Annotated in this window: 60 protein-coding genes and 1 tRNA gene (1 of these 61 running past the window's edge); 31 read left to right on the top strand and 30 right to left on the bottom strand. The window is 61.6% G+C overall.

What is annotated here, in order from left to right:
• The first annotated feature begins 44 nt into the window (after positions 1-44).
• A complete protein-coding gene (locus tag NCN05_RS02840; RefSeq protein ID WP_250396885.1) occupies positions 45-1238 on the top strand; it encodes a DUF4336 domain-containing protein in 1194 nt (397 codons plus the stop codon).
• On the opposite strand, the gene NCN05_RS02835 is transcribed toward NCN05_RS02840, so the two are convergent.
• Positions 1228-1581: a DUF760 domain-containing protein gene (locus NCN05_RS02835; RefSeq protein ID WP_250396884.1), complete on the bottom strand. Its 354-nt coding sequence runs from the start codon at positions 1579-1581 to the stop codon at positions 1228-1230. The two genes, NCN05_RS02840 and NCN05_RS02835, sit on opposite strands and share 11 nt — an antisense overlap.
• A gap of 49 nt (positions 1582-1630) precedes the next feature.
• Positions 1631-2221, bottom strand: a complete 591-nt coding sequence (gene lepB / locus NCN05_RS02830; RefSeq protein ID WP_250396883.1) for a signal peptidase I — start codon at positions 2219-2221, stop codon at positions 1631-1633.
• A 57-nt stretch (positions 2222-2278) separates the two neighbouring features.
• On the opposite strand from lepB, the gene menD reads away from it, so the two are divergent.
• From menD to NCN05_RS02800, 6 genes are read left to right on the top strand one after another with little or no spacing between them, the layout of a single operon-like run.
• Positions 2279-3964, top strand: a complete 1686-nt coding sequence (menD, locus tag NCN05_RS02825; protein WP_250396882.1) for a 2-succinyl-5-enolpyruvyl-6-hydroxy-3-cyclohexene-1-carboxylic-acid synthase — start codon at positions 2279-2281, stop codon at positions 3962-3964.
• A gap of 5 nt (positions 3965-3969) precedes the next feature.
• Entirely contained in the window at positions 3970-4839 is an 870-nt protein-coding gene (menB, locus tag NCN05_RS02820) for a 1,4-dihydroxy-2-naphthoyl-CoA synthase (protein WP_250396881.1), read from the top strand.
• Positions 4839-5390: a L,D-transpeptidase gene (locus tag NCN05_RS02815; RefSeq protein ID WP_250396880.1), complete on the top strand. Its 552-nt coding sequence runs from the start codon at positions 4839-4841 to the stop codon at positions 5388-5390. Before menB ends, NCN05_RS02815 begins: the two co-directional genes overlap by 1 nt.
• 55 nt (positions 5391-5445) lie before the next feature.
• Positions 5446-6981 (top strand): glycogen synthase GlgA, encoded by a 1536-nt coding sequence (gene glgA / locus NCN05_RS02810; protein ID WP_186515177.1) that lies wholly within the window; start codon positions 5446-5448, stop codon positions 6979-6981.
• Positions 6982-6983: 2 nt separating this feature from the next.
• Complete coding sequence (locus NCN05_RS02805) at positions 6984-7760, top strand: hypothetical protein (RefSeq protein WP_250396879.1); 777 nt, start codon at positions 6984-6986, stop codon at positions 7758-7760.
• Positions 7757-9106 carry a UDP-N-acetylmuramoyl-tripeptide--D-alanyl-D-alanine ligase gene (locus NCN05_RS02800; RefSeq protein WP_250396878.1) on the top strand — a complete coding sequence of 450 codons (1350 nt, stop codon included), beginning with the start codon at positions 7757-7759 and terminating at the stop codon, positions 9104-9106. Before NCN05_RS02805 ends, NCN05_RS02800 begins: the two co-directional genes overlap by 4 nt.
• Positions 9107-9116: 10 nt before the next feature.
• Here NCN05_RS02800 and glmU read toward each other — a convergent pair whose 3' ends face one another.
• Genes glmU through NCN05_RS02780 form a run of 4 tightly spaced genes read right to left on the bottom strand, consistent with a single transcriptional unit; the run spans position 9117 to position 14370 of the window.
• Complete coding sequence (glmU, locus tag NCN05_RS02795; RefSeq protein ID WP_250396877.1) at positions 9117-10469, bottom strand: bifunctional UDP-N-acetylglucosamine diphosphorylase/glucosamine-1-phosphate N-acetyltransferase GlmU; 1353 nt, start codon at positions 10467-10469, stop codon at positions 9117-9119.
• A 36-nt stretch (positions 10470-10505) separates the two neighbouring features.
• Complete coding sequence (locus NCN05_RS02790) at positions 10506-11477, bottom strand: tRNA (5-methylaminomethyl-2-thiouridine)(34)-methyltransferase MnmD (protein WP_250396876.1); 972 nt, start codon at positions 11475-11477, stop codon at positions 10506-10508.
• Positions 11458-12783, bottom strand: a complete 1326-nt coding sequence (aroA, locus tag NCN05_RS02785) for a 3-phosphoshikimate 1-carboxyvinyltransferase (RefSeq protein WP_250396875.1) — start codon at positions 12781-12783, stop codon at positions 11458-11460. The genes NCN05_RS02790 and aroA overlap by 20 nt, the downstream gene beginning before the upstream one ends.
• A gap of 24 nt (positions 12784-12807) precedes the next feature.
• Positions 12808-14370, bottom strand: a complete 1563-nt coding sequence (locus tag NCN05_RS02780; protein ID WP_115082140.1) for a UbiD family decarboxylase — start codon at positions 14368-14370, stop codon at positions 12808-12810.
• A 63-nt stretch (positions 14371-14433) separates the two neighbouring features.
• Between NCN05_RS02780 and NCN05_RS02775 the strand changes: the two genes are divergently transcribed.
• Genes NCN05_RS02775 through sds form a run of 5 tightly spaced genes read left to right on the top strand, consistent with a single transcriptional unit; the run spans position 14434 to position 18924 of the window.
• A complete protein-coding gene (locus tag NCN05_RS02775; RefSeq protein WP_115162166.1) occupies positions 14434-15165 on the top strand; it encodes a 2-phosphosulfolactate phosphatase family protein in 732 nt (243 codons plus the stop codon).
• Positions 15166-15199: 34 nt separating this feature from the next.
• Positions 15200-16021: a carbon-nitrogen hydrolase family protein gene (locus NCN05_RS02770; RefSeq protein WP_250396874.1), complete on the top strand. Its 822-nt coding sequence runs from the start codon at positions 15200-15202 to the stop codon at positions 16019-16021.
• A 5-nt stretch (positions 16022-16026) separates the two neighbouring features.
• A complete protein-coding gene (locus NCN05_RS02765; protein ID WP_250396873.1) occupies positions 16027-17121 on the top strand; it encodes an N-acetylmuramoyl-L-alanine amidase in 1095 nt (364 codons plus the stop codon).
• Positions 17118-17915 carry a glutamate racemase gene (murI, locus tag NCN05_RS02760; RefSeq protein ID WP_250396872.1) on the top strand — a complete coding sequence of 266 codons (798 nt, stop codon included), beginning with the start codon at positions 17118-17120 and terminating at the stop codon, positions 17913-17915. The genes NCN05_RS02765 and murI overlap by 4 nt, the downstream gene beginning before the upstream one ends.
• A gap of 37 nt (positions 17916-17952) precedes the next feature.
• Positions 17953-18924, top strand: a complete 972-nt coding sequence (gene sds, locus NCN05_RS02755; protein WP_250396871.1) for a solanesyl diphosphate synthase — start codon at positions 17953-17955, stop codon at positions 18922-18924.
• A gap of 9 nt (positions 18925-18933) precedes the next feature.
• Here sds and NCN05_RS02750 read toward each other — a convergent pair whose 3' ends face one another.
• Positions 18934-19584 carry an HAD family hydrolase gene (locus NCN05_RS02750; protein ID WP_250396870.1) on the bottom strand — a complete coding sequence of 217 codons (651 nt, stop codon included), beginning with the start codon at positions 19582-19584 and terminating at the stop codon, positions 18934-18936.
• Between the two features lie 129 nt (positions 19585-19713).
• Between NCN05_RS02750 and acs the strand changes: the two genes are divergently transcribed.
• Positions 19714-21687 carry an acetate--CoA ligase gene (gene acs, locus NCN05_RS02745; RefSeq protein WP_250396869.1) on the top strand — a complete coding sequence of 658 codons (1974 nt, stop codon included), beginning with the start codon at positions 19714-19716 and terminating at the stop codon, positions 21685-21687.
• Here acs and NCN05_RS02740 read toward each other — a convergent pair.
• Together NCN05_RS02740 and NCN05_RS02735 are read right to left on the bottom strand one after the other, a co-directional pair.
• Entirely contained in the window at positions 21677-22405 is a 729-nt protein-coding gene (locus NCN05_RS02740) for a DUF1350 family protein (protein WP_250396868.1), read from the bottom strand. The two genes, acs and NCN05_RS02740, sit on opposite strands and share 11 nt — an antisense overlap.
• A gap of 2 nt (positions 22406-22407) precedes the next feature.
• A complete protein-coding gene (locus NCN05_RS02735; RefSeq protein ID WP_011364117.1) occupies positions 22408-22863 on the bottom strand; it encodes a peroxiredoxin in 456 nt (151 codons plus the stop codon).
• An 85-nt stretch (positions 22864-22948) separates the two neighbouring features.
• Here NCN05_RS02735 and NCN05_RS02730 point away from each other — a divergent pair, with 85 nt between their 5' ends.
• The 5 genes from NCN05_RS02730 (at position 22949) to ptrA (ending at position 27156) form a co-directional block, all read left to right on the top strand.
• Positions 22949-23791: a 3'-5' exonuclease gene (locus NCN05_RS02730; RefSeq protein ID WP_250396867.1), complete on the top strand. Its 843-nt coding sequence runs from the start codon at positions 22949-22951 to the stop codon at positions 23789-23791.
• 79 nt (positions 23792-23870) lie between these two features.
• On the top strand, positions 23871-24140 hold the full coding sequence (locus NCN05_RS02725; RefSeq protein WP_250396866.1) for a hypothetical protein: 270 nt from the start codon (positions 23871-23873) through the stop codon (positions 24138-24140).
• 58 nt (positions 24141-24198) lie between these two features.
• Positions 24199-25179 (top strand): phosphate ABC transporter substrate-binding protein PstS, encoded by a 981-nt coding sequence (gene pstS, locus NCN05_RS02720; RefSeq protein WP_250396865.1) that lies wholly within the window; start codon positions 24199-24201, stop codon positions 25177-25179.
• A gap of 230 nt (positions 25180-25409) precedes the next feature.
• Positions 25410-26327, top strand: a complete 918-nt coding sequence (pstS, locus tag NCN05_RS02715) for a phosphate ABC transporter substrate-binding protein PstS (protein ID WP_250396914.1) — start codon at positions 25410-25412, stop codon at positions 26325-26327.
• 193 nt (positions 26328-26520) lie between these two features.
• Positions 26521-27156 (top strand): Crp/Fnr family transcriptional regulator PtrA, encoded by a 636-nt coding sequence (gene ptrA, locus NCN05_RS02710; protein ID WP_250396864.1) that lies wholly within the window; start codon positions 26521-26523, stop codon positions 27154-27156.
• A gap of 80 nt (positions 27157-27236) precedes the next feature.
• On the opposite strand, the gene NCN05_RS02705 is transcribed toward ptrA, so the two are convergent.
• The 7 genes from NCN05_RS02705 to NCN05_RS02675 all read right to left on the bottom strand — a co-directional run bounded on the left by NCN05_RS02705 (position 27237) and on the right by NCN05_RS02675 (position 31384).
• Positions 27237-27310: transfer RNA gene (locus NCN05_RS02705), tRNA-Pro, on the bottom strand.
• 14 nt (positions 27311-27324) lie between these two features.
• Positions 27325-27660 carry a hypothetical protein gene (locus tag NCN05_RS02700; protein WP_250396863.1) on the bottom strand — a complete coding sequence of 112 codons (336 nt, stop codon included), beginning with the start codon at positions 27658-27660 and terminating at the stop codon, positions 27325-27327.
• Between the two features lie 67 nt (positions 27661-27727).
• Positions 27728-27892: a hypothetical protein gene (locus tag NCN05_RS02695; protein ID WP_250396862.1), complete on the bottom strand. Its 165-nt coding sequence runs from the start codon at positions 27890-27892 to the stop codon at positions 27728-27730.
• 34 nt (positions 27893-27926) lie between these two features.
• The gene (gene msrA, locus NCN05_RS02690; protein ID WP_114989011.1) at positions 27927-28640 is read right to left on the bottom strand and encodes a peptide-methionine (S)-S-oxide reductase MsrA; all 714 of its coding nucleotides are present in this window, start codon (positions 28638-28640) and stop codon (positions 27927-27929) included.
• Positions 28641-28826: 186 nt separating this feature from the next.
• Positions 28827-29141 (bottom strand): hypothetical protein, encoded by a 315-nt coding sequence (locus tag NCN05_RS02685; RefSeq protein WP_250396861.1) that lies wholly within the window; start codon positions 29139-29141, stop codon positions 28827-28829.
• A 147-nt stretch (positions 29142-29288) separates the two neighbouring features.
• Positions 29289-29552: a hypothetical protein gene (locus tag NCN05_RS02680; RefSeq protein WP_250396860.1), complete on the bottom strand. Its 264-nt coding sequence runs from the start codon at positions 29550-29552 to the stop codon at positions 29289-29291.
• 68 nt (positions 29553-29620) lie between these two features.
• Entirely contained in the window at positions 29621-31384 is a 1764-nt protein-coding gene (locus NCN05_RS02675) for an ABC transporter ATP-binding protein (protein WP_250396859.1), read from the bottom strand.
• A 161-nt stretch (positions 31385-31545) separates the two neighbouring features.
• On the opposite strand from NCN05_RS02675, the gene trpD reads away from it, so the two are divergent.
• From trpD to NCN05_RS02635, 8 genes are all read left to right on the top strand, one after another.
• On the top strand, positions 31546-32592 hold the full coding sequence (trpD, locus tag NCN05_RS02670) for an anthranilate phosphoribosyltransferase (protein ID WP_250396858.1): 1047 nt from the start codon (positions 31546-31548) through the stop codon (positions 32590-32592).
• A 7-nt stretch (positions 32593-32599) separates the two neighbouring features.
• Positions 32600-33760: a glutamine-hydrolyzing carbamoyl-phosphate synthase small subunit gene (carA, locus tag NCN05_RS02665; protein ID WP_250396857.1), complete on the top strand. Its 1161-nt coding sequence runs from the start codon at positions 32600-32602 to the stop codon at positions 33758-33760.
• A gap of 42 nt (positions 33761-33802) precedes the next feature.
• The gene (locus NCN05_RS02660; protein ID WP_186515478.1) at positions 33803-34192 is read left to right on the top strand and encodes an STAS domain-containing protein; all 390 of its coding nucleotides are present in this window, start codon (positions 33803-33805) and stop codon (positions 34190-34192) included.
• On the top strand, positions 34189-34599 hold the full coding sequence (locus NCN05_RS02655; protein WP_250396856.1) for a Mini-ribonuclease 3: 411 nt from the start codon (positions 34189-34191) through the stop codon (positions 34597-34599). The genes NCN05_RS02660 and NCN05_RS02655 overlap by 4 nt, the downstream gene beginning before the upstream one ends.
• A gap of 16 nt (positions 34600-34615) precedes the next feature.
• A complete protein-coding gene (gene rlmB / locus NCN05_RS02650; RefSeq protein ID WP_250396855.1) occupies positions 34616-36208 on the top strand; it encodes a 23S rRNA (guanosine(2251)-2'-O)-methyltransferase RlmB in 1593 nt (530 codons plus the stop codon).
• 57 nt (positions 36209-36265) lie between these two features.
• Complete coding sequence (locus tag NCN05_RS02645) at positions 36266-36511, top strand: DUF1816 domain-containing protein (protein WP_186495541.1); 246 nt, start codon at positions 36266-36268, stop codon at positions 36509-36511.
• Between the two features lie 28 nt (positions 36512-36539).
• Positions 36540-38015: an Asp-tRNA(Asn)/Glu-tRNA(Gln) amidotransferase subunit GatA gene (gene gatA, locus NCN05_RS02640; protein ID WP_250396854.1), complete on the top strand. Its 1476-nt coding sequence runs from the start codon at positions 36540-36542 to the stop codon at positions 38013-38015.
• Between the two features lie 70 nt (positions 38016-38085).
• The gene (locus tag NCN05_RS02635) at positions 38086-41604 is read left to right on the top strand and encodes a DNA polymerase III subunit alpha (RefSeq protein WP_250396853.1); all 3519 of its coding nucleotides are present in this window, start codon (positions 38086-38088) and stop codon (positions 41602-41604) included.
• Between the two features lie 31 nt (positions 41605-41635).
• Here NCN05_RS02635 and NCN05_RS02630 read toward each other — a convergent pair whose 3' ends face one another.
• The 3 genes from NCN05_RS02630 to ruvA are packed head-to-tail and all read right to left on the bottom strand — an operon-like array spanning position 41636 to position 43032.
• The gene (locus tag NCN05_RS02630; protein WP_186495538.1) at positions 41636-42049 is read right to left on the bottom strand and encodes a PAM68 family protein; all 414 of its coding nucleotides are present in this window, start codon (positions 42047-42049) and stop codon (positions 41636-41638) included.
• Positions 42050-42061: 12 nt separating this feature from the next.
• The gene (gene rpsO, locus NCN05_RS02625) at positions 42062-42331 is read right to left on the bottom strand and encodes a 30S ribosomal protein S15 (RefSeq protein WP_006851408.1); all 270 of its coding nucleotides are present in this window, start codon (positions 42329-42331) and stop codon (positions 42062-42064) included.
• 56 nt (positions 42332-42387) lie between these two features.
• Positions 42388-43032 (bottom strand): Holliday junction branch migration protein RuvA, encoded by a 645-nt coding sequence (gene ruvA / locus NCN05_RS02620; protein WP_115132513.1) that lies wholly within the window; start codon positions 43030-43032, stop codon positions 42388-42390.
• 22 nt (positions 43033-43054) lie between these two features.
• Between ruvA and NCN05_RS02615 the strand changes: the two genes are divergently transcribed.
• Positions 43055-43516 (top strand): hypothetical protein, encoded by a 462-nt coding sequence (locus NCN05_RS02615; RefSeq protein ID WP_250396852.1) that lies wholly within the window; start codon positions 43055-43057, stop codon positions 43514-43516.
• Positions 43517-43519: 3 nt separating this feature from the next.
• On the opposite strand, the gene NCN05_RS02610 is transcribed toward NCN05_RS02615, so the two are convergent.
• Complete coding sequence (locus NCN05_RS02610; protein WP_250396851.1) at positions 43520-44410, bottom strand: DMT family transporter; 891 nt, start codon at positions 44408-44410, stop codon at positions 43520-43522.
• 53 nt (positions 44411-44463) lie between these two features.
• On the opposite strand from NCN05_RS02610, the gene dnaG reads away from it, so the two are divergent.
• From dnaG to NCN05_RS02595, 3 genes are read left to right on the top strand one after another with little or no spacing between them, the layout of a single operon-like run.
• Positions 44464-46512: a DNA primase gene (gene dnaG / locus NCN05_RS02605; RefSeq protein WP_186515210.1), complete on the top strand. Its 2049-nt coding sequence runs from the start codon at positions 44464-44466 to the stop codon at positions 46510-46512.
• Between the two features lie 55 nt (positions 46513-46567).
• Complete coding sequence (locus tag NCN05_RS02600) at positions 46568-46825, top strand: hypothetical protein (protein ID WP_115132806.1); 258 nt, start codon at positions 46568-46570, stop codon at positions 46823-46825.
• Entirely contained in the window at positions 46825-47121 is a 297-nt protein-coding gene (locus NCN05_RS02595) for a hypothetical protein (RefSeq protein WP_006851716.1), read from the top strand. Before NCN05_RS02600 ends, NCN05_RS02595 begins: the two co-directional genes overlap by 1 nt.
• Before the next feature lie 21 nt (positions 47122-47142).
• On the opposite strand, the gene NCN05_RS02590 is transcribed toward NCN05_RS02595, so the two are convergent.
• Positions 47143-48417, bottom strand: coding sequence for a Y-family DNA polymerase (locus tag NCN05_RS02590; protein WP_250396850.1), 1275 nt, complete (start codon positions 48415-48417; stop codon positions 47143-47145).
• Between the two features lie 12 nt (positions 48418-48429).
• A complete protein-coding gene (locus NCN05_RS02585; protein WP_115162139.1) occupies positions 48430-48861 on the bottom strand; it encodes a LexA family protein in 432 nt (143 codons plus the stop codon).
• A gap of 88 nt (positions 48862-48949) precedes the next feature.
• Between NCN05_RS02585 and NCN05_RS02580 the strand changes: the two genes are divergently transcribed.
• Positions 48950-49339, top strand: coding sequence for a DUF8680 family protein (locus NCN05_RS02580; RefSeq protein WP_244276240.1), 390 nt, complete (start codon positions 48950-48952; stop codon positions 49337-49339).
• Here the strand turns inward: NCN05_RS02580 and NCN05_RS02575 are convergent.
• The 8 genes from NCN05_RS02575 to NCN05_RS02545 form a co-directional block, all read right to left on the bottom strand.
• The gene (locus tag NCN05_RS02575) at positions 49308-49664 is read right to left on the bottom strand and encodes a 2OG-Fe(II) oxygenase (RefSeq protein ID WP_350223282.1); all 357 of its coding nucleotides are present in this window, start codon (positions 49662-49664) and stop codon (positions 49308-49310) included. The genes NCN05_RS02580 and NCN05_RS02575 overlap by 32 nt on opposite strands.
• A 339-nt stretch (positions 49665-50003) precedes the next feature.
• On the bottom strand, positions 50004-50990 hold the full coding sequence (locus NCN05_RS02570; protein ID WP_250396849.1) for a zinc-dependent metalloprotease family protein: 987 nt from the start codon (positions 50988-50990) through the stop codon (positions 50004-50006).
• A 309-nt stretch (positions 50991-51299) separates the two neighbouring features.
• Positions 51300-51425, bottom strand: a complete 126-nt coding sequence (locus NCN05_RS12575) for a hypothetical protein (protein WP_502988792.1) — start codon at positions 51423-51425, stop codon at positions 51300-51302.
• 38 nt (positions 51426-51463) lie between these two features.
• Positions 51464-51808, bottom strand: a complete 345-nt coding sequence (locus NCN05_RS02565) for a thermonuclease family protein (protein WP_250396848.1) — start codon at positions 51806-51808, stop codon at positions 51464-51466.
• A gap of 531 nt (positions 51809-52339) precedes the next feature.
• Positions 52340-53662, bottom strand: a complete 1323-nt coding sequence (locus NCN05_RS02560) for a S1C family serine protease (RefSeq protein WP_250396847.1) — start codon at positions 53660-53662, stop codon at positions 52340-52342.
• Positions 53663-54361: 699 nt separating this feature from the next.
• Positions 54362-54676 carry a hypothetical protein gene (locus tag NCN05_RS02555; protein WP_250396846.1) on the bottom strand — a complete coding sequence of 105 codons (315 nt, stop codon included), beginning with the start codon at positions 54674-54676 and terminating at the stop codon, positions 54362-54364.
• Positions 54677-54685: 9 nt separating this feature from the next.
• Positions 54686-55120, bottom strand: coding sequence for a 23S rRNA (pseudouridine(1915)-N(3))-methyltransferase RlmH (locus NCN05_RS02550; RefSeq protein WP_250396845.1), 435 nt, complete (start codon positions 55118-55120; stop codon positions 54686-54688).
• Positions 55117-55191 carry the final stretch of a hypothetical protein gene (locus NCN05_RS02545; protein ID WP_250396844.1) on the bottom strand. It continues 354 nt past the right edge of the window, so the window shows 75 of its 429 coding nt (coding positions 355-429); its start codon lies beyond the right edge, outside the window; it ends in the stop codon at positions 55117-55119. Before NCN05_RS02545 ends, NCN05_RS02550 begins: the two co-directional genes overlap by 4 nt.

Here is a 55191-nt window from a genome sequence, read left to right as displayed (position 1 = left end):
TTTGCCTCTGGCCTGATCCATTCCTCTGCAGAATCACTGCATTGATGGGAAGTGTGGTGGCTGGAGCTGGTGTGAATCCTGCGGATCAGCGCTGGAGTTTCTGGCCGCTGCTGCCGCTTTACCCCTACGGCCGTCGCCGCACGCTGTTCACTGAGCTGATCCCTGGCCAGCTCTGGAGTCTGGAGCAACTGCAGGGGGTGTATTACGTGGCCGTCCCGGTGCGGCTCACCGTGGCCAAGGTGCCCGGCGGCTTGATGTTGGTGAACCCTCTGCCGCCCACCGGTGAAGTGCGCCAAGCCATCGCCGGGCTGGAGCAACAACACGGCCCCGTGCGCACGATCGTGCTGCCCACCGCCTCTGGTTTGGAGCACAAGCTTCCCCTTGGTCCCCTGGCCCGCGCCTTCCGGGATGCGGACATCTGGGTGTGTCCGGGGCAGTGGAGCTTCCCGGTGCAGTTGCCCCTGGCTTGGCTGGGTGTGCCGGCCCGTCGCACCAAGGTGTTGTTCGACGATGGCATCCCCCATGACGACGTTTGTGAGTGGTTCTCCCTTGGACCGCTCGACCTTGGCGTGGGCCGCTTTCAGGAAGTCTCCTGTTTGCATCGCCCCTCTGGCGCTCTGTTGGTGACCGACGCCCTGGTGGGCATCAGTGCCGAACCCCCAGCGTTGTTCGATCTCGATCCAACCCCACTGCTGTTCCATGCACGCGAACGCGGCGATGAGCCCCTCAGTGATTCAGCGGAAGCTCGCCGCCGCGGTTGGGCCCGGCTGGTGCTGTTTGCCTCCTACCTGAGGCCGGAACCGCTGGAGGTGCCAGAGCTGCCGGAGTTGCTGCGGGATGCGTTCAAGCCGGGGCTCCGTTCCCTGAAAGCCCACTTCGGCCTCTACCCCTTCCGCTGGAAGGCCGGTTGGCAGGCGGCAGCCGATGGCTTGATCGGCGAAGACGCGCCCAGGCTGCAGGTGGCCCCGGTGCTTGAGCGGTTGGTGTTGCCCAGAGCCAAAGAGGCTCTGTTGCGATGGCTGCAGGAGTTGAGCGGCCAGGCTGAGCTGCGCTGGCTGGTGCCGGCCCACTACAGCGCGCCGGTCACATTCACGCCCGAAACGGTGCAACACCTGCTCGCGTCATTGCAACAGCGGGACTGGGCTCCAAGTTCTGAGAACTGGGAGTTTCTTGGATCCATTGATCAGCGTTTGCTTGATCTCGGCGTTGTGCCTGATCAGCCCGTGATCAAAGCTTGAGTTCGTCTTCCGGCTCGATCGCCATCTGTTCGTCAGCGAACAGCGTCTCTTCCAGCTCCTTGCGCTGTTCCATCTGGCGCAGGAAATAACCCGTCATCATGGCCGAGGCCAACATGTTGGCGAGGTTGTCGCGGTTCGCTGTCACCTTCACCTCAAAGTGCTCGCCGGGAAGCATTCCCAGCAGCCCTTGAACGTTGTGGCGAATGATGTCCTGAATATCGTTGCTAGCTGATTTAGCGACCCGCTGCAGGGTGTCTGGCGACTGCTCCTGCAGGTACTGGATCAGGCTGTTCCCCGCTTGACCGTCACTGCTCTCAGTTGTCAGAAACTCGGGGTTAAACATTCGCCTGTGATGTTCATCACGGACTTGACCCTAACGCAGGCCCTTGGAATCAACTGCCATCGCTGCTTTCGGTGATCCGTAACGGACCGAACCTCTGCAGCGGCCAATACCGCCACACCGCCGTGCCCAGAACATTGGTTTCCGGCAGTGATCCCCAGAGGTGGGAATCGAGGCTGGCATTGCGGTTGTCCCCCATCACCCACAGCTGATCCGCCGGCACGGTGATCGGGGCCATTTCGTAGTTGATCGCTTCCGCCAACCAGGGTTCCGCAGCCGGTTCACCGTTGCGGATCAGCCTGCCGTCGTGCACCTCCAACTGATCGCCAGGCAGCCCCACCACCCGTTTGATCAGTGCAGCGGATGCGTCGTAGCCGGCGGCCACGAGCTGCTCCGGCGGGGCGAACACCACCACATCGCCCCGGTGCAGATGGCTGTGGCGGCTGCGGGCCAGGCGGGGCCTCACCTTCTCCACCAGGATGCGGTCCTGCAGCTGCAGGGTGGGCAGCATCGAGCCTGAGGGGATCCAGCGCGGTTCCACCACCAACCAGCGCAGCAGCAGCGCCAGCAGGGCCCAGAGAATCAGATTGCGCCAGAAGCCCTTGCTGTCTTCTCCTGGAGCGGGTGTCGTGGGTTGGGTCATCGTTGACCGAAGATCACACCAGCCTGGCCTGCTGCACTGACCATCGCTCGCGCCAACTTGCAGGCCGCTCTCACGCTGCTGGAGGCTCTTTGTCTCCAGGGGCTGAAGCAGCTGGTGCTCTGCCCTGGCAGCCGTTCCGGCCCCCTGGCAACCGCGGCGGGAATGCTGGCGTCTCAGGCGAAGCTGCAGTTGGTCACGGCCATCGACGAGCGTTCGGCCGCCTTTATGGCCCTCGGCATGGCGACCGCCCATGGCCGTGCCGTGGCAGTGGTCACCACCTCCGGCACGGCGGTGGCGAACCTGCTTCCCGCTGCGGTGGAGGCGGACCGCTCCTGTCAGCCCTTGCTGCTGCTCACGGCGGATCGCCCCGCCCGGCTCAAAAATTGCGGTGCCAACCAGACGGTTAATCAGGAATCTTTTCTGCTCTCGGCCTGTCGCTGGTTTGCCAGTGGAGCGGCAGACGGTGTCCACACCCAGGCCAACGACGCCCTCAACGCCCTGGCGGTGCAGGCCTGGCAGCAAGCCCAGGGTTCAGGCGCTGGGCCGCCGGGTGCGGTTCACCTCAACTTGCCCTTCGAGGAGCCGCTGCACACCACCCTTGAACAGCAGCAACAGCTGGTTTCGGCTGTGCTCCCGCCCACGGCTTGCCCTGAGCCTTCGCCCGAGATCGCACCTGCGCCTCGCCTTGATCCAGAGCGCCCGGGGGTTGTGATTGCGGGCCCTTGGCGCGGTCTTTCGCCCGCGGCGGAGGCCTATCAACAGGCCCTGCATCGCTGGCTGAATTTCAGCGGTTGGCCTCTGTTGGCTGATCCCCTCGCTTCCCTTGCCCCCGATTGCCCCAACCGCATCGAGCACTGGGAGCTGCAACTGGATCGGCTGAACCTGCCTGACGACGCTCAGGTGTTGCGGCTGGGACCCATGCCCGCCAGCAGGCGGTTGGAGGCCTGGCTTCAGCGCCATCAAGGCCCTCAACTGGTGATCACCGAAGGGGATTCAAGGCCGCTGGATCCGTTGCAGGTGGCCAGCCAATGGTCCGGGGGCATGGCCGCCTGGATCGCCCAACAGCCAGGGCTGGACAAGCAGAGCAAGCCATCGGTTGGTACCGACGACCTCTCGGCCTGGATCGAGGCCCAGCTGCCCTTGCGTGGCGCCGTGAATGAGCCCGCTCTGGCCCACTGGCTTCCCCAGCTCCTGCCGGAGCGGTTGCCAGTGATGTTGGCCGCCAGTTCACCGGTGCGCGACTGGTTGACCTGGGGCGGGCCCGCCTGCGGCCGCCACCGTTGCTTCAGTTTCCGCGGGGCTTCGGGCATCGACGGCACCTTGTCCCTCGCCATGGGTCTGGCGGCGAATCTCGGTCCGTTGGCGCTGGTGACCGGTGATCTGGCCCTGCTGCATGACAGCAACGGCTGGCTGCATGCATCGTCCGCTGCTGCTGCTCCACCACTGCTGGTGCTGCTGATCGACAACGGCGGCGGCGGCATTTTTCAGCAGCTGCCCATTGCCACGCCGGGCTTCGAAGCGCTCTTCGCCATGCCCCAGCAGGTGGATCCCCTGGCCCTGGCGGCAGCCCACGGAGTGTCTGGACGCCAGGTGGCCTGTCTGGAGGATCTGCAGGAGGCCTTGGCCTGGGGCTTGTCGCAGCAACGGCCGGTGTTGTTGCGCTTGTGCAGCGACCGCGGTCGTGATGCTGCCCTGCGTCAGCAGCTGCGCGCCGCTGCCCAGAATGAGCGCACCGAGCCCTGAACCCGATGAGTGACATGCGTCAGGTGCTCCCCGGTGCGCCAACCGCGCAATGGACACCGTGGGGCAGCTACCAGGACATCCTTGTGGACCGTTGCGCTGACGGCCTGGCGCGTGTGGCCATCAACCGCCCCGCCAAGCGCAACGCCTTCCGTCCGCAGACGGTGATGGAGCTCTGTGATGCCTTCACGCGCATCCGGGATGACCGTGACACTGGTGTGGTGCTGTTCACCGGCGTTGGTCCAGCCCCCGATGGTGGCTATGCCTTCTGTTCCGGCGGCGACCAGAGTGTTCGTGGCGACGGCGGTTACGTCGGTGAGGATGGCTTACCCCGCCTGAACGTGCTGGATCTGCAGCGCATCATCCGCAGCCTGCCCAAGGTGGTGATCGGCCTGGTGGCCGGCTATGCCATGGGCGGCGGCCAGGTGTTGCATCTGCTCTGCGACCTCAGCCTTGCTGCCGAGAACGCTGTGTTCGGTCAGACCGGCCCCAAGGTCGGCAGTTTTGATGGCGGCTTTGGTGCGGGCTACCTGGCGCGGGTGGTTGGCCAGCGCAAGGCCCGTGAAATTTGGTTTCTCTGCCGCCGTTATGGCGCCAAGGAGGCGTTGGATATGGGGCTCGTCAACGCCGTGGTGCCGTTGGAGCAGTTGGAGGCGGAGGGGGTGCGCTGGGCCCGCGAGGTGCTGCAGCACAGCCCCACGGCCATCCGTTGCCTCAAGGCCGCATTCAATGCCGAAACCGATGGCCTCGCTGGGTTGCAGGAATTGGCGGGCAATGCCACCCACCTTTTTTATCGAACCGAAGAAGCCGTGGAAGGCCGCAATGCCTTCCTTGAGAAGCGGTCTCCGGATTTTTCCGAGACAGGCTGGTTACCCTGATGGGGATGCTTCCTCTTCCTCCGCCGGAACCGCTGGCCCTGCTGCAGGCGGCGGCTGAGGATTCCGTGACGGCAGGCCTGGCTTCACTGCCTCAGGATCTGCGGAGCAACAGCACTCGCCATGTGGTGATGTTGCGCGGCCGTCGCCGTGTGTTCCTGCTCGACAACGGCAGGCTGCGCAACGCCTTTCCGGTGGCCATCGGAATGCCCGGCTGGGAAACCCCCACCGGACGCTTTGAAGTGCTTCAGAAGATCCCCAATCCGGTGTGGGTGCATCCGGTGAGTGGCGAGCGGGTGGAGGAACAGGGGGCCAACAATCCCCTGGGCAGCCACTGGATCGCTTTCCATCGCGATTGCCGCGGCCGTGATGCCCATGACGGCGATGCCTGGATCACGATCAAGGGATGCACCACCACGGGGTTCCACGGCACCCCCCACCGCTGGACGGTGGGACGGGCCGTCTCCCATGGCTGTGTGCGGCTTTACAACGAGGATGTGCGTGCCCTGTATCGCCAGGTGTCGCTTGGAACTCAGGTGACGGTTCTTCCCTGACGGAACAGATTCCTAAATTCCCCTTAAAGTCGCCGCGCCAACGCCGATCTGAGACATGCGCATCCTCTTCGCTGCAGCGGAATGCGCCCCGATGATCAAGGTTGGAGGGATGGGCGATGTTGTTGGCTCTCTGCCCCCGGCATTGGCCAAGCTCGGCCATGACGTGCGCTTGATCATGCCGGGCTACGCCAAGCTCTGGAGCCGCCTCAACGTGCCGGCGGAGCCGATCTGGCGAGCCCAGACCATGGGCACCGAGTTCGCCGTCTATGAAACGAAGCATCCCACCAATGGGATGACGATCTATCTGGTGGGTCATCCGGTGTTCGACCCGGAGCGCATCTATGGCGGCGACGACGAAGACTGGCGCTTCACCTTCTTCGCCAGTGCTGCTGCCGAATTCTCCTGGAACGTCTGGAAACCCCAGGTGCTGCATTGCCACGACTGGCACACCGGGATGATCCCGGTGTGGATGCATCAGGACCCGGAAATCAGCACGGTCTTCACCATCCATAACCTCAAGTACCAGGGTCCCTGGCGCTGGAAGCTCGATCGCATGACCTGGTGCCCCTGGTACATGCAGGGGGATCACACCATGGCTGCTGCGCTGCTCTACGCCGACCGCGTAAATGCGGTGTCGCCCACCTACGCCCAGGAGATCCGCACGGCGGAATACGGCGAAAAGCTTGAGGGTCTGCTCAACTTTGTCTCGGGCAAGCTGCGCGGCATCCTCAACGGCATTGATCTGGATGCCTGGGATCCAGCCACCGATCGCTCCCTGCCGGCAAACTTCAGCGCCGACGACCTCTCCGGCAAGGCGGTGTGCAAGAAGGTGCTCCAGGAGCGCATGGGGCTGGAGGTGCGGGAGGACGCCTTCGTCCTTGGCATGGTCAGCCGCCTTGTCGACCAGAAGGGAGTTGATCTGTTGCTGCAGGTGGCTGATCGTCTGCTGGCCTACACCGACACCCAGATCGTTGTGCTGGGCACCGGCGACCGGGGGCTGGAATCCGGGCTCTGGCAACTCGCATCCCGTCACCCCGGCAAGTGCGCCGTCTTCCTCACCTACGACGACGACCTGTCGCGGTTGATCTACGGCGGCAGCGATGCCTTCCTGATGCCCAGCCGGTTTGAGCCCTGTGGCATCAGCCAGCTCTACGCCATGCGCTACGGCTCAGTGCCCGTTGTTCGCAAGGTTGGTGGTCTCGTTGACACCGTTCCGCCCCACATCCCCGCTGCCGACAGCGGCACAGGCTTCTGCTTCGATCGCTTTGAACCGGTCGACTTCTACACAGCCCTGGTGCGGGCCTGGGAGGCGTTCCGCCATCGGGACAGCTGGGTCGAGCTGCAGAAACGCGGCATGAATCAGGACTACAGCTGGGATCGTTCCGCGGTCGATTACGACCTCATGTACAAGGACGTCTGCGGCATCAAGGAACCCACCCCGGATGCTGCCCTGGTGGAACAGTTCTCTCAGGGGCAGGCTGCTGATCCTTCCCGTTCCGAGGGGCAGACTGAAGAGGCCAGGGTTCCTGCTGAGGTGACCTCCGCCGGCCGGAATCCCCTGAATCGCCTCTTCGGTCGTCGATCCAGTTGAGTTTGAGCGAGCCCGCCCGATCCGACTCCCCACCTGAGGCTCGTTCCGAGCTCCAGGGGGTGGAGCCATCGGGCAATCTCCCGGCTCCCTACGTCAGCCCCTGGCAGGAGTTCGGCCGCAACCTGCAGGCGATGGCCGCCGATCTTCGGCTCAGGGGTCAGGAACTCTGGCGCCGCAATCGAGAGGGTGAGCTTTCGGTGCCAGGCTTCTGGCCCCGGGATTTGGCCCCCAGCTTCTGGCCACTGCTGCTGGTGCTGCTCCTGCTGCTGCCGCTGGCTGGGGTCCGCTTCTGGCAGGACCACGCCCGACCCGCCCCGCGTCCGGAGCCGGTCGTGGAGCAGCGGACGTCTCCCCTTGAGCTTCCCGTGCCGGAGCTGATCCCAGCTCCACAGCCCATGCTGCAGGAGCCATCCCCTCCGCTGGAAGCTGTGGATGCGGAGCCGGCTTTGGAACCATCGGAGCCGGAGCAGCCCCCCCAGCCCCAACTCAGTTTCGATCCCCTGTTCGAGTTGTTTCAGGACAAGGCCGTCCCGGAAGGACTGCTCCGTTCAGCCAAGCCCGTTCCGGAGCAGGACCGCTTGCTCTTGGAGTTGTCTGTTGACGCTTGGCAGCAGTTGCCTCTGGATCAACGCCAGAGCCTCGCCTCCAGTTGGCTTCAGTCGGCGTTCGAGCTGGATTACGCCAGTCTTCAGTTGGTCAATGAGCAGGGCGATCTGCTGGGGCGGTCAGCTCGGGTTGGGGGCGGCATGATCCTGTTTGACCTCGGGTTGGTGGGATGACCCTGACGCTGCGTCAGCTGCTGGATGCCTGGGGAACGCCGCAGGGCGGCAGCTTTGAACCCGATGCCCTGGTGGGACGGGTCTGCACCGACAGCCGACAGCTTCAGGCGGGTGATTTTTTTGTCCCCCTGGTGGGCGAGCGCTTCGATGGTCATCACTTTCTCGACCAACTGCCTGAACACAAGGTCCAGGCTGCTGTTGTGAGCCGCAGCTGGACTGAACCGTTGCCTTCGGGCCTGTTGCATTGGCGGGTGGACGACACACTGCTGGCCTATCAACAGCTGGCCTTGCTGCATCGCCGTGCCCTGGCCAAACCTCTGGTGGCGGTGACGGGCTCAGCCGGCAAAACCACAACCCGGGAGTTGATTCGAGCGGCATTGGCTCCGCTGGGAGCGATTCAGGCCAGCGAAGGCAACAACAACAACGATGTCGGCGTTCCCCTCACCGTTCTGGGCGCCAGCGCAGCTGATGCGGCCCTGGTGATTGAGATGGGCATGCGGGGGCCTGGGGAGATCGAGCGTCTCTCTCGCTGCACCGAGCCGGATCTTGCGGTGATCACCAACATCGGCACGGCCCACATCGGTCGTCTCGGTAGCCGTGAGGCGATTGCAGCGGCCAAATGTGAAATCACGGCTGGGTTGCATCAGAAGGGAACCGTGGTGATTCCCGCCGGTGATCCCCTGCTGGACTCGGCTTTGGCGGCGGTGTGGTCCGGCCGCGTGCTGCGCGTGCGCCTGGCTGACGATCCCGAGGTCGAATCCGATCTGGTTGGAGACGTCAACGGCGATCAGTTGCTGATCGATGCGGATCGTCTCCCGCTACAGCTGGAGGGACGTCACAACGCCCGCAACCTGCTCTTGGCCGTCGCTGTTGCAGACCAGTTGGGCGTTTCCCGCAAGGCGTTGCAAGCCATGCAGGTGACGGTGCCGGGCGGACGCAACCGACGCCTTCAGCAGGGTGGTTTGACACTTCTCGATGAGACCTACAACGCCTCGCCTGAGGCGGTGTTGGCGGCTCTTGAGCTGCTGGCGGCGCAACCGGGGCGACGTTTTGCCGTGTTGGGGACCATGCTCGAGCTTGGGGAGCGCAGCCTGGAGCTGCATCAGGAGGTTGCCGCCCGCGCCGTGCAGCTGGGCCTGGATGGTCTGGTGCTGGTGGATGGCGGTGCGGAGGGCAAGGCGATGGCTGAAGTGGCGGCTCCCCTGCCCCACCTGCAGCTGGTGTCGCATCCCGAAGACGCCGCAGCGCCCCTGGCCGCCTGGCTGAACTCCGGTGATGTTTTGCTGCTCAAGGCCAGCCGCGGTGTCGCCCTGGAACGGTTGATTCCGCTGTTGCCACGCCTCTGAAAAGGCTGGACTAAACCTTTCGTTCCGCCCAGCCGTCCTTGGTCATCTGGCGGGCGCGACCGATTGCCAGGGCGCCATCCGCCACATCCTTGGTGATCGTTGACCCGGCACCGATGGTGGCGCGTTCACCGACGTTGATGGGGGCCACCAGCACGGAATTGGCACCGGTTTTGCTGTGGCTGCCGATCACGGTGCGGTGCTTGTTCACCCCGTCGTAGTTGGCGGTGATGGTTCCGGCCCCCACGTTGACCTTCTCTCCCAGTTGGGCGTCGCCGATGTAGCTGAGGTGGTTCACCTTGGTGCCAGCCCCCAGCTGGCTTTTCTTCACCTCCACAAAGTTGCCGATGCGGCAGCCATCACCGACATCAGCGGCCGGCCGCAGGTGAGCAAAGGGACCGATGGCAACGTCATTGCCGACGTTGGCCTCTCGCACCACAGAGTGCACCACACTGACATTGGTCCCAACCGACGCGTCCTCGATCAGACTGCCGGGGCCGATCCGGGAGTTGTCGCCGACCACGCAACGGCCGCGGAAGTGGGTTTGCGGTTCGATCACCACATCGCGGCCGAAACTGCAGCCTTCGCTGAGGGTGCAGCTTTCGGGATCAACGAAGGTGACCCCTTCATCCATCCAGTGGTGGCGCAACCGTTGCTGCAGCAGGGCTTCGCACTGGGCCAGTTGCCGCCGGTTGTTGATGCCGTTCACCTCATCTGCATCGGCTACCTCCAGGTGCATGGCCTTCGGCAGCATCGCCACCGTGTCGGTGAGATAGAGCTCCCCCTGATCGTTGTCGGTGCTGAGCTTCGGCAGAACGTTGGCCAGGGCTGTCCAGTTGAAGCAGTAGATCCCGGCGTTGGTGAGGTTGTTGCTGCGTTGCTCGTCTGTGCAATCGCGATGCTCAATGATGCTGCTCACCTGGCCCTCGGCATCGGCGAACACACGCCCGTAACCGGTGGGATTCTCGAGCCGTGCCGTCAGCAGGGTGACATCGGCACCGCTGGCCCGGTGCTGTTGCACCAATGCGTCGACGGTTTCACGTCGCAGCAGCGGCACATCGCCGTTGAGCACGAGCAGTTCCCCTTCAAAGCCCTGCAGTGATGGGATCAGCTGTTGCACCGCATGGCCCGTGCCGTTCTGGGGCTGCTGCAGAACAAATTCCAGGCCTCCGAGCGGTGCCAGCTGCTGCTCCACCCGTTCGGCTTGATGCCCAACGATCAGCAGCCGCCGTTCCGGTTTCAGGTTGCCGGCACTGGCGAGCACCCGTTCCACCAGGGTGGCTCCCGCCAGCGGTTGGAGCACTTTCGGGAGTGCGCTCTTCATGCGGGTGCCTTTTCCAGCGGCCAGTACGGCTACGGCAAGCATGCGGAGCGAGTGGAAGACGGGCGGAATCTACCGGGCTCAGGGCGGACTGTCCTTGCGCCAGCGCCTTTGCCAGGCATTGGTGGGTTCATAACCGCAATGCTCCTGTTCAAGGCGGCGGCGCTCAAGGATGTCTTCAGCTGTGGCGTTGCCCTGGGGATCACGAAATGGCACGGCCGCCCGGGTCTGCAGGTGTTCCCATTCCATCGCCGAGAGCTGGCGCCAACCGGGGCCGTCCAGAGGACAGGTGGCGTCTGCAGGCGTGGCCATGGTGCCGCTGCTCCATCCCACCCGTTCGCCCGGGGCTGGCAGCAGGGAATACAGGCTCAAGCCCGCCCTCTTCAGGCTGGCCCGCACCGCGGCGGAACGGCTGTAGGTGAGCAACCGTCCCTGCGGAGCCAAGCGCTGCGCCAGCGCTCCCAGGAATTCCTCGCTCCACAGTTCCGGGCAGCGCTGGGGGGAGAAGGCGTCCAACAGCACCAGATCAAAGCGAACGGGCTCGGGAATCTCCTGGAGCATCGATCGGGCATCGCCCCAGAGCTGGATCCCTTGGCTGATGGTTTTTTGCCAGTTGTTGGGCTCTTGCGAGTTGTTGGGTTCTTTCCAGCTGCTGGGCTCTTTCCAGCAGCCGTGGTCGCGAATGGCTTCAAGCTTCGCCAGCACAGAGGCTGACCAGAGGGATTGGAAACTGGCCTGCTCCAAGGCTTGTTCCAAGGGCCGGCGGTCCAGCTCAAGCCCCCACCACTGCAGCTTCGGCCCTGCCGTCGGCAAGGCTTCCAGCACAGCGGCCGTGTTGTAGCCGAGCCCCAGGCACACATCCAGGATCCTTAAATCAGAGCCGCTTCTGAAGCGCTGCAGCTCAGAGGGTTGGACGAACTTGGCCCGGGCCTCATTCAGGGCTCCCGCCGAGTTGTGAAAGGCCTCGCTGAAGTGATCGCTGTGCAGGCTGAAGCTGCCATCCGCCGTCGGATAGACGCGGAGCGCACCGAGCTCAGCAGCGGAGCCGTTCAAGTTCGTCCCAGAACGAGGGATACGACACGGCTGCAGCTTCGCTTCTCGCCAGGCTCGAGTTGCCGTCGGCGAGCATGGCTGCCACGCCGAGGCTCATCGCCACCCGGTGATCGGTTTCGCTGTCCAGCACGGCTCCCTTGAGCGGTTGACCGCCGCGGATGGTCATGCCGTCCTCATGCTCATCAATGTCGGCACCCATGGCCTTGAGCTGACGCGCCATCACCGCCAGCCGATCGGTTTCCTTCACCCGCAGTTCAGACGCTCCACTGATCCGGCTTTCACCCTCGCAGAAACAGGCGGCGACGCTGAGGATCGGCACTTCATCCACGAGGCGGGGCATGATCTGCTCGCCGAAGTTGAAGGGCTTCAATGGGCCGTGGGTCACCCGCAGATCGCCCACCGGTTCGCCCGCCACGTCACGGGGGTTGAGCACCTCGATCCGGGCACCCATCTGCTCCAGCACCTCCAGGATCCCGGTGCGTGTTGGATTCAGCCCCACGTTTTCGATGGTGAGATCGGCACCTGGAATCAGGGCTCCAGCCACAAGCCAGAAGGCCGCCGAGCTGATGTCACCAGGGACCACCACGTTCTGGCCCTGCAGGGTGGCGCCGGGACGCACGCTGATGTGCCGTCCCATTTCGCCGCCAACGGTGAGATCAGCACCGAAGGCCTTCAGCATCCGCTCGCTGTGATCACGGGACTGGGCCGGTTCGATCACCGTGGTCGGGCTCTCGGCCGTGAGCGCAGCCAGAAGCAGGGCTGATTTCACCTGAGCACTGGCCACGGGCGTGCCGATCACCGTTCCTTTTAGCTGGCGCCCCTGCACCGCCAGCGGCGCCAGGTTGCCCCCATCACGGCCACGCACTTCCGCACCCATTGAGGCCAACGGTTGGCCCACCCGACGCATCGGGCGGCGGCGCAGGGAGGCATCGCCATCCAGCACGAAGTGGCGACCGTCGCGGCCCGCCAGCAGGCCCAGCATCAGTCGCATCGTGGTGCCGGAGTTGCCGCAGTCGAGCACTTCTGCTGGCTCCTGCAATCCGTCCAGGCCAACCCCTTCAACGGTGATGATGCCGCCATCGGTGATCGGGCTGATGCTGACTCCCATCGCCCGCAGGCAGGCGGCGGTGCTCAGGGGGTCTTCGGCCGGGAGCAGACCATCAATGGTTGTGGTGCCCTCTGCGATGGCGCCGAACAGCATCGATCGGTGCGAGATCGATTTATCGCCTGGAACCTTCACCCGTCCCTGGAGGGTTCCTCCGGCCTTGAGCTCACGGGGGTCGTCGGATTGGCCTGTGCCGCTCAAGGTTGTTTCGTCGTTGGGCTGATCCTATTGGCCGGTCTTCAGGCCCTGAATCAGGCGATCGAGGGCATAGCCGAAGAGGCTGGGGTCGGGGTCGTCGGTGCCGAGGTCCTCCAGCCCCAGCTCGGCCCAGCGGTCGCTGACCCGCTGTTCCAGATCCGCCGGACGGCTGAGGGGTTCACCCCATTCGTGATTTTTCTCAGGTCCCACCTTGGTGGTGGCATCAATGGCCAGTCGTCCCCCCAGGCCCAACTGTTCGCTGGCGAAGTCAAGGGTGTCGAAGGGGGTGTTTTCCAGGGTGAACAGGTCGCGCTGGGGATCCACCTGGGCCGCGATGGCCCAGACCACCTGACGCGGGTCGCGCACGTTGATGTGACTGTCCACCACCACAACGAACTTGGTGTAAGTGAATTGCGGCAGGGCACTCCAGAAGGCCATGGCAGCACGCTTGGCCTGCCCCGGATAGGCCTTGTCGATCGAGATCACCGCCAGCTTGTAGCTGAGCGCTTCCATCGGCAGGAAGAAGTCGGTGATCTCTGGGATCTGCTGCCGCAGGATCGGCGTGTAGATCCGGTTCAGCGCGATGGCCAGCATCGCTTCTTCCTTGGGAGGACGGCCGCTGAAGGTGGTGAGAAACACCGGATCCCGCCGTTGAGTCATGCAGTGGAAGCGCACCAGAGGTGAGTCCTCCACACCGCCGTAGAACCCCATGTGATCCCCGAAGGGGCCATCCGGCAGCACTTCACCAGGGGTGATCGTTCCCTCCAGCACCACTTCGCTGTGGCTGGGGACCTGCAGGTCGATGGTTTTGCAGGGGGCCAGACGCACCCCTTCTCCGGCATAGATGCCTGCGAACAGCCACTCGCTGAGTTGCACCGGGATCGGTGTGGCGGCGGCCATCACCAGCAGCGGGTGCACGCCGATGGCCACCGCCACCTCCAGCTTCTTGCCCATGGCGGCTGCCTTGCGCAGGTGGCGGGCACCACCGCGCACGCTCAACCAGTGCACGGTCATCGTGTTCACCGACTGCTTCTGAAGCCGGTAGACACCCACGTTGGGGACACCGGTTTCGGGGTCTTTGGTGATCACCAGTCCAAGCGTGATCACGCCCCCGGCATCCCCTGGCCAGGGCCGGATCAGGGGGATGTTGTCGAGATCAACCTCATCGCCACGGAACACCTGCTGCCGGCAGGGGGGTGTGAGGTCGCGGTCGGGCTTGGCCTTGACCAGGTCCCAGAAGACCCGGGCGAACTGTTTGGTTTCCTCCAGGCCTTTGGGGGGGCGTGGTTGCTGCAGCAGGGCCAGGCGTGACCCCAGCTCCTCCAGCTGCTCGGCCCGTTCGAGGCCCATGCTCCACACCACCCGTTCCACGGTGCCGAGGGTGTTGACGGCCACCGGCATCGACGAGCCGATCACGTTCTCGAACAGCAGGGCGGGGCCCCCTTGGCTCAGCACCCGGTCGGCAATGGCCGCCAGCTCAAGGTCGGGGTCCACCGGTGCTGTGATCCGGCGCAGTTGGCCGCGATCCTCGAGCAGCTTGAGGAAGCCCCGCAGATCTCGGGTGGCCGGACCGGATTGGAACAGGGCCATGGGATGACGGTCTCGGCGCAAGCGGTCTCGGTACTGTGTCGCACGCCGGTGTTCAGCGTGGCCATGCAGATCTCCTACTTCCATGTGCCGGCAGAGATGCCGGAGGACCTTCGCCCCGATGCGGCGGTGGTGATTGATGTGCTGCGGGCCACCACCACCATCGCCTGGTCGTTGCACAACGGTGCCGAGGCGGTGCAGGCCTTCGCCAGCCTCGACGATCTGCGTGCTGCTGCAGCGGCATGGCCTGCCGATGCGCGGTTGCTCCTTGGTGAGCGCGGTGGGCAGATGCTCGAGGGATTTGACCTGGGCAATTCACCCGTTGCCGTGACGCCGGAGCGGGTGGCTGGCAAGCGTCTGTTCATGAGCACCACCAATGGCACCCGGGCGCTTGATCGTGTCCGCGAGGTTCCTCTGCTGCTAACGGCGGCGTTGCCGAACCGTGAAGCCGTGGCCCAGCGCTTGCTGGCGAAACAACCCAGCCACGTGGCGATTGTTGGCAGCGGTTGGGAGGGTGCCTATTCCCTCGAGGATTCCCTGGCCGCTGGTGCCTTGGGCCATCGCTTGCTGGAGCTGGATCCCACCGGGAGCAGTGCTGCCAACGACGAACTCACGGCAGCCGTCTCCCTCTGGCGACAGTGGCAATCCGAACCAGAGGCTTGTCTTCGCACGGCGACCCATGGTCAGCGCTTGATTCGCCTTGGCGATCACGACGCGGATTTCCGCTGCTGTGCTGGCCTCGATCAGCTGAGTGTCGTTCCGACACAGGTCGAGCCTGGGGTGCTTCGGGCGGCCTGACCCTCACTAAAGTTCGCTCATCTGATCAGTGCATGTGAGCGACTTCCTGGCGGCTGCTGTCCAGTTGACGAGCGGTCAGGACCCGGAGCTCAATTTCAATGCAGCTGAAGAGCAGATCGATCTGGCTGCCCGCCGTGGTGCCGAGCTGATCGGTCTGCCGGAGAATTTCGCCTTCATGGGCGAAGACAGCCGGCGCCTGGAGCTGGCTCCCACCCTGGCGGAGCAGAGCAGTCGCTTCCTGGTGACCATGGCGCGTCGCTATCAGGTGGCGCTGCTGGGTGGTGGCTTTCCTGTGCCGGTGGGTGATGGATCGCGAACCCTGAACCGCGCTGAGCTTGTCGACCGTGACGGCATGCTCCTGGGTCGTTACGACAAGATTCACCTCTTTGATGTCGACCTGCCGGACGGCAACACCTACCGCGAGTCGGCAACGGTGAATCCAGGCAGGGATCTGCCTCCGGTCGTTGAGATTCCTGGTCTCTGCAAGGTGGGGCTGTCCATTTGCTACGACGTGCGGTTTCCTGAGCTCTATCGCCATCTTGTCGGTGCCGGCGCGGACCTGTTGATGATTCCTGCGGCATTCACGGCCTTCACCGGAAAAGACCACTGGCAGGTGCTTCTGCAGGCCAGGGCCATTGAAAACACGGCCTACGTCCTCGCTCCGGCTCAGACCGGTGTCCACCACGGTCGCCGTCAGAGCCATGGACACGCCCTTGTGATTGATCCCTGGGGAACGGTCCTCGCGGATGCGGGTGTTCAGGCAGGAGCCGCCATTGCTCCGGTGAACACCAACCACCTCGGTCATGTTCGGGGTCAGATGCCGAGCCTTCGGCACCGCCAACCCACGCTGTTCTGAGCGCCATGGCTCCGGCCTCGTCCCGACGGATGGCCTGGCTGCTGGCCGCAGCCCTGCAGTGCACGGCCTTCACCCAGGCGTTGCCTGCCCGAGCCGCAAGTGCCCTGGCCGCCTGGGCCTTCACCGAGGAAGGGGTGCTCAAGCTGCGCACCAGCCGGAACGCTCGCTTGGAGGCGTTTTTTCAGGCTGCCAGCGATGGCCGCGGCACCCGGGTCTGGATTGATATTCCAGGTGAGTTGAGATTCCCGCGGCGCCTGGCGGGACGCGGTGCCGTCCGTGAGATCCGGCTGGGCAAACCCCGCGCGGGTGCCACCCGTCTGGTGGTGGAATTCCGCCCTGATGTGGATCTCAACCCCAACGATCTGCGCCTGCGTGGAACCGCTCCGGACCGTTGGGAACTGGTTTTCACAGGCCTGCCCACCCGGGGCTTGGATGATTTCGGTGAAGGCGACCTCAGCGGTCGTGCCACGGCCTGGCTCCCACCGGGTGGCTTCCGTCCCACCCGCACGCCGGTGGATCCTTCCGGGCTGCCCACGGTGGCTCGCAACCGCTATCGCATCGTGATCGACCCCGGTCATGGGGGGCCTGATCCGGGGGCCATCGGCATCGGCGGTCTGCGCGAGACCGACGTGGTTTTGGATGTGTCGCTTCAGGTGGCCGACCTTCTGCGGGCGAGGGGCGTGGACGTGCGCTTGACCCGCACCCGTGAAGTGGATGTGGACCTGCCGCCGCGGGTGTCCCTGGCGAACCGCAGTGGGGCCACGGCCTTCGTGAGCATCCATGCCAATGCCCTGAGCATGAACCGTCCGGATGTGAACGGAATAGAGACGTTCTTCTTCTCGGACCCCCGTTCTGGACGCCTCGCGTCCTATCTGCAGCAGCAGATGATGGACGTGTCCCCCGGAACACCGAACCGCGGCGTCAGACGTGGTCGCTTCTTCGTGATCCGGCGCAGCACCATGCCTTCGGCTTTGGTGGAGATGGGATTCGTCACCGGGGCGATTGATGCGCCGCGTCTGGCCAAGGTTGACCATCGCCGCCGCCTGGCCTTGGCCCTGGCGGCCGGCATCCTCAACTACCTCAAGCAGGAGGTGCGATGACGAAGCAACTGCTGGGGTTCTTCGACAGCGGCCTGGGGGGCCTGACGGTTCTGCGTCGGGTGCTCGAACGCCATGGACCGGTGCCCTGCGTCTACCTCGGTGACACGGCCCGGGTTCCCTATGGCAACCGTCAACCGGATGACATCCGGCGCATTGCCGCAGAAGTGGTGGGCTGGTTGCGCGGCCAACAGGTCTCCACGGTGGTGATGGCCTGCAACACCACCAATGCCCTGGCGAGGGATGTGGCCGAGGGCCAGGCCGGGGTGCCGGTGATCGGTCTGATCGGCGCCGCCGCCGCGATGGTGGAAACGCGCCGTGTTGGCGTGCTGGCCACACCAGCGACCGTGGCCTCCTCGGCCTACCGCGCCAGCATCGAAGCGCTTCATCCCGGCTCGGTGGTGATCGAGCAGGCCTGTCCTGCCTTTGTGCCCCTGATCGAAGCCTGCGAGATGAACAGCGACGACCTGCGTCGTGCGGCCCAGGCCTATCTCGAACCTCTGCTGGCAGCCTCCGTGGACTCGATCGTGCTGGGTTGCACCCATTACCCCTTACTGGTGCCGCTGTTGCGTCAGCTGCTGCCGGAGTCGGTCCAGATCATTGACCCGGCCATCGGCGTGGCCCGTCAACTGGATGCCGTTCTGGGGCCACCGGTACGCATCTCGCCGGCCTCAAGGCCCTTTTCCCTGGAGAGCTGCCGCTTCTGCGTCACCGCAGACCCCGATGGCTTCGCTGTGCGCGCCACCCCCTGGCTGGGCCAGCGGCCTGCCGTCAGCCTTCAGCTGCTGCAGGACTGAGCGTGGGACCACTAGGATCGCGGCGCCGAGGGGAGTCATGAGCACCGTTACCGAGCTACTCCAACCGGTAGAGACAGATCTTGAAACCCTGCTCGGAGACCTGCGCAGCCTGATCGGGGCAGGTCACCCCATTCTCCAGGCCGCTGCCGAGCATTTGTTCAGCGCCGGTGGCAAGCGGTTGCGCCCCGGCATTGTTCTGCTTCTGTCGCGGGCCCTGTCCCCGCAGGGAGAGCTCACGCCCCGCCACCGCCGCCTGGCTGAGATCACTGAAATGATCCACACGGCCTCGCTCGTTCACGACGATGTGGTGGATGAGGCTTCCACCCGGCGCGGGGTGGACACGGTCCACAGCCGGTTCGATGCCCGGGTTGCTGTTCTTGCCGGCGACTTCCTCTTCGCTCAGGCCAGCTGGCACCTTGCCAATCTCGATGACCTCGATGTCGTCAAGCTGCTTAGTCGCGTGATCATGGATCTCGCGGATGGGGAGGTGAAGCAGGGCCTCTACCGCTTCGACACGGCCCAAACTTTTGAGACCTACCTCGAAAAGAGTTACTGCAAGACGGCATCCCTGATTGCCAACAGCTGCCGTGCCGCAGGAGTCCTCAGCGGCTGCTCACCCTCCCAGCTCGACAGCCTCTACCAATTCGGTCGCCAGTTGGGCCTGGCCTTCCAGGTGGTGGATGACATCCTCGATTTCACCGGAAGCGACCAGCAGCTCGGCAAGCCCGCCGCCAGTGATCTCGCCAGCGGCTATCTCACGGCTCCCACCTTCTATGCCCTTGAGGAGCATCCATCGCTGCAGCCGTTGATCGATCGCCAGTTTTCCGAGCCCGGTGACCTGGACAAGGCACTGGAGATGGTGCGGGCCTCCAAGGCGATTGAACGCACCCGTGAGCTGGCGGAAACCTTTGCCCGCGAATCCCGGGAATCGATCGCTTGGCTGCCGGAGTCTCCGGCGCAACGCGCCTTGATGGAACTGCCGGACTTTGTCCTCAGCCGCCTGTACTGAGCAGGGACTTCAAGCCAACAGCTTCCACACAACATTCAGGCTGTTGATGGCACAGGGGTTGGTCTCCAGGTCGGGTTGGTCTGAGCCCTTGGGGCTCACCAGCCAGACCTGACACCCGGCGCCAAGGGCTGATTGGCTGCCGGCCTGGGAATCCTCCAGGGCCCAGCAGTTGCTTGGGTTGAGCCCCAACCGGTGGGCAGCAAGTCGAAAGGGTGCGGGGTCGGGTTTGCCCGCGTTGAGCTCGGGATCGTCGCCATAGACCCGTTCCTGGATCAGCTCCAGCCAGGGATGGGGTGCTGCTTTGAATGCAACGGCCTCGCTGCTGCTGCTGGTGACCAGTGCCATGGGGATGCCCCGGTTGTGGCAATGCGCCACCAGCTTCTGCGCGGCAGGCATCGGGGCAGCATCCGGAAGCAGGGCACGCACGATCGGCTGCTGCACCGCCAACAGCGCATCCGCGCCCACCGGTTTCGCCAGCCATGCATCCACCTGGGCCGCACAGTCGAGCCGGCGACGGCCCTTCAGCTGCATCAACTGGGCCTCGCTCAGCTGGGTGCCGAAGTGGGCCGCGGCTTCCCACCAGCCCCGGCCATGCAGCGGCTCGGTGTCGAGCAGAAGCCCATCCAGATCGAACAGGCAAGCGGCAGGTGGCAGTTTCATCCCGGGATGGCGATGCCCAGCTCAATCCTTTCGCATCGACTGCATCATCGTCCGACGGATTGATACGGGACCTGGATTAAGCGGGGTCCTGCTCCTTACCCTTCGAGGACAAGCACTGCGCAGTCTGCTGTGACCGACGCCAACACCACCATCGAAAGCGTGCTGCAGGAGCAGCGGGTGTTCGAGCCGCCGGCAGACACCTCCGCCAAAGCGCGCATCGGCAGCCTCGAGGCCTATCGGGCCATGGCCGATGCCGCCAAAAACGACCCTGATGCGTTCTGGGGTGAGGCCGCCCGTCGAGAACTGCATTGGTTCGAGCCCTTCCACACCGTGCTCGATTGGTCGAATCCTCCGTTCGCGCGCTGGTTTGAGGGCGGCACCACGAACCTCTCCTACAACTGCCTGGACCGTCATCTCGATGGACCAACGGCGCAGAAGACAGCGTTGATTTGGGAAGGAGAACCGGGGGATGTGCGCCGGTTCACTTACCAGGAACTGCATGCCGAGGTGTGCAAAGCCGCCAATGGCCTCAAGGCCATGGGCATCGGCAAGGGTGACCTTGTGGCGCTCTACATGCCGATGGTGCCTGAGGCGGCGATTGCCATGCTCGCCTGCGCGCGCATCGGTGCACCCCATTCAGTGGTGTTCGGCGGCTTTTCCGCGGAAGCCCTCAGGGACCGGCTCAACGATGGTGAAGTGAAAGCGGTGATCACCGCTGATGGCGGCTTCCGCAAGGACAAGCCGGTGTCCCTCAAGCCTGCGGTGGATGCGGCGCTGGCCAATGGCGCCTGCCCCTCGGTGACCGGCGTGCTTGTGGTGCAGCGCACCAAGCAGGACGTTGAGATGGTTTCCGGTCGTGATCAGTGGTGGCATGACCTGGTGGAGGGTCAGAGTGCCGACTGCCCCGCTGAGCCGATGGCCAGCGAGGACCGCCTCTTCGTGCTCTACACCTCCGGCTCCACCGGCAAGCCCAAGGGCGTTGTGCACACCACCGCCGGCTACAACCTCTGGGCCCACCTCACCTTCCAGTGGATCTTCGACATCCGGGATGAGGATGTCTTCTGGTGTACGGCCGATGTGGGTTGGATCACTGGCCACAGCTACATCGTCTACGGCCCCTTGTCGAACGGTGCCACGACGGTGATGTACGAGGGTGCGCCGCGACCGTCCAAGCCCGGTGCCTTCTGGGAGTTGATCCAGAAACACAAGATCTCGATCTTCTACACGGCTCCCACCGCCATCCGGGCGTTCATGAAGAGCGGCCGCTCCGTTCCGGATCAGTTCGACATGAGCAGCCTCCGGCTGCTCGGCACCGTCGGCGAACCGATCAATCCGGAGGCCTGGATGTGGTATCGCGACGTGATTGGAGGCAACCGCTGCCCGATCGTCGACACCTGGTGGCAGACCGAAACCGGCGGGGTGATGATCAGCCCTCTGCCGGGGGCAACGCCCACCAAGCCCGGCTCCGCCACCCTGCCCCTGCCCGGCATTCAGGCCGACATCATCGATGCAGAAGGCAACAGCTGCGGTGCCGATGAAGGCGGGTACCTGGCGGTGCGTGCCCCCTGGCCTGGAATGATGCGCACCGTGCATGGCAACCCCCAACGCTTCCGCGAGAGCTATTGGGAGCACATCCGTCCCGCTGATGGGTCCTACCTCTATTTCGCCGGGGATGGTGCCCGGCGGGATGCCGATGGCTACTTCTGGGTGATGGGTCGCGTCGATGACGTGATCAACGTCTCAGGCCACCGTCTCGGCACGATGGAAATTGAATCAGCCCTGGTCAGTCACCCCGCGGTGGCGGAGGCGGCCGTCGTGGGCCGGCCCGACGATCTCAAGGGCGAAGGCATCGTGGCCTTCGTCACCCTGGAGGCAGGCCGCGAAGGCGATGATGCTCTGGTGAAGGAGTTGCGAGCCCACGTGGGAACGGAAATCGGTCCGATTGCCCGGCCGGATGAGATCCGTTGCAGTGATGCCCTGCCCAAGACCCGTAGCGGCAAGATCATGCGCCGGATCCTGCGGGCTCTGGCGGCGGGTCAGGAAGTCACTGGTGACACCAGCACTCTGGAAGACCGCTCCGTTCTGGATCGTCTCAGGGCTTGACCGCCTTGCCGATGGTTCGGCTCAGCTGACGGATGACCGCCACCCGCCTGGGGTCATCCGCCCAGTCTCCGAGGAAGCTGCGCCGCAGCCCTGCACTGGCCGGGGTGAGGTGATCGCCTGGCAGCTCCAGGGTTGAGCTGGCGTCGGAAGCGCGTTCTCGCAGGGCCTGAATCAGATCGCCGCTTTGATCCAGTTCATCGCGCCCGAAGCGCACCACCAGGTTCCGCTCCTGTTGGTAGTGGCGGCTGATCAAGCGAAGCGTTTCAGCTGGGCTTGGGCTGAACTCGGTTTCCACCCCGAGCCTTGGTGCCAGTTCCCCTAGGAGGGGAATCGAGCGATCGGCGTTGAAGTTGTTGAAGCTCAGGGCCACCAGAGCCCTGCTGCCCCGACCACCATCAGGGGCCAGCAGGTGAAGCTTGCATCCCAGGCTGTGGCCAAGCCGCAGCGGAGCAGAGAGGGGGCCGCAGCGCTCCTCAAGTTGGCGACGCGCTGAGCGGAAAGCGCTCCAGGCATCGCGGGCCTGACGTTGATGATCGAACCCAGGCACATAGGCCCAGGCATGCACCGCCAACCCGTCCGCCGCCAGCTCTTCCAGCAGCCGGCGGTAGCTTATCTGGGGGGTGGCCGCCAGATAGCTGCCACCGATGAATTCCACCAGTCCAGCCGGTTCGGCTGGCCGCAGCTGCCAAATGGAACCCAGCTGTCGCCAGTTGGCCATGCTCAACCGCGCAGCTGATTCAGCACTTGCTGAGCTTCCCGCACGTGGGCTGGGCCATCCAAGAGGTTGCTGAAGGTGTGCCGGATCACCCCTTCGCCATCAACGATGTAGGTGACGCGACCGGGCAGGAGGCCAAGAGCTTTGGGGACTCCCATCTCGCGGCGCAGGGCGTTATTGCGGTCGCAAAGCAGCGGAAACGTGAGGTTGTGGCGGGTGGCGAAACGCCGATGGCTGACGGCGTCATCACCGCTGATGCCCCAGACCTCTGCATCGAGGGCAGCGAAGCTCTCCGCGTTGTCGCGGAAGCTGCAGGCTTCGGCCGTGCACCCCGGGGTGTCGTCCTTGGGATAGAAGAACAGCACCAACCAGCGGCCCTGCACCGAGGCGGGAGTGCGCAGGTCACCGTTCTGATCCTCCAGGCTGAAGGAGGGGAGCCGGTCGCCGATCCCGAGGGCCATCACATTGCAATAAAGAGGTTGAACCCTAGGCAGCAGCCACCTTGCCCGGGGCGGGAGAATCAGGGCTGGGAGGAGTCACTGCGCCATGCCTGAACAGCTCGATTTGCTTGCGGGATTTTCAAGGCCTCAGGCGGAGCCCCAAACAGCGGCAACGCCGTTGCTTGCTCCGCCAGCCGCTGAACCCGAGGCCAAGGCTGATCAGCCCGAGGACTCGCCAAAGGACTCCCCGACCACCCTGCTGATCATCGACACCGAGACCTCCGGTCTGGATCCGCAGCAGGACCAATGCCTTGAGCTGGGCTGCATTTTGTTTGATGTGCCGAGTCGTTCGGTGCTGGCCCAGCAATCGTTTCTTTTGCCGGTGGACTCCAACGCGGCAGAGGCGATTAACCGGATCCCCGCCGCCGTCACCCGCCTGCCCCAGCCCTGGCGGGAGGCGCTGGTGTGGTTTGAGCATCTGCTTGAAGCTGCCGATCTGCTGGTGGCCCATAACGCGGCCTTCGATCGCCAGTGGTTCGGTCTCGGCGTTGTGCCGGCCACCGCAACACCGTGGCTGTGCACCATGGAAGACATCCGCTGGCCGGCGGAGCGTCAGTTGCGTTCGCGGCCGTCGGTGCGGGACCTGGCCCTGGCCTACGGCGTCCCGGTCTGGGCGGCCCACCGCGCCCTCAGCGACTGCATCTACATCGCGGAGGTCTTCGCCCGCTGTAACGACCTGGAGCAGCTGTTGGAACGGGGCTTGGAACCGCGCCAGTTGATGCGTGCCCGGGTGTCGTTCGATGAACGCCATCTGGCCAAGGCAGCGGGTTTCCGCTGGAACGATCCGATCAAGGGAGCCTGGACCCGTCGTTTGAGCGACCGTGAGGTGGCGGAGCTGGAGTTTCCGGTTGCCCCAGTTGAGCTCGAAGCCGATCGCCTCAGCGCCTGACTCTGCGCATTTGCTTCAGCACTCCGAAGGGTCTGGGTGATTTTGCAGAGAGTGCCGCTTGAGGCAGCACGCTGAAGCCATGACGGCTTTTCTGCATCCCCATCAACGCCCCCTTCGCTCCCGCCTGCGCCAGTGGCAGCAGGTGCGCACCTGGGCGCGGTTGATCCGCGAAGCCGAAGCGCTCTGGCATGTGGATGTGCGTGCCCTGCGACGCATGGGGGCGGATGAACTCAGCCAGTTGATTGAGGAGGTTCCCGCCCCCCACCGCAAACGGGTGAACCGCTGGCTGCGCTGTTATGCCGTGGCCACGCGGCTCACCGTCGCCTCCACCGTCGTGCCCACCGTGTAGGCCACCTCTGAGCCTGGATCAACGACGCGGGAGGATGGAGCAAATCACTTAATCGGTTTTGGCACATCGTTCCCTGGCTCTTTCAAGCCTGAGCGTTCTCGCTGTTGGCCTCGCTGCCTGTGGCGGAGGTTCCAGTGTGTCCAGCCTCAATGCGGCGGGGGCCTCCTTCCCCGCCAAGGTCTACCAGAGCTGGTTCGCCGAGCTCGCCGGCTCCGGCGGAATCAAGGTGAACTACCAGGCGGTGGGTTCCGGTTCCGGCCGCAAAGCCTTCATCGATGGCACCGTGGATTTCGCCGCTTCGGACGACCCGATCAAGGAGGCTGATCGCAAGCAGGTAAGCCAAGGTGTGGTTCAAATCCCGATGGTGGGGGGAACGATCGCCTTCGGTTACAACAAACCGGGTTGCGAGCTTCAGCTCACCCAGCAACAGGCTGTGGATGTGGCCATCGGCCGCATCAGCGATTGGAAGGAGCTCGGCTGTGAAGCGGGCACGATCACCTGGGTGCACCGCTCGGACGGTTCCGGCACCACCAAGGCCTTCACCAACTCGCTGCAGACCTTTTCAGCGGATTGGACCCTTGGCAGCGGCAAATCGGTGAAATGGCCGGTGGGCGTGGGTGCCAAGGGCAATTCGGGCGTTGCCGGGGTGATTGACAACCGGGTCGGCGCGATCGGCTACGTGAATCAGTCGTACATCAAGGGGAATGTGAAGGCTGCTGCGCTGCAGAACAAATCCGGGGAATTCCTCACGCCCTCCGTGGAGGCTGGTGCCAAAGCCCTCAACGGCATTGAGCTTGATCAGTATCTGGCGGGCAGCAACCCCAACCCCTCCGCTGCCGGTGCCTACCCCATTGCAACACTCACCTGGGTGTTGGCCTACGCCGAGGGCAATGGCGCCAAGGCTGAAGCTGTGAGGAACGTCTTGAACTACATGCTGGACGATTCCACCCAGGAGGGTGCCGCGGCCCTGGGCTTTGTACCTCTCCGGGGCAGCATCCTTGAAAAATCCCGCACTGCGGTGGCAGGCATTCAGCCTTGAATGCGAACCCTCGATGGGTGAACGACATGCCCTGGTTTGGATGGCCAAACCGGGGTTTTTTGATGGTTTTTGAAGGATCTCCATGAGCTTTAACCGTTGTTAACGGGGCTTTAACGACACTCTGTTGGACCTCCGATTAGGTGTGAATTGCAACTGTCCTCTTTCTGGTTGTGACTCGTTTCGCCCAAAAGGCTCTCCTCCTTTCCTCCGTTCTGGCCCTTGGCGCCAGCATGTCGGCTTCTGCCGCTGAACGGCTCAATGGCGCAGGTGCCTCTTTCCCTGCCAAGATCTATCAGCGTTGGTTCGCCGACCTGGCCAAGGCAGGTGGCCCTCAGGTCAACTACCAGGCCGTGGGTTCCGGTTCCGGCCGTAAAGCCTTCATCGACCAGACCGTGAACTTCGGTGCATCGGATGATCCGATGAAGAAGACGGACATGGCCAAGGTCACCCGTGGTGTGGTTCAGATCCCGATGGTGGGTGGCACCATTTCCTTCGGCTACAACAAGCCCGGTTGCAATCTGAAGCTCACCCAGGAGCGGGCCGTTCAGGTCGCCATGGGCATGATCAAGGATTGGAAGGAGCTCGGCTGCAAGCCCGGCACCCTCACCTGGGTGCACCGTTCCGATGGCTCTGGTACCACCAAGGCCTTCACCAACTCCATGCAGGCCTTCTCCAAGACCTGGACCCTCGGCACCGGTAAATCCGTGAAGTGGCCCGCAGGCGTTGGCGCCAAGGGCAACTCCGGTGTGGCTGGCCTGATCCAGAACCGTGAAGGCGCGATCGGTTACGTGAACCAGTCGTACATCAAGGGCAAGGTGGTTGCCGCAGCGCTCCAGAACAAGTCCGGTGAGTTCCTCAAGCCCTCTGTGGCTGCTGGTGCCAAGGCCCTCAATGGCATCAGCCTGGACAAGGACCTGGCTGGCAAGAACCCCAACCCCACCGCCAAGGGTGCATACCCCATCGCAACCCTCACCTGGGTTCTGGCGTACAAAACCGGCAACGGAGACAACGCCAAGGTGGTTCAGGACGCCTTCAACTACATGCTGAGCGACGCTGCTCAGAACAAGGCTCCTTCCCTGGGCTTCGTTCCCCTCAAGGGCGACATCCTGGCCAAGTCCAAGGCCGCTGTGAACAAGATCGGCAAGTGATCTTGGCTTGAATTGGTTTTTCAAAACCAAGCATCAAAGGGCCCCTCAGGGCCCTTTTTTTATGGGCTGAATGATTCGAATGGCGATCAGTGTTAGAGCCTTCTTAACCGAATCTCCCCCGAATCTCTCCCAGCTCTTTGTTGGGAATCGATGTTGTCCTCAATACAGTTTTTCTGGATTCACGGGATTCCAAATGCTTGCCACTCCGTCGGCTGATCTGAGTTCAACAGCGCTGGGTTTCAAGTCGTTTCTTGAAAGCAGCTACGACAATCGCAATGTTGTTCATGTCACCGCGGGAAGTTTCATTCCTCTGCTGAAGAACAGTGTTTGGTTTTTGGTGCGCGGCATGGTGAAGCTCGGGGCGCTGTCGGTGCATGGCGACGAGCTGGTGCTTGGCCTGGTGGGTCCCAACGAACCCTTCGGTGCCGCATTCACCAATGTGGAGGCCTATGAGGCTGTAGCGCTCACCGATTGCGATCTGCTCTGCTGCAATCTGGCGGAGCTCGAGCAGTCTCCTCAGTTAGCGCTTGGTTTGGTCAAGGCCATGGCCGCCCGCTACCGCCAGGCGGAGTCGCTCCTGGCCCTGCTGGGGCTGCGTCGCGTTGAAGAACGGGTCCGAGGCTTTTTGGAGCTGCTCGCCAAGGACTTTGGCGAACCCTGTGAGGCCGGGTTGCGGCTCAACCTTCGCCTGACCCATCAGGAGATTGCCAGTGCCCTGAGCACCACACGGGTGACCGTGACCCGCGTGTTGGGGCAGTTGCGGGATGAAGGCTGGCTTCAGATTGATGCCTCCAGGCATCTGGTGGTGACCGGCGCTGGCCGCCGCTGAAGGCAAAAAAAAGAGCCGGCGAAACCGCCGGCTCAATCCCTGAAGTGTCGATGTTCAGGTGGGGAAACAAGACGGTTGAATCGGAGCGGCGGGATTTGAACCCACGACCCCCACTACCCCAAAGTGGTGCGCTACCAAGCTGCGCCACGCCCCGTCAGATTTAAGTTATCACAGTGCATCCCGGCGTCTGAGTCGCCTGAGCAACCGAGTGGTGAGCTGGTCTCTCGTTGCGGATCCGTAGTGGTACAGCCGCAGTTCTGCGGCGGCCTGGCGAAGCTCAGCCAGGGTCATCGCCGCCAGACGCAGCTCGGGCAGGGTGCGCCAGGCTCTCGAGCGCATTGGGAGTGAGGCAGGGCCATTGGCCTGGCCCAGATTCAGGGTTCCATCCGCCAGCCATTCGGGGATGAGCACCACCAGAACGGCGATCAAGCCGTAGAGCTCCACCAGCCCCCTCGGAAGGGGATGCAGTTGACGCTGTTCGGATGGATCAGGCCGTTCACTCACTGCAGAACGGAGGCGTCCTTCTTCACCCACGATCGCACCAACAGGAAGCGTGCCCGCTGGCTGGTGGTCAGATTGCCAAAGGTGTTGCTTTGGGTTGGGGGGTCTCCCGCCACAGCATCGGAGCTTGCTGCTCTCGGTTGTGGGAGACACTGCCGAGGATCAGGCCCAGTACCAAAATCAAGGTGAGGGAAATCGCCAGGATCACCTGCCGATCAGACCAGGGCTCGGGCATGACATGGGTCGAGACCGTCCTCATCTTGGCCGAATCAGCCCAGGGCGATCGGGCTGTTGTCGGATCGAAGCACGCAGTGGCTGATGGACCAGTCGTACTTGTCCCAGACCTGCTTCGGGAGTTTGTAGTTCGATCCCTCGAAGTCACCAAGCAGCGTCTGGGTTGGCATGGCGGAGCAGTAGGGACGGCTGCCGGGTTTGGCGAGGTACTGCTGGTGATAGTCCTCGGCGAAATAGAAGGTCTGGTCCGCCAGAATTTCGGTGGTGATGGCCCCGTAGCCCTTGGCCGAGAGGGCGACTTGATAGGCATCCCGGCTGGCCAGGGCCAGTTGCAGATGCTCTGGATTGAACGTGTAGATGGCTGATCGGTATTGACTGCCGGTGTCGTTGCCTTGCCTGTTGCCCTGGGTGGGGTCGTGGCACTCCCAGAACAGTTTCAGCAGGTCGCTGAAGTCGAGGGCGGGTCGGCTCCACACCACGCGCACCACTTCCGTGTGCCCGGTTCTGCCGGAGCAGACCTCGTTGTAGGAGGGGTTCTCGGTTTGCCCCCCCGCATAGCCCACGGCCGTGCTCACCACCCCAGGCAGTCGCCAAAAGCCCTTTTCAGCACCCCAGAAGCACCCACAGGCAAAGATTGCTTCCTCCTGGTCCGCCATCAGTGGGGCCTTCAGCGGCGTTCCCAACACGGCGTGCGTTGCAGGTGCAGAGGATTCGGCGCCGCCGCGGGGAGACAGCCAGGAAGGAAGCATGTTGGTTGCGTCGGTCCGCAAAGCTTAGGCAGCGGATTCAGCACAGTGATGCTGCCGCGTCGAGGGCAATCAGTGAACTTTCAGTGATGGCCCCCCAAGTGAGGGATACAAATGAACAAGTCAAATCTTGTCTTGAAGGTTGGTTCTTCTTTGAACAATGTTCTGCAGAAAGGTGTTGATTGTTTGTCAGCGGTTTTCAGCCTGAATGGCGCTGTCGCTGGGCCGTCTCGAAGCGACTCTGCGGGTCAGGCGTATTTGACTGTTGACACCATTGAGAATGTCATCAGGGGTGGAGGAGATTGTGCCGATGGCAGGGTCATGGCAAGAAAACAAGACGAATTGGATGGACCAATCAATTGCAAGCCATTGATTGATGGCCTGTTGATTAAGGAAGCTGTTTCTCAGAAACAAAAACAGGTGGTTCATTTCGTTGAACCAGAAACCGCGCCTGCACCCGGGGCTGTCTGCCCTCAATCGCGGGGCAAGATTGAACCAGCTCATGCTGGTGGCCGACCAAGGGAAAGTTGTCTCGTCCTGTGGAACCTCCACCATACGAATTTCAATCAGCAGGTAATTCCTGCTTCCGAGGCCTTAGAGCAACCGGTCCGGACGTGTTCGTATGAGCTCATTTCTTGTTGCCGAGAATGCTCAGGACGCGTTGGCATCCCCCTCAACTGGGTTGAGCTGGATGTGATTCAGCAGCGTTGTGACAAAGGCGAAAAGCAGAAACGGCAGGCTGAGAACCAGAATCAGCCCAACCCCTACCAGGGCAAACAGCGGACGTGACGATCCCATCAGGGCGAGGCCAGCGGCCAGGCTTACAAAAATGACGGCCATCCAGGCCAGCACCTGTCCGTAGATATCTCCAAAGGTGAGCGTGCAGCGCACCGCAAAGGGGGATCCGCTGGTCATGGGACAAGTCGTTGCTTCTTTAGCTAAGCCACGGACTCAGGGATTGTCAGAAACAGCCCTGAGATTCTTCAGGAAGCCAACGCATCCAGTTGTTGCGACGCTTGCTGACGCTCCCAAAGCCGTTTGTAAATACCCGTCTGCTGAATCAAGGTGTTGTGGTGTCCCTGTTGAACGATGCGTCCGTTCTCCATCACCAGGATGCGATCACAGGCCGCTGCGGCTGAAAGCTGATGGCTGATCATCACGATGGTCCGGTCATCCTGAGCTCGGATCGAATCCAGAATCGCCGCAGCTGTGTTGTTGTCAACGCTGGCCAAGGCGTCGTCGAGGACCAACACCGGCGCCGACATCAGCAGAGCCCGGCCCAGGGCTGTGCGTTGACGCTGACCACCACTCAAGGTGATGCCGCGTTCGCCAACTATGGTTCCGAAACCATCGGGGAATCCCTTCACGTCATCAGCCAGGCGGGCTTGCTCTGCCGCCAGTTCAACCCGCTGATCACTGGCGTCAGGGTCGCCATAGCGCAGGTTGTCCGCCAGGGTGCTGGTGAACAGAAAGCCCTCCTGGGGAACGATCGCCACGTCACGGCGCAACCTCTTCAGAGGCATCTGGGTGACATCCACGCCATCCAGGAACAGTTGTCCCAGTTCCAGTGGAACCATCCGACCGAAGGCCCGAGCCAGGGTTGTCTTGCCGCAGCCCACGGCCCCTACAACAGCCACCAACTCCCCAGGCTCGATGCAGAAGCTCAGGCCATTGAGGGTTTTCTGCTCCGCGCCCTGGTACTGGACCGTCAGCCCGCGGGCTTCAAAACGCCCCCGGTGTTCGGTCGATGGCTGGGGCTGAGCATCAGAGAGATCCGGGTCTTTGATCTTTGGTTCCCGTTTCAGTAACTCCTCCACCCGCTCGAGGCTCACCTGGCCGGTCTGGAAGGTGTTGAGCGTGAACCCCAGCAGTGCCGTTGGGAAGACGAGCTGCTCCACGTAAAGGATCAAGGCCACCAGTCCTCCAATGCTCAGACGACCGGCTTCGAGCTGACCGCTGCCGATGGCCAGCAGCAAAAGAACCGAGAGGGAGGAAATGCCCTGCAGCAGCGGGAACAGGGTGCTTTGTGTTCTCGCTAGTTGAATGGCACTGTCGCGGTAGCGGCGGTTTCGTGTGGCAAAGGCCTGCTGTTCTGCTCCCTCCTGGCCGTAGATCTTGATGGCCCCGATTCCCGAGAGATCCTCCTGAATCAGGTTGCTGAGGGCGGAGAGTTCTTCCTGCTGCGCGCGCTTCTGACGCATCATGCGCCCACCGAACAGGCGCACTGTGCTGAGCATCACGGGGTAGAGCCCGACGGCGGCCAGGGTCAGCCACGGATCGATGGCCAACATCGCGGGCAGCGTCAGCGCATAGGCCAGCAGCGTGTTGGTCAGGCTGAGAATCGCGAATCCGAGCAGGCGCCGGATGTTTTCCACATCGCTGGTGGCGCGACTGATCACTTCACCGCTGCCCTTGCTCTGAATCCAATCGGGTTCCTGGCGGAGCATGTGCTCGAACAGGCGCTGACGCAGATCCACCTCCACCTGCCGACCCACGCCGAAGATGAGTTGTCGCGAGGCCAGCCGGATCACCCCCATGGTGCTGGCGAGCAGCACAACCCATCCCGCCTGGCGCAGGACTCCGGCGTAACTGAATCCCTCCTGCAGCTCGTCCACAACGCTGCGCACTTCCATCGGGATCGTGACCCGCAGAACGTTGACCACCACCAGGGCGATGGCTCCCAGCAGCACCGTGCGGCGGTGGGGACGCAGATAGCGGCCGATCAGATCGAGACGAAGGGCGGCCATGCGAGCTCGTGGGTCCCGTTGGCAGGCCAACCTAGGCATCCGGCTTCAACGGCTGGTTGTTGGCTGGTCGTTATCCGTTGATTTGGGGGATAGTGGGACTGTCCCCATCACCCGGCCCGGCGTGCCTCGCACCCCGGGTTTTTTACTGGCAGCTCCCCTCCATGTCTTCAGACCCGCGTTCCTGGTCCGGTTGCTTGGACCATCTGCTGCAGGGCAACAACCTCAGCTCCGATGAGGCCACTGCTCTCATGCGTGCCTGGCTGGCCGAAGAGCTCGAGCCCGTGCAGACCGGGGCGTTCTTGGCTGGACTGCGGGCCAAGGGGATGGTGGCCGATGAGCTGGCGGCCATGGCGGCTGTCCTGCGCGAGGCCTGCCCCCTTCCCTGCCCCCGGCCCGATCTGGCCATGGTCGACACCTGCGGCACCGGTGGTGATGGTGCCGACACCTTCAACATCTCCACGGCGGTCGCCTTTACCGCCGCCGCCTGCGGGGTCAATGTGGCCAAGCACGGCAACCGCAGCGCCAGCGGCAAAGTGGGTTCAGCCGACGTGCTCGAGGGCCTCGGCCTCAACCTCAAGGCACCGTTGAACAAGGTGGTCGACGCTTTGCCGGGAACCGGTGTCACCTTCCTGTTCGCTCCCGCTTGGCATCCAGCTCTTGTGAATCTGGCGCCGCTGCGACGCAGCCTGGGGGTCCGCACGGTGTTCAACCTGTTGGGTCCTCTGGTCAATCCGCTGCAGCCCCAAGCCCAGGTTCTTGGCGTGGCGCGTCCGGAACTTCTTGACCCCATGGCGGGCGCTCTGCAGCACTTGGGCTTGAGCCGTGCCGTGGTGGTTTATGGCGCTGGAGGTCTCGATGAGGCGTCCTTGGCGGGGCCCAATGCCTTGCGTCTGATCGAATCCGGGGGCATCACCACAAAGGAGGTTTCCCCTGACGATCTGGGCCTCACTCGTGCTGGTCTCGATCAGCTGCGCGGTGGTGACTGCGCGGTGAATCAGCAGATCCTTCAGAACGTTCTGCAGGGGCAGGGATCCCTGGCGCAGACGGAGGTTGTGGCCTTCAACACAGCACTTGTGCTCTGGGCTGCCGGGCTTCAAAGCGATCTGCCGGCTGCTGTTGCTCATGCTCAGGCTGTTCTCAATGAGGGCAAGGCCTGGGACAAGCTTGTGGCTCTGCGGGATGCCCTGTCCGACGGAGATGGAGAATGAGTGACTGATGACCTGCGGCGGCCCTTCGATGCCCGATTCCCCATCAGACAAGGCTTATCTCGTCCTTGCCGATGGCACGGTTCTTACCGGTGTCGGCTTCGGCCATCGCGGCACCACCATCGGTGAGGTGGTGTTCAACACCGGCATGACCGGTTACCAGGAGGTGCTGACAGACCCCTCCTACGCCGGGCAGCTGGTTAGCTTCACCTATCCCGAACTCGGCAACACCGGGGTGAATGCTGACGATCAAGAAGCTGATCGCCCCCATGCCCGTGGCGTGATTGCCCGCCAGCTGGCTCCAGTTCCCAGCAACTGGCGCTGTGAACAGTCCCTTGAGAGCTGGATGCAGACCCACCAGCTGGTGGGCATCAGCGGTTTGGACACCCGTGCCCTGGTGCGTCACCTGCGTGAGGTGGGGGCCATGAATGGCGTGATCAGCAGTGACGGCCAGACCCCGGCGCAGTTGCTTGAGCTCCTGAAGCAGGCCCCGTCGATGCAGGGGTTGAACCTGGCGGACCGCGTCACAACCCGTGAGCCCTATCAGTGGAATCAGGCCTGCAGTGTTGGCTTCGATCAGCGTTTGCAGCGCCGCAGCGACGCGCCCTTCCGCGTTGTCGCCATCGATTTCGGCATCAAGCGCGCCATCCTCGATCGATTGGTCGCCCATGGTTGTGACGTCACGGTTCTGCCGGCAGACACGGATCTGGAGACGGTTCGTTCCCATCGCCCGGATGGCGTCTTCCTGTCCAACGGCCCTGGCGACCCGGCAGCGGTGACCCATGGGATTGCCCTGGCCAAGCTGTTGCTGGAGGAATCCGATCTACCCCTGTTCGGCATCTGTCTGGGCCATCAGATCCTTGGCCTGGCCCTGGGCGGAGAGACGTTCAAGCTGTCCTATGGCCACCGCGGCTTGAACCATCCCTGTGGCACCACAGGCCAGGTTGAAATCACCAGTCAGAACCACGGCTTTGCCCTCTCCGCTGATTCTCTTGATTCAGACGTCATCGACGTCACCCATTTCAATCTGAACGACCGCACCGTGGCAGCGATCGCCCACCGTCAAAAGCCGGTGTTCGGGGTGCAGTACCACCCAGAAGCGAGTCCGGGCCCCCATGACGCCGACCATCATTTCTCCCGCTTTGTGACGCTGATGGCCGATCGCCGTTGATGAGGTGGTAGCCAACGCTCAGCATCACTACACTTCGTGCCGATGATGCCTGGGGGGCTTGATCCCATCAGCGAACTGCAGCGACTGACCGTCTCTCTCCGGGGCGGATTCGAACAGAAAGACGGCTGTTTGGTGTTTCATTTCACCGGTCAGCTGGATGCCTACTCCGAGAAGCAGTTCATGGAGTACGTGGGTGATGTTTTGAAGGCCAACAAGCTTCCGTCTGTTCTCGATCTCAGCAAGATCGATTTTCTCGATTCATCCGGCCTTGGGGCGCTGGTTCAGCTGGCCAAGCAATGCACGGATGCCAAACGATCGTTTCTTTTGGTGGGCAACACCAGGGTGACGCAGACGATCAAGTTGGTGCGTCTTGAGGAGTTCCTTCATCTGGTGGAGGATCTGCCCACAGCCCTCAACCAGTTGGCCGCTTGAACGATTGGATTAGAAGCCAGTCTCCCCGGGATATCAACGAACAGCTGGGTCCATTGCAGCTGGCTTGGATTGGTGATGCTGTGTGGGAGCTGCATCAAAGGCTCCGCCATGGGTCGAGGCCAGGACGTTCTGACGACCTGCATCGCGCCGTTGTGGCTGATGTTCGTGCTGACGCCCAGTCCCGTTTGTTGAGCTGGCTGGAAGAACGCGAGCTCCTCTGTTCAGAAGAACTCGATCTGGTGCGGCGAGGTCGCAACAGTGCCGGGCGGGGGCCACGGCGCGCAGACGCTGCTGTTTATGGAAGGGCCACAGGGTTTGAGACAATGGTGGGCTGGCTGTTTCTGAACAATCCAGCCCGGCTTGCGGAGCTCTTCGATCACTTGGAGCAAGCCGGATCCAACCCATAACGTTGCCTCGCACACCATGAGCCCTCGCTTTGAACGCCGCTCCAGCGGCCCATCCCGCGATGGCCGTTCGGGGCCTGGTGGCAGTGGACGACCGGCAGGGGGGCGCTCGTCGATGGGCCGTTCCGGCAATGGTCGCCCCATGCCGGGCAACCGCCGTTCTGACGGCGGTCGCTCCCCTTATGCCAAGCCTGGGCGTGATGGCGGCGGTTATCGCGAACGACGCGCTCCACGGGATGGAGAGTGGGACCAGTCGCGAGGTGGCGATCGACCCGGCAATCGGTTTGGTGAGCGCTCTGGTGATCGACCCGGTTATCGGTTCAAGGAGCGGTCTGGTGAGCGTTTCGGTGATCGCGCCGCTGATCGATCCGGTGATCGAACTGGAGAACGTTTCGGTGATCGCCCGAAAGAGCGTTTCGGCAACCGCTCCCGTTCCTTCGACCGAGATCAGAACGCCCCCCGCTCGGGCTATCAAAACGAACGCTCAGGGCCTGGACGTTTTCGCGATCGCAACGATCGGTTCGGCGACCGCCGTCGCTCCGGGGATGAACGGCGCCAACCGTCCCAGCGCCCCAGATCCCGCTTCGACGAGGCTCGTCCTCAGCGGCCGGATGCAGCCCCGGAGGCTGCAGCGGCCACCCCGCCAGCGGACGATCTGATCTGGGGGCGTCATGCCACCCAAGCCGCGTTGGAGGCTGGACGCCCAATCCATCGCATCTGGTGCACTGCCGAGATGCGCAGTGCCTCCAAATTCCTCCAGCTCCTGCGCGATGCCAAGGCCTCGGGCGTTCTCGTGGAAGAGGTGACCTGGGCCCGGTTGGGACAGATCACAGGTGGGTCCGTTCACCAGGGCATCGCCCTGCAGACGGCGGCGGCGGAAACCCTTGATCTCGACAGCCTCATCGAGGGCTGCTCGGATCTGGGGGAACCCCCCCTGTTAGTGGCCCTGGACGGTGTCACCGACCCCCACAACCTCGGGGCGGTTGTTCGCTCCGCTGAAGCCATGGGAGCCCATGGCGTGGTGATCCCCCAGCGCCGCAGTGCTGGCTTGACCGGTTCCGCCGCCAAGGTGGCCGCCGGAGCCCTGGAACACCTGCCGGTGGCACGCGTGGTCAACCTCAATCGCTCCCTGGAAAAGCTCAAAGACTCCGGCTACAGGGTGGTGGGCCTTGCCGCTGAAGGGGATGTGACCCTCACCGATGTCGACCTCAGTGGGCCGATGGTTCTGGTCACCGGATCCGAGGACCAGGGCCTGTCGCTGATGACCCGGCGCCATTGCGACCAGTTGGTTCGCATCCCGCTGCGGGGCATCACACCGAGCCTGAATGCCTCCGTCGCCACAGCCCTGTGCGTCTATGAAGTGGCACGGCGCAACTGGATGAAGGACATTCACGGCCAGGCACCGTCGCCGCCGATTCGGAGGCCCAAACTTGCCGGTGCTGAATCGCCTGTTGTGGCTGAACAACCTGTTTCGCCTGAACAGCCTGCTACGCCCGAACAGCCTGAAGCTCCTGTGGAAAAGGCTCCGGAACAGCGGATTGACCTGGATCTGAATCCATCGCAGCCGGATGCTGCCTTGCCGTTCGATCAGAACATCCAGCTATCTCCCTGAAAACAGCGCGGTTGACCAAGATCTCGGGGCACAATGCCCCGAGGTCTTGTTCCTCCCATGAGTCCCCTGATTCGGCCGCTGCGCAGCCTTGCCAATGGCTTTGGAGTCGCTTGGTGGGCTCGCGTTCAGACGTCTGGCCCTGATGTGACCTACTGGTTCGGTCCTTTCATCACCCGCAAGGGGCTGGAGAGCCAGCTCAGTGCCTTCCTGGACGACGTCAAGTCGGAGCAACCCCAGTCGATCAGCCATTCCCTGCTGCGGACCCGGCGCTCCGAGCCCCTCACCATCTCGGCTGAGGGCTGATCCTGCGGCTGATAGCGTCCTTGCTGCAATGGATCGCAGGGACATGACGATCAGCGCGTGGCGTCAGCAACTGCAAAGCGGCGAGGTTTCCTCCCGCGAGCTCGTTGATCAGCACCTCAAGCGGCTCGAAAGTTCTGAGCCTTCGCTGAACGCTTTTGTTGAAGTCACGGCCGATCAGGCCCGTGCTGAGGCGTCCCGCATCGATGAAGCCCGGGCCGCCGGAGAGACGCTTGGCCCCCTGGCGGGATTGCCACTGGCCATCAAGGACAACCTCTGCACCAAAGGTGTTCGCACCACCTGTTCCAGCCGCATGCTTGAGCAGTTCGTGCCGCCCTACGAATCCACGGTCACCGAGCGGCTCTGGCAGGCCGGTGGTGTGTTGGTGGGCAAGACAAATCTGGATGAGTTCGCCATGGGTGGCTCAACCGAAACGTCCGCGTTCGGGGCCACACAGAACCCCTGGAACACCGCCCATGTGCCGGGTGGAAGCTCCGGTGGCAGTGCAGCGGCCGTCGCCGCTGGCAGTTGCGTCGCTTCGCTTGGTTCCGACACCGGTGGCTCCATCCGCCAACCGGCGTCGTTCTGTGGTGTGGTGGGCCTCAAGCCCACCTACGGCCGCGTCAGCCGTTGGGGCCTGGTGGCCTTCGCCAGCTCTCTGGATCAGGTGGGTCCCTTCGCCGGCAGCGTTGCTGATGTGGCCGAACTGCTCCAGGTGATCGCCGGGCCCGACCCCCGCGATTCCACCTGCCTTGATGCAGAGGTTCCCGATTTCAGCGCCGGCCTCAACCAGTCCATCAAGGGCCTGAAGGTGGGGGTGATCAAGGAGTGCTTCGATGCCGAAGGCCTCGATCCCGAGGTGAAGGCATCGGTGCAGGCCTCTGCTGCCCAGCTCGAAGCTCTCGGTGCTGAACTGGTGGAGGTGAGCTGCCCCCGGTTCAACGATGGCATCGCCACCTACTACGTGATCGCACCATCGGAGGCGTCGGCCAACCTGGCGCGGTACGACGGTGTCAAATACGGCTTCCGTGCCGAAGACGCCGAGAGCCTTGCCGCGATGACGGCGCGAAGCCGTGCTGAAGGATTCGGCGCTGAGGTGCAACGGCGAATCCTGATTGGCACCTACGCCCTGTCCGCCGGATATGTCGATGCCTATTACAAAAAGGCGCAGCAGGTGCGCACCCTGATCCGGCGGGATTTTGATGCGGCCTTCCTGAGTGTTGATGTGCTGCTGACGCCAACAGCGCCGTCCACCGCCTTCAAGGCTGGCGCCCACGCCGACGACCCGCTGGCGATGTATCTGGCTGACCTGCTGACCATTCCGGTCAACCTTGCTGGACTTCCGGCCATCAGTGTTCCCTGTGGATTCAGCGCGGCGGGTCTGCCGATCGGGATGCAGCTGATCGGCAACGTGTTGGATGAACCGCGTCTGCTTCAGGTGGCGCATCAGTACGAGCAGGCCGCTCAGGTGTTTGCGTCACGCCCGGAAGCTGCACTGGTTCCCTGATCTGCGCCACATATGGGGGGTTGTGTTCCCCCTGAACGCTGGATCTTGCGTAGGGTCCTAGTCTGACTCCATGGCTTTCGTTCCTCTCCACAACCACAGCGACTACAGCCTTCTGGACGGTGCGTCGCAGTTGCCGGCCATGGTGGAGCGGGCGAAGCAGCTGGGCATGCCTGCCATCGCCCTGACGGATCACGGCGTGATGTACGGCGCGATTGAGCTGCTGAAGCTCTGTCAGGGTTCAGATCTCAAGCCGATCATCGGCAATGAGATGTATGTGATCAATGGGTCCATTGACGACCCACAACCCAAGAAAGAGAAGAGATATCACCTGGTGGTGCTGGCGAAAAACGCCACCGGTTACCGCAATCTGGTGAAGCTCACCAGCATCAGCCACCTGCGGGGGATGCGGGGACGCGGGATCTTCTCCCGTGCCTGCATCGACAAGGAACTGCTGAAGCAACACAGCGAAGGCCTGATCATCGCCACGGCGTGCCTCGGCGGTGAGATCTCCCAGGCGATTCTGCGGGGTCGCCCCGATGTGGCTCGCAAGGTGGCGGCTTGGTATCAGGAGGTGTTCGGCGACGACTACTACCTCGAGATCCAGGATCACGGATCCCCGGAAGATCGGATCGTCAACGTTGAGATCGTCAAAATTGCCAAGGAGCTCGGCATTCAGATCGTTGCCACCAACGATGCCCACTACCTGAGCAAGCAGGACGTTGAAGCCCACGATGCCTTGCTTTGCGTGCTCACCGGCAAGCTGATCACCGATGAGAAGCGGCTGCGTTACACCGGCACCGAATACATCAAAACCGAAGAGGAGATGGGCCTTCTCTTCAAGGATCACCTCGAGCCTGAGGTGGTTCAAGAGGCGATCGCCAACACCGTCAAGGTGGCCGAGAAGGTGGAGCCTTACGACATTCTTGGGCGCTATCAAATGCCCCGCTTCCCGATTCCCGAGGGTCATACCCCCGTCAGCTACCTGAGGGAAGTGACCGAGCAGGGATTGCGGGATCGGCTCGAGCTCAGCCCTGATGCTGCCTTGCCCGACGACTATGCCGAGCGCATGGCCCATGAGCTCAAGATTATGGAGCAGATGGGATTTCCCACTTACTTCCTGGTGGTCTGGGATTACATCCGTTTTGCCCGGGAACAGAACATTCCCGTCGGTCCGGGTCGTGGCTCCGCCGCAGGGTCGCTCGTCGCGTACTGCCTGGGGATCACCAACATCGATCCGATCACCAACTGCCTGCTGTTCGAGCGCTTCCTCAATCCGGAACGCAAGTCGATGCCTGATATCGACACCGACTTCTGCATCGAGCGTCGTGGTGAGGTGATCGACTACGTCACCGAACGCTACGGCGAGGACAAGGTGGCGCAGATCATCACCTTCAACCGGATGACCTCCAAGGCGGTTTTGAAGGATGTGGCCCGGGTGCTCGACATCCCCTACGGGGATGCCGACCGTCTGGCGAAGCTGATCCCGGTGGTTCGCGGCAAGCCCGCCAAGCTCAAGGCGATGATCGGCGAGGAATCACCCAACCCCGAGTTCCGCGAGAAGTACGAGGCGGATCCAACGGTGAAGCGTTGGGTGGACATGGCAATGCGGATTGAAGGCACCAACAAAACCTTCGGTGTTCACGCAGCTGGTGTGGTTATCGCCGCTGATCCCCTCGACGAACTGGTGCCGTTGCAGCGCAACAACGATGGTCAGGTGATCACGCAGTACTTCATGGAAGACGTGGAATCCATGGGTCTGTTGAAGATGGATTTTCTGGGGTTGAAGAACCTCACGATGATCGAAAAGACCCTCGAACTGGTGGAGGTGAGCAGTGGCACCCGTGTCGATCCCGACAAATTGCCGCCCCAGGATGAAGAGACCTTTGCCCTTCTGGCGAGAGGTGATCTGGAGGGGATCTTCCAGTTGGAATCCAGCGGAATGCGGCAGATCGTGCGTGATCTCAAGCCGTCATCCCTGGAAGACATCTCCTCGATCCTTGCCCTCTACAGACCGGGGCCTCTCGATGCTGGCCTGATTCCCAAATTCATCAACCGCAAGCACGGCCGGGAGGCGATCGATTTCGCCCACGCGATTCTTGAGCCGATCCTGTCCGAAACCTACGGGATCATGGTGTACCAGGAACAGATCATGCGGATCGCGCAGGATCTGGCCGGTTACTCCTTGGGTCAGGCCGATCTGCTCCGGCGGGCGATGGGCAAGAAAAAAGTGTCCGAGATGCAGAAGCACCGCGGCATCTTCGTTCAGGGTGCTGGAGAGCGCGGCGTTGATGAAAAGGTCGCCGACGAACTGTTCGATCAGATGGTTCTCTTTGCTGAATACTGCTTCAACAAGAGCCATTCCACGGCCTATGGTGCCGTTACTTACCAGACGGCTTACCTAAAAGCGCACTACCCGGTCGCTTACATGGCGGCTCTGCTCACGGTGAACGCCGGAGCTGCCGACAAAGTGCAGCGCTACATCTCCAATTGCAATGCGATGGGGATAGAGGTGATGCCCCCGGATGTGAATGCCTCGCTCACCGATTTCACCCCCAATGGCGATCGGATCCTGTTCGGCCTTTCCGCCGTTCGCAACCTTGGTGATGGTGCGATCCGTCAATTGATCGCTGCCCGCGATAGCGATGGGCCTTTCCGTTCCCTGGCGGACCTCTGTGATCGGATCCCGTCCTCGGTGCTCAACCGCCGTGGTCTGGAGTCGTTGATTCATTGCGGCGCCCTGGATGCCATGGATCCGCAGGCCAACCGTGCTCAGTTGATGGCAGATCTTGATCTGCTGCTCGAATGGGCCTCCTCACGGGCCAAAGACCGAGACAGCGGCCAGGGCAACCTCTTTGATCTGATGTCTCCTGCCGCCGATGCTGATGGGCCGGCGGATCTCAGCCATGCACCCAAGGCGGCGCCGGTGCCGGACTATCCCCCAACCGAAAAGCTTCGTCTCGAAAAAGATCTGGTGGGCTTTTACCTCTCCGATCACCCACTCAAACAGCTCACACCCTCGTCGAAGTTGCTGGCCCCCATCGGTCTGGGTTCCCTGGAGGAACAGCCCGACAAAGCCAAGGTGAGTGCGATTGCGATGGTGGCTGAACTGCGCCAGGTCACCACCCGTAAGGGCGATCGCATGGCGATCCTGCAGCTCGAGGATCTCACCGGAAGTTGCGAAGCGGTGGTGTTTCCCAAGAGCTACGCGCGCCTTGCAGATCACCTGATGGCTGAAGCCCGCCTCTTGGTGTGGGCTGGAGTTGATCGCCGTGACGAGCGCGTGCAGCTGATCATCGACGACTGCCGTGCCGTTGATGAGCTTAATCTGCTGCTGGTTCAGCTCCCCTCCGATCAGGCCAGCGACATTGCTATTCAGCACAAGCTGCGGGAATGCCTGAACCAACATCGCCCTGAGCGGGATGAGCTGGGCGTGAAGGTGCCTGTGGTCGCCGAGGTGTGCCACGGCGACAGCGTTCGCTATGTGCGATTCGGTTCGCAGTTCTGCGTCAAAGACGTTGATGCAGCGATCGCTTCACTGCGCACCCAGTCCTTTGAAGCCCGGTGCAGCGACCGTCTGGTGCTCACCTGATCAGGAGGGCCTGATCAAAACAAAAAGTTGATCAGGACTTCGATTGCTTTTGTTGCTGCTTCTGGGCCCGGATCGACTCTTTCATCCGCTGAATGTTCGGCTTGAAGTTCTCGAAGCCGAGCAGAGAACCCGGTTCGGGATCCCAGCTGGCGGTCAACACGCCAACGCTGAGGCCCACCAGGCCAAGGAGGAAAAACAGGCCGGAGCCCGTCAGCGTGAGCCCTGGAGCGATATCGGCGATGCCACGGGTGACGACGAAATAACTGCCAACAAAAACTCCCATCCCAGCGAGGGACGGGAGTCCTGTGAACACAGCAACCCGGCGAGCCATCCGATCGGCCACGTAGCGAGGAATGGCTTCCTGCCGAGGCGTCCCTGAAGCAGGCTTGCTTCCCTTCCCAGACCCTTTGGGCTCAAAGGGGAGGGCGTTGCGTTGCTCAGGCATGGGGGACGTCGATCAGCCGCGGATACCCAGTTTGGCGATCGTGTCGGCGTAGCGTTGCTCGCTCTTGCTGCGCATGTAGCTCAGCAGGCGCTTGCGGCGGCCAATCATCTTGAGTAGCCCCTGCCGTGAGGAGAAGTCATGGATGTTGTTCTGCAGGTGGCTGCTGAGACGGTTGATCCGCTCACTCAGCATGGCCACCTGGACCTCGGCAGAACCGGTGTCGGTGCCGTGGGTCTGGTGGGTGTTGATCAGCTGCTGCTTTTCGGTGGTATCAAGCGACATGCGCGGGGGGCGGCCCTGTCAGTGCAAACAAACAGCTTACCTTCGCGTGGGGCGGCTCAGGCCGATTCGCGGCTCAGCCATTGCAGGCAGCCCCGCAGCCAGGCGTCCTGGTCGTCTCCAGCAGGCGGTTGGCCATCGGCGCCCTCAGCGATCGCACGGATGGCTCGACGGATTTCCAGATCGTCGTAACCCAGCATCGAGAGGGTCGCTTCCACATCGGCACCGCTTGCCGGCATCTGCTCCGAGCTGACGCCTTCCGCCAGTGATGGAGCGGGATCCACGCCCGCGAAGGCCGCAATCGAGGCCCTGAGTTCCACCGCCAGGCGCTCAGCGGTGCGTTTGCCGATGCCCTGCGCCTTGCATAGGCGACGCAGATCACCGCTGCTGATCGCCTCCACCAACTCCTGGGGTTTGCATTCCTGCATCAGTGCCAGACCGGCCTGGGGGCCCACACCGCTGACGCTGATCAGCAGCCGGAACAGATCCCGCTCCTGGCGCAGGGGAAAGCCGTAGAGGCTGCTGCCGTCCTCCCGCTGCACTTGATGAATCCACAGGTTCAGGTCGCCATCCGCCGGAAGGTTCTGCTGATGCCGCTCGGTCAGGTGCACCTCATATCCGACCGCACCGCAAAGCAGCAGAACGCCGCTACGGTTGCCTTGAGTCCAGCACTCCATCGGTCGTCCCTGAAGCCAGCCGATCATGGGGAGAGGTTTCAACCGCGTCATGTTGCCGCAGCTGTCATTGCCTGTCTCTGCTTTCAAGCGCGTTGTGCGCCGTTTGCTTCAGGCGCTGTGCGTTCTAACGATCGTGGTTTCACTGACGGCATGCAATGGATCTCAGCCGCCACGGGCTCTCCTGAATGAAGCGCTGGCCCTGCAGATTCAGCTCACCCAGTCGGCCATTGCCAGCTCCCTCGATCTCACCCCGATGCCCATCGCCCCAAGCGTGAGTCGGGTGCGGGTGGAGGACCAGGAAAGTTTTGCCCTGGGTGACGAGCAGGGCCTGAGGATTTCAGGCCGCTTCGATTGGCAGCTGCCCGGCGACCGTGTGCAGGTGGATAGCCCGTTTGAACTGTTTCTGCAGCGGGGCTCCCGTGGTCAGAGCTGGCGCCTGGCCAGACCCAAAGGCGGATCCGACGACCGCCAGGCCTGGCTGACGTACCCCCTGGGTTTGGACAAAGCCTGATCTCTAACGTCGCGCCGACAGGCTGATCAGGGTGGCGGTCAGCACCAGCATCCCGCCGCCCACCTGCCAGGCATTGATCGATTCGGCGAACCAAAGCCAGCCCCAACCTGCGGCAAAGACCACTTGCACGTAGTTGATCGATGTGGCTCGGGCGGCGGGCAGGCAACGCAGGCCTTCGGTCACCCAGATCTGGCCCAGCTGGGTCATCACCCCGACCCCCAGGAGCCAGAACCATTCGATGCCTTGGGGCCAGACCCCTTGCTGCAGCACCCAGGGCAGGGTCAGGGGAACCGAGATCATCGGGAAATAGAGGATGATCACCAAGGGGTGCTCGGTTTGCGACAGCCGCCGCACACTCACGTAGGCCAGGGCGGTCATCAGAGCGCCACCAATGCCGATCAGGGCAGGGATCAGTTGCGCAGGTTGGGCTGTTCCCGTGAGCCACTGCGGTTGCACCACGAGGGTGACGCCGATCCAGCCCAGCAGAACCGCTGCACTGATGCGTCGGCGCAGGGGCTCGCCCAGCAGCAACAGCGCTGCCACGGCTGTGAAGGTGGGGTAGGTGTACTGGAGCACCGTCGCTGAAGCGAGCGGCAGCTGGTCAATTGCTTCGAAGAAGCAGAGCAGGGCCAAGCTGCCCAGAACCCCCCGCGCCACCAGCAGCCCCCGTCGCTGGCCCCACGGGGAGACCCCGGCCAGGCGCAGCCCCACGGCGGTCAGAACGATGCTGATCAGGGCCCGGCACAGCACGATTTCTGCCACCGGAAGCCGACTGTTCAGTTGCTTGACGCAGACCGTCATCAGGCTGAAGGCCAGGGAACTCAGGATCAGGGCACGGCTGCCTCGCACCGAGTCCTGGTTCCACCAGGGCTGTGGGGTCTGCGGTTCGGCCATGGCTGTTCGGATGACGGGGTGCACGGAACCCTGCGACTTCGCAGAATGGACCGATGGTGAACGCCCGCCTGCACCCCAGAACGATCGAGGCCGTCAAGGAGCGGGCCGACATCGTTGATGTGGTGGGCGAGCACGTGGTGCTCAAGAAGAAGGGACGGGAATTCGTCGGGATCTGTCCGTTCCATGACGACAGCAAACCGTCGATGACGGTGTCGCCCGCCAAGCAGTTCTACTACTGCTTCTCCTGTGGTGCTGGCGGCAACTCCATCAAGTTCCTGATGGAGTTCCAGCGCCAGAGTTTCAGCGATGTGGTGCTGGATCTGGCGCGGCGCTATCAGCTGCCGATCGAGACGGTGGATGGTCCGCAGCAGGAACGGCTGCGCCAACAGTTGTCCCGTAGGGACAAGCTGCAGCGGGCCCTGGCCCTGGCTGCCGGTTGGTTTCGCAGCCAGTTGATGGCGCCTGCCGGCGCAGAGGCCCTCAAGTACCTCAGTGAGGCCAGAGGGTTGAGTCCCGCCACCCAGGAGACCTTTCAACTCGGCTATGCGCCGGATCAGTGGGATGGTCTGCTGAAGCATCTTCAGCAAGTTGAGGGGCTGGCGCCTGAGCTTCTCGAGGCGGCTGGGCTGGTGGTTCCCCGCAAGGGCGGCAACGGGTTCTATGACCGCTTCCGCCATCGGGTCATGGTGCCGATCCATGACCGTCAGGGCCGGGTGATCGGTTTCGGGGGACGCAGCCTTGATGGCAGCGAACCGAAATACCTCAACTCCCCCGAGACCGAAGTGTTCGAGAAGGGGAAGCACCTGTTCGGTCTCGACAAGGCCTCCAATGCCATCCGCAAGGACGACAGGGCGGTGGTGGTGGAGGGCTACTTCGATGTGATTGCCCTGCATGCCGCCGGCATCACCAACGCTGTGGCCTCCCTCGGCACGGCCCTGAGCAGTCAGCAGATCACCCAGTTGTGCCGCGTCAGCGACAGCAAGCGGATCGTTCTGAATTTCGACGCTGACGGCGCCGGTGTCCGTGCAGCCAATCGCGCCATCGGTGAGGTGGAGCAGCTGGCGATGCAGGGCCAGCTGGAGCTGCGGGTTCTGCACCTTCCTTCAGGCAAGGACCCCGATGAGTTCCTCAAACAGAACGGGGCCGGTGATTACCGCGCTCTGCTCGATCAAGCCCCCCTCTGGCTGGATTGGCAGATCGAGCAGGTGCTGGAGGAGCGCGATCTCAGCCGGGCCGACCAGTTCCAACAGGCGGTCACGGCCCTGGTGGGGCTGCTGGGCAAACTGCCCCAGTCCGCCGTGCGCACTCACTACCTCCAACGGGTGGCAGAGCGCCTCAGTGGTGGCCAGGGACGCCTGGCGCTTCAGCTCGAGGACGACCTGCGGCAGCAGGTGAAGGGCCAGCGTTGGCATGGGCGCTCCAGCCGTCACGAGCAGCCCGGTGAATCCGGACAGCGGGAGCGCTGTGAGGCCGATCTGCTGCGGTTGTATCTGCATTGCCCCCGGCATCGGGCCACGATTCGCCAGGAACTGCGCAAACGCGAACTGGAGGATTTCGCCATTCCCCATCACCGTCATCTCTGGGCGGCCATTACGGATCTCGAGGAGACCAACCTGGGTGAGGGGCGCATGGAGTCGATCAGCCGTTGCGACGACGACGGCGAGGGTCTGGATCTCATCGATCTGCCCCGCTTGCTCACCGATCAGCTCTTGCTGGAGAGCAGTGCGCTGGTGTCCCGCCTGACGCCCCTTTTGGAGCCAGGTGAATTGCAGCGTGTTGCCCTGGCGGAGCCCTTGGAGCAGCTGCGGGGCATTGCTGCCCTGCTGGAGCGTCAGAAAAGCTTGAAGCGCTGCCGGCATCTGTTGGAGGCCTGGGGCGGCCAGCGTCTGCAAACCCTGGAATCCTGCATCGCTGTTCTGATTGATCAGGAGGCTTCGTCAGATCAGGCCTCCGTGGACATGGAGGTGCGGATTCAGGCCCTCTTCGATGACCTCAACCGTGATGCGCTGCGCTACCAGGAGTTGTATTACACCGAGCGAAAACACATCGGCCATCTGGATCAGCAACGTTGCGCCAGTTACACCGTTCCCCCGGCCGCCTGAGCCATGGGCCGGTGGTCTGGGCAAACTGCATCAGGATCTGTTCCTCGAGTGGAAGATGTCTGAATTCTTCGAAGCGATCTGGCACGGTGAGGGCGTCGGCGACGGCGGTGATCTGGAGGAAGCGCTGCAGGCCTACGTCGCGGTGAAGCCGGAGGAGGGGGATTGGGTTGAGGCTTGCGCCGCCGAGGGGGCCGACCCTGTGATCGAGCGCTTCGCCTCGTTTGACGCCTACCTCGACAACGCTGATCCGCTTGAGCGCATTGCCGTCACCCCGCAGATGATCAGCGAAGCCCTTGCGTTGTTGCCGTCCTGATGACTGATTCGCAGCTGGATTTCGCCGCGCTCGATCCGGTCAACCACCTCTGGCCGGCCTTTGTGGAGCGTCTGGGTTCCGAGAAGGCTCAGCGGGCTGTTCGTCAGGCGCTGGATCTGCAGGGCATGCGAGGGCACCAGGGCACCCTGCCGGTGCTGTTCACTGAAACCGGAGGACTGGCGTTGGCCAGCACCGATCTGGTGCGGGAGCAGACGGGTCTCAACGCCCACGGCGAGCGGATGGTCTTGCTGCTCAGCACCCGTGAGCAGGTCATCCAGTTGCTGCAGGAGGTTTGAGGCCTGGATCAACGCTGTGGGTCAGGCCTTCACCACCGGTAGATCCTGCAGACGGGTGGTGGCGGCGCGGCTGAGTTGCTCACGCCGCATCAACCAACTCGGCTGCAGTCCGCAACCGGCCCATTGCAGGGTTCCACGCCCGTAACGCCGATTGATCCGGTCGATGGTCTGCATCAGGCATTCCCGTTTTTGCTGCTGCTCCTCACTCATCGGCACCATCAGATGGGTCTGCAGGATGTCGTGGCTCTGCAGGTGCTGCATCAGCACGCCGGCCTTGGCCAATGGTCGGTGGGGGCGAAAGATCCGTGCCACCAAGGGGCGTGCCGCTTCCAGCAGCACGGCTGTGTCATTGCTCGGTAGGTCCAGCTGCGTGCTGGCGGCTTGGCTGTAAAACCCAGGAGCGAACGGGCTGGTGCGGGTGTAGATGGTGAGGGCTGCTGCCCGTTGCCGTTGCCTGCGTAATTTCTCGGCGGCGCGCACCACATAGGTGGCGATGGCCTGGTGCAGCTCCTCCTGGCTGGTGATGGGTCGGCTGAAACTGCGACTCACGCAGGTTTCCTGCTTCGGTGCTGGTGCCAGCTCCAGCGGCAGGCAGGCATGGCCCCGCAGCTCCCGTTGCAGCCGCAGACCCACCACGCCGCATTTGGCGCGCAGTTCACCGCTCGGCATGTCCCGGAGGTGTCGTGCGTTGCTGACGCCCCGCAGGCGACACCAATGGGCCAGTTGTCGACCGATTCCCCAGACATCCTCGATCGCAATGGTTTCCAGCCAGCGATCGGGGTTGTCGCACTGGCCGAGGTCGAACATCCCGGCATGGTCTGGGGTCTGTTTGGCCAGGCGATTGGCCAGCTTGGCCTGGGCCTTGCTGGCCCCTAAGCCGATGGCGATCGGTAGGCCGAGGTTCTGCCGTGCCCGTGCCCGCAGCTGGCGTGCCCAACCCTGCAGGTCGCCATCGCGGGGACGATGAATTCTCCCGAAGGCCTCGTCAATCGAATACACCTCCAGCTCTTCACAGTGGGCCTCCAGCAGGCTCATCATCCGCTGGCTCATGTCGGCATAGAGGGCGTAGTTCGAACTGCGCACCACCACGTTGTGCCGTTCAAGCTCCCGGCGCGCCTTGAAGTACGGCGTCCCCATGCGGATGCCGAGGGCACGGGCTTCGGCACTGCGCGCAACGATGCAGCCGTCGTTGTTGGACAGCACCACCACGGGGTGACCGATCAGAGCCGGATCCAGGCTCTGTTCGCAGGAGGCATAGAAGTTGTTTCCATCGATCAGGGCCGTGGCCTGAGGCATGGCGATGTCGCTTCAGAGCGGATGGATCACGTGGATGGCGACGCCCCAGATCTGCACTTCGCCGCAGCGGTGAAGCTCCAGTGGCGGATAGTCCGGATGGGCGGCTTCCAGGCGCAACCGGCCGTGATGACGCATCAGGCGTTTGAGGGTGAAGGCACCGTCGAGCACAGCCACAACCACCTGGCCCGGGCGCGGGTCGAGGCTGCGATCGACCACCAGAAGATCGCCGTCGTGGATGCCGGCGTCGGTCATCGATTCGCCGCTCACATGCAGGAAAAAGGTGCTGGTGGGATGCCGGATCAGCTGTTCATTGAGGTCGATCCCCACGTCCACGTAGTCATCGGCGGGGGACGGGAAGCCTGCGGCGACCCGTTCCCCGGCCAGGGGCAGCGTGAGTCGACTGCGCTTGGGCTGCAGGGGAAGCGGTCTGTGTTGGAGCTCCACGGCAGCAGCGACAACTGGCTAAATAGTACGCATGTACTGCTCACTGTGGGGAGGATCCGGTGAGGATGGTGGCCTTCGATATCTGGTGTTGGCTGACTCCCCTTACCTCGTGGCCATGGCGCTGATCGATCAGCAGGGCCGGCGCGCCCTGCCCCTGGGGGGACGGTCTCAGAAAGAGGTGGCTCCCCAGGGTGAGGCCCCGGAGGCGTTGGGCCATGCACTGGTGCTGGAGCTGTTGCTGCGGGTGTGGCAGCGCAGTGATCAGGGTGCGCTGCAGCGTGCGGCTGGAGCCGACAGCCTGCTGCTGGTGGAGCTGCCGATGGAACGGCTGCCGGAGGACGTGCCCAGGCTCAAGGCGGACTGGTTGAACACGGGGGATACGGCCGCGTTCAAAGCGGCATTGCAGGCTTTCTCCCCGCGGGCCTGGACGGTTTCGATCGAAAAATTCAAGCCGGTGGCTCTGCAGCCGTTGTGGTGAGGGGCGCTTGCTCCCAGATGTTCACGGCCACGGAATAGCGCTCGCCTTCGAACGGGTTGATCCGGTGCAGGATGCCGGGGGAGAACAGCACCAGGCGGTTCACCACCGGTGGGATCGAGATCACCGAGCCGAATGTGGGTAACGGCCCCTGGTATCCGTTCTCGATCGGAGGGCTGTCGGCCACCAGCAGTTCGCCGCCAGCGCAGCGCACGTGGGGGTAGAACACGGTGGACAGCAACGGCAGCAGGAAACGGCCGCTGCGTCGACCTTCCAGCTCGTCCTTGTCGATGTGCCAGTCGAGATCGTTGTTGGTGTTGCACCAAATTATTTCGGATATAACTGGGATATGAGGCGCTCACAAAGCCCCATGCCAAATCCATACCTAGTTTTGGATCCCCCCGGATCACTGTCTGAAGCAGCTGTATGCCGAAGATCGCCGACAAACGAAAAGTGCTTGGTGGCAGAGGCTCCGTCGTGCTGCTCTTGGCGATAGTCCGACTCAAGAAGAGATGCATGCAATTATTACTTATGGGTTGGAGCAGCACATGATTAACTACTTAATCCTTTATTGATGCGATTTTCTGCAATTTAAGCTGTTAATTAGATTCCATTTTTGCGTTTAATTCAAGTGATTCTATCGCGGATTAAATCAGAAAGGCATGTGTTAAATAATATTTGCTTGCGACAAGTCAAAAGCACCGGTTATCACCGCCACCTCGTATCCAAGATCATCTCGGATATAAGTCCAGTCTTCTTTAATCTTCCAGTTTAAGTCGCCAACTACATTCAACCCCGATAAATCTAGACTATCTTCTGCAATATTAAAATCCTTGATGCATGTCCAATAGTCATGTCCAATTACAAATATATCTGCTCCAGATCCGCCTTTCACTCTGTCGAAGCTATCGCCCTTCTTCCACTCGCCTGCATCTATAATGTCATCACCACCTTTTCCTAAAATTTTATCAACTCCTCCTTTGCCAATGATTTTATCGTTTCCATTCGTTCCTTTTAATTTGTCCTTTTTGTTTGTTCCCTTGACTATGTTGTCTATGCTTGATCTAGTTCCTGGTGTAGTGCTTGAAGTGTCATAGTTTGTTCCTGCCTCACCCCAGAGGAATTTGAGAGCAGCAATATCTGAATCAGTAAATTTTGCTATTCCAGACGGTGGCGGGTTGTATGACATTATCGTGTCATCTTGAGTATAATTCGGATTGAATCCGTCTCCATATGGATGGCCAAGTCCAAGAGCATGGCCTAGCTCATGCCAAATAGTAATATTATCGTTGTCAACTTCTGCTTCATTATCAGCATAAAGAACTTCGAAATAAGTTCCATTATCATCTGACTCCACGCTTATGAATCCTAGAGTCCCATCATCAATTGGCGTGTTAAGGAATTGGTAATCTGTCTGTACAAAATATATGTCAGCGTTATTGACGTCCTGGGTCCGTCTAAATTGCAGCCCAGTTGCTGAATCAATGTAATTTGTTTGTATTCTGATGGTTTCTTCGTCGTCAGCGTCTACCGGAAAATTCCATCCGTAATTACCCATTTCAAGGTAATAATCAACATAATTATCACTAGTGATCATTTCACTAAGTGTATTTGCCCAGTCTTGATCAACTATTCCGGCTGTCGCGATGGCCATTTGTTGTGCGGATGCGCGCTTCAATCAGCATGGCTTCAGTCGCCAATCCATGTCATCCCTCAAATAAGGGATCTTTGTGGGCAGGGTTCTTCCCTCGCAAGGACTTCTAGCTCTGCCCAAGCTGTCACCCCGCCAGCATGCTTCTGTTTCCGCGTGTTGAGGAGCGAATTCAGCGGTAGCTCCGTTACTAATGGTTTTCAGGGGTGGTGTTGGAAGGTTGAACTGCTGGCTGAGAAACCCAACAGAAATTTCTGATCCCCTTTAGCCACGAGTAGAGACGCGAGCTTTCCCCATGGGGGTATGCCCTCCCTACGGCTCAGCAGAAGCTCCCCAGCAAGGGTCCACTTGTTTCCAGCCAACGCGGTGTAACTCCTTCCAGAGCTGCTCTGCAGCGTACATATGTGTCAGTACGGGTTTCTTGAGGACTGGTGTCAACCCGGTCAGGGTCGACCCACCTCATGAGTCAGGTCCCATTACCACCCCTCAGTCCACGGACATTGATGCGCGTATCGCGGATAAACCTCAGCGTGACCGGTACCGACCATCTCTTCCTGAACGTTCCTCTTTCCAAGGAAAAGCTCTGCCACCGTTCGTCCGAAGCGATCTTCGGTGATCCGTCGGATTCCCACCCCTTCGCCCACCACTAGACCTCTTAGATGGTCTCGAGCAGCGCTGGCTGCTACCGGCTCAGCTCTCTTCCCGCTGAGTTCAGGAGTGTCGATACAGGCGAGTCGAACCCGTTCACCTGTTGTGGTGGTGCAGGTATCCCCGTCGTAGCAGGAGGCGATCACAACGGATGCAAGAGCAGCCAAGAGCATCGGTGATGGCGCTCATATGTTGTCCAAAGCTCCGCGTATGTCCTCCCATGACGGAGGGTTTGAAGCGAGCCATTCCTTCGCCTGCTGGTGATACGGGACCCTCACTGGCGGAATCTCCACAGCCTTCTCAGTTAGCTTCTGAAGCATTGAGCTGACATCAGGCTCGCGGTGCTTCTTGAGTTTCCTAATACGATCAAGCCATGACACCTCTGCCTTGGTCAGTCTTACTTCAAATACTTGATCACGTGGCTCAGGCATTTGGAGGAGATAGAAAGTTAGTTTGCAAATAATAGTGCATTAAAAAGCATGCTAGATAATAGATCTAGCGCGATAGATTTTTAAGCTTTCATCAGTCGCAAATGCTATTAACTAGTCCTCTCGACAGCAGCAGGTCTCCTTAACTCATCCTTGAGGAATCCAGCGACTCCCGCAATTAACGGAATCGTCATCCCAGCAACAGCAAGCAAAGCCATGGCTTGGATGAACCATTTAGGTGAGAGTGATTTGTTTTCGATTTATAGATAAATGAAATCAATCTTTAATTGGATTCCCACACTTGTTGAGATTAGGTGAGTATTGAGGAGCCTGTACTTCGAGTGCTTTGAGAATATCGACAATGGATATTGCAAAGTTAATATTTTGAGCTCCTCCTCGAGCTCCTAAATTCCAGGTATTCACTCCAATGACCTCACCCCTATTATTTAAGAGTGGTCCGCCACTATTTCCAGGACTGATTGCAGCGTCAGTCTGAATAAGCGTAATGTAGTTTGGCGCAACACCCTTTAAATCACCACTCGTTTGAGGTGATCGCACTGCACTGACAATTCCAGTAGTGACAGTGCCAGCTAACCCAAGTGGAGACCCTAATGCCACAACAGATTGACCTGGGAATGGGTAGCTGCGATAACACAGTGGTAGTGGTGATGAACGATTAATCCCGGTCGATCTTACTATTGCAAAATCTAGTTTTCTATCTATATATACGACCTCTCCCTCGCTTTTGACTCCTGAAGGAGAAGTAATCAAAAATCTTGGATCCCTGCCGCTTACGACATGCCTATTCGTCAACACAGTATCTTTTCCCAGAATAAAACCACTTCCAGTACTTCTATCATTTTTAAGCATTACTATTGATGGCAATGATTGGGATGCAATGTCTTCAACATCAAGCTTGTTTTTATTCACCGACTGCAAGGATATATTTACTTTCGGTTTCTCCCATGTCGGAATTGCTTTGTTATAAAGACGCTTGAGGGACTGAATTGTCTCTGGACCGAGCGGTGCCACACCATAGCCACCAGATGATGTTTTAAATTTCAAATTCACTTTTGTCAGCTCCGATGCATTCTTAATTGAATTAATGAATGGCTCGGGCAGGTAGAACAATCCGTCATCACCATAGAGTTTATAGCTATCGCTGCCTACAAATAATTCAATTGAAGGTGGTAGTTGATTGACTACAGAGCGCTCATAAGTACATGTCCAGAAGCCGCACCCTCCAGCTGTGTAAGTAATGCCTTGCACGCTATCAATTGACCATCTAGTGACTACACCCTGCTTCGCTCCTGTACTAAAACTATCTGTATAGTCTCTATCAAAAACCATTAAGTCATAGCCGCTATCAAGCTCAGATTTAAGTTTGACGATTTTTGACCAAGGGAGCTTTGGTTTGGCGACTTTCCAGTCTAAATCACTTTTATATTCAACAACATCAAGCTGTGTTTCGGGATCATATTGCTCAACCACTTTTTTATTTTCGCATTCTTCCTCAAATGGATCAGCAGGATTTCTGCGTTCTACACATTCTTCTTCCGTCAAAGCATTTGGCGCATTGATTAAGTTCAACAGTGGCAACAATGTAGCAATGATTAGGAGAGATCTTTTCACGATTAAATCACTTCTTATTTCACCCTAGCCTCATCAAATTATTTATGCAGTAAATTCAAAATAATTGTATAAGTAGTTCATGGGTGAAATTCCAATAGAAATTTCTGAACCACTTTTACGTATAGACATGGCCGCAAACCTCCCCCGGTACCCCTCCGCCGTCCAGCGAGACGCGGCTGTATGGCCTTGTAAGGGCTCATAGCCCTCCTGGCTGGCCATGCAGCAATCAAAGGACTTACGTCTTGCCACAGCTCCTCAGAGGGCTCAACATGACCACAAAGCAGGCAGAGACAGAGGTCTAGCCCTGCTGGATACCAACCATTTGCTGAGTTGATACCAACTGCGGCTGAGATCGACTGTTGTCACTCACCGGTCGTTGTTGTGCGGACACCAACTCCTGAGGGTCGCAACTATTGGATAGGGCGATCCGCCGGCAAATCAAAGGCAGATCACCCGAGCCAGGACCACCACCTCAGCAGTCAAGTCTCATCTCAGTTCATAACCCTTATCAGTCATCACACGCCATTCATCAACTGACTAGAGACCTCAATCTCGGAATCTTGCGATCTGTCCACTGTTGCAAGTGAGCCGTGGATGCCAGCTGCATCCATACCAAGCAAATACCAAGTGCCTTTATTTGATTAGGAATCAAGCTATGACTTGATTTTATGCCAATTTACAGGGTGTCCAGTTGTTGGTGTTGCACCACCACTCGACTCCGGCCCGCTGGGGTGCGAACGGTGTTGCCAGAGGGAGCAGGGCCTCGTCGAGGTAGTGATCGACGACGGCTTGCTGAGCGGCTGTGTGAATCGAGCGGGGAGAACCGGTTTCGGGTCGCCAGCTGAATTGAGCATCACCGTCGTGTTCCTCCTTGAGTCGCCCGTGGATGTCACAGAGGTCGCGTAGGTCCTGAAGGGCGCTGGCGGGCAGAAGGTTGTCGATGATGTGCAGCATGGTCGTGGCTGAGAGATCAGCGGCCATCGCCGAACCCTAGGCACGGTGATAAGGGCTGCCTTGAACAATCGCCTGGGCTCGGAACAGTTGTTCCACGAGCATCAGCCGGGCCAGTTCGTGGGGGAAGGTCATCGGTGAAAGGCTCAGGCGCCATTGGGCCTGTGCCTTGAGCTCAGCCGTCAGACCGTCGGCCCCACCGATCACGAAGGCCAGCCGTTGGTTGCCGAATTGCTCGAGTCGTCGCGCGAAGGGAACCGACGCCAGAGTGTCGCCCTGTTCCATCAATGCAATCAGGGTTTCGTCGGGTCGCAGGGCCGCTCTGATGGCATCGGCTTCCTTGTCTGGATTGCTGTCGCGCAGTTCGCTGATGGTCAACCCAGGCAGGCGTTTGAGGTAGAGGTCAATGCCGTCCTGAATCCAGCCACGACGCACTTTGCCCACCGCAAGAATCCGGCAACGGGCCGGGTTCAAACGTCGTCTCCCTCATCCTCGAGCAGCAGCTGCCCGAAAGCCACGTAGAGGCTTTCTTCCTCGCTGCCCGG

Source organism: Synechococcus sp. MU1651 (genome assembly GCF_023630635.1).
In the GTDB taxonomy this organism is placed as follows: Bacteria; Cyanobacteriota; Cyanobacteriia; order PCC-6307; family Cyanobiaceae; genus Parasynechococcus.
Note: the sequence above shows the minus strand (reverse complement) of the source record. Positions and strands in the feature narration are given on the sequence as shown.

Coding starts and splice junctions, on each gene's coding strand:
- NCN05_RS02730 (WP_250396867.1), top strand. CDS start 22,949: ATGCCTGAACAGCTCGATTTGCTTGCGGGATTTTCAAGGCCTCAGGCG.
- NCN05_RS02695 (WP_250396862.1), bottom strand. CDS start 27,892: ATGCCCGAGCCCTGGTCTGATCGGCAGGTGATCCTGGCGATTTCCCTC.
- ruvA (WP_115132513.1), bottom strand. CDS start 43,032: ATGATCGGCTGGCTTCAGGGACGACCGATGGAGTGCTGGACTCAAGGC.
- NCN05_RS02570 (WP_250396849.1), bottom strand. CDS start 50,990: ATGGCCATCGCGACAGCCGGAATAGTTGATCAAGACTGGGCAAATACA.
- NCN05_RS02615 (WP_250396852.1), top strand. CDS start 43,055: ATGTTGCCGCAGCTGTCATTGCCTGTCTCTGCTTTCAAGCGCGTTGTG.
- sds (WP_250396871.1), top strand. CDS start 17,953: ATGAGCACCGTTACCGAGCTACTCCAACCGGTAGAGACAGATCTTGAA.
- NCN05_RS02660 (WP_186515478.1), top strand. CDS start 33,803: ATGATGCCTGGGGGGCTTGATCCCATCAGCGAACTGCAGCGACTGACC.
- dnaG (WP_186515210.1), top strand. CDS start 44,464: ATGGTGAACGCCCGCCTGCACCCCAGAACGATCGAGGCCGTCAAGGAG.
- NCN05_RS02610 (WP_250396851.1), bottom strand. CDS start 44,410: ATGGCCGAACCGCAGACCCCACAGCCCTGGTGGAACCAGGACTCGGTG.
- NCN05_RS02750 (WP_250396870.1), bottom strand. CDS start 19,584: ATGAAACTGCCACCTGCCGCTTGCCTGTTCGATCTGGATGGGCTTCTG.
- NCN05_RS02630 (WP_186495538.1), bottom strand. CDS start 42,049: ATGCCTGAGCAACGCAACGCCCTCCCCTTTGAGCCCAAAGGGTCTGGG.
- NCN05_RS02565 (WP_250396848.1), bottom strand. CDS start 51,808: ATGCTCTTGGCTGCTCTTGCATCCGTTGTGATCGCCTCCTGCTACGAC.
- carA (WP_250396857.1), top strand. CDS start 32,600: ATGACCTGCGGCGGCCCTTCGATGCCCGATTCCCCATCAGACAAGGCT.
- trpD (WP_250396858.1), top strand. CDS start 31,546: ATGTCTTCAGACCCGCGTTCCTGGTCCGGTTGCTTGGACCATCTGCTG.
- NCN05_RS02645 (WP_186495541.1), top strand. CDS start 36,266: ATGAGTCCCCTGATTCGGCCGCTGCGCAGCCTTGCCAATGGCTTTGGA.
- NCN05_RS02765 (WP_250396873.1), top strand. CDS start 16,027: ATGGCTCCGGCCTCGTCCCGACGGATGGCCTGGCTGCTGGCCGCAGCC.
- NCN05_RS02685 (WP_250396861.1), bottom strand. CDS start 29,141: ATGAGCTGGTTCAATCTTGCCCCGCGATTGAGGGCAGACAGCCCCGGG.
- NCN05_RS02725 (WP_250396866.1), top strand. CDS start 23,871: ATGACGGCTTTTCTGCATCCCCATCAACGCCCCCTTCGCTCCCGCCTG.
- pstS (WP_250396914.1), top strand. CDS start 25,410: ATGTCGGCTTCTGCCGCTGAACGGCTCAATGGCGCAGGTGCCTCTTTC.
- NCN05_RS02735 (WP_011364117.1), bottom strand. CDS start 22,863: ATGGCCCTCGGGATCGGCGACCGGCTCCCCTCCTTCAGCCTGGAGGAT.
- lepB (WP_250396883.1), bottom strand. CDS start 2,221: ATGACCCAACCCACGACACCCGCTCCAGGAGAAGACAGCAAGGGCTTC.
- rpsO (WP_006851408.1), bottom strand. CDS start 42,331: ATGTCGCTTGATACCACCGAAAAGCAGCAGCTGATCAACACCCACCAG.
- NCN05_RS02590 (WP_250396850.1), bottom strand. CDS start 48,417: ATGCCTCAGGCCACGGCCCTGATCGATGGAAACAACTTCTATGCCTCC.
- murI (WP_250396872.1), top strand. CDS start 17,118: ATGACGAAGCAACTGCTGGGGTTCTTCGACAGCGGCCTGGGGGGCCTG.
- NCN05_RS02775 (WP_115162166.1), top strand. CDS start 14,434: ATGCAGATCTCCTACTTCCATGTGCCGGCAGAGATGCCGGAGGACCTT.
- NCN05_RS02815 (WP_250396880.1), top strand. CDS start 4,839: ATGGGGATGCTTCCTCTTCCTCCGCCGGAACCGCTGGCCCTGCTGCAG.
- ptrA (WP_250396864.1), top strand. CDS start 26,521: ATGCTTGCCACTCCGTCGGCTGATCTGAGTTCAACAGCGCTGGGTTTC.
- NCN05_RS02675 (WP_250396859.1), bottom strand. CDS start 31,384: ATGGCCGCCCTTCGTCTCGATCTGATCGGCCGCTATCTGCGTCCCCAC.
- NCN05_RS02740 (WP_250396868.1), bottom strand. CDS start 22,405: ATGGCCAACTGGCGACAGCTGGGTTCCATTTGGCAGCTGCGGCCAGCC.
- NCN05_RS02680 (WP_250396860.1), bottom strand. CDS start 29,552: ATGACCAGCGGATCCCCCTTTGCGGTGCGCTGCACGCTCACCTTTGGA.
- NCN05_RS02780 (WP_115082140.1), bottom strand. CDS start 14,370: ATGGCCCTGTTCCAATCCGGTCCGGCCACCCGAGATCTGCGGGGCTTC.
- NCN05_RS02600 (WP_115132806.1), top strand. CDS start 46,568: ATGTCTGAATTCTTCGAAGCGATCTGGCACGGTGAGGGCGTCGGCGAC.
- NCN05_RS02800 (WP_250396878.1), top strand. CDS start 7,757: ATGACCCTGACGCTGCGTCAGCTGCTGGATGCCTGGGGAACGCCGCAG.
- NCN05_RS02555 (WP_250396846.1), bottom strand. CDS start 54,676: ATGGCCGCTGATCTCTCAGCCACGACCATGCTGCACATCATCGACAAC.
- msrA (WP_114989011.1), bottom strand. CDS start 28,640: ATGCTTCCTTCCTGGCTGTCTCCCCGCGGCGGCGCCGAATCCTCTGCA.
- rlmB (WP_250396855.1), top strand. CDS start 34,616: ATGAGCCCTCGCTTTGAACGCCGCTCCAGCGGCCCATCCCGCGATGGC.
- NCN05_RS02635 (WP_250396853.1), top strand. CDS start 38,086: ATGGCTTTCGTTCCTCTCCACAACCACAGCGACTACAGCCTTCTGGAC.
- NCN05_RS02595 (WP_006851716.1), top strand. CDS start 46,825: ATGACTGATTCGCAGCTGGATTTCGCCGCGCTCGATCCGGTCAACCAC.
- glmU (WP_250396877.1), bottom strand. CDS start 10,469: ATGCTTGCCGTAGCCGTACTGGCCGCTGGAAAAGGCACCCGCATGAAG.
- NCN05_RS02840 (WP_250396885.1), top strand. CDS start 45: ATGGGAAGTGTGGTGGCTGGAGCTGGTGTGAATCCTGCGGATCAGCGC.
- menB (WP_250396881.1), top strand. CDS start 3,970: ATGAGTGACATGCGTCAGGTGCTCCCCGGTGCGCCAACCGCGCAATGG.
- NCN05_RS02835 (WP_250396884.1), bottom strand. CDS start 1,581: ATGTTTAACCCCGAGTTTCTGACAACTGAGAGCAGTGACGGTCAAGCG.
- glgA (WP_186515177.1), top strand. CDS start 5,446: ATGCGCATCCTCTTCGCTGCAGCGGAATGCGCCCCGATGATCAAGGTT.
- gatA (WP_250396854.1), top strand. CDS start 36,540: ATGGATCGCAGGGACATGACGATCAGCGCGTGGCGTCAGCAACTGCAA.